48 protein-coding genes and 4 tRNA genes (1 of these 52 only partly in view) are annotated in these 56691 nt (G+C 68.2%); 21 read left to right on the top strand and 31 right to left on the bottom strand.

Annotated elements, in window-relative coordinates:
• Positions 1-209: the 5' portion of a glycine betaine ABC transporter substrate-binding protein OsmF gene (osmF, locus tag ACOMD9_RS00260; RefSeq protein ID WP_421411373.1), read on the bottom strand. The gene continues 703 nt to the left of window position 1, outside the view; the window shows 209 of its 912 coding nt (coding positions 1-209); it begins with the start codon at positions 207-209; its stop codon lies beyond the left edge, outside the window.
• Between the two features lie 92 nt (positions 210-301).
• On the opposite strand from osmF, the gene ACOMD9_RS00255 reads away from it, so the two are divergent.
• Positions 302-1303 (top strand): DUF1853 family protein, encoded by a 1002-nt coding sequence (locus ACOMD9_RS00255; RefSeq protein WP_421411371.1) that lies wholly within the window; start codon positions 302-304, stop codon positions 1301-1303.
• A 153-nt stretch (positions 1304-1456) separates the two neighbouring features.
• Here the strand turns inward: ACOMD9_RS00255 and cysS are convergent, their stop codons facing one another.
• Both cysS and ACOMD9_RS00245 read right to left on the bottom strand, forming a co-directional pair.
• The gene (gene cysS / locus ACOMD9_RS00250; RefSeq protein ID WP_421411370.1) at positions 1457-2848 is read right to left on the bottom strand and encodes a cysteine--tRNA ligase; all 1392 of its coding nucleotides are present in this window, start codon (positions 2846-2848) and stop codon (positions 1457-1459) included.
• 1 nt (position 2849) lies between these two features.
• A complete protein-coding gene (locus ACOMD9_RS00245) occupies positions 2850-4547 on the bottom strand; it encodes a glutamine--tRNA ligase/YqeY domain fusion protein (RefSeq protein WP_421411368.1) in 1698 nt (565 codons plus the stop codon).
• Between the two features lie 309 nt (positions 4548-4856).
• On the opposite strand from ACOMD9_RS00245, the gene ACOMD9_RS00240 reads away from it, so the two are divergent.
• Both ACOMD9_RS00240 and ACOMD9_RS00235 read left to right on the top strand, forming a co-directional pair.
• Entirely contained in the window at positions 4857-5363 is a 507-nt protein-coding gene (locus ACOMD9_RS00240) for a peptidylprolyl isomerase (protein ID WP_421411366.1), read from the top strand.
• Positions 5364-5448: 85 nt separating this feature from the next.
• Positions 5449-6207, top strand: a complete 759-nt coding sequence (locus ACOMD9_RS00235; protein WP_421411365.1) for a UDP-2,3-diacylglucosamine diphosphatase — start codon at positions 5449-5451, stop codon at positions 6205-6207.
• A gap of 229 nt (positions 6208-6436) precedes the next feature.
• On the opposite strand, the gene ACOMD9_RS00230 is transcribed toward ACOMD9_RS00235, so the two are convergent.
• The 11 genes from ACOMD9_RS00230 to ACOMD9_RS00180 all read right to left on the bottom strand — a co-directional run bounded on the left by ACOMD9_RS00230 (position 6437) and on the right by ACOMD9_RS00180 (position 16951).
• Positions 6437-7474 (bottom strand): CobW family GTP-binding protein, encoded by a 1038-nt coding sequence (locus ACOMD9_RS00230; RefSeq protein WP_421411364.1) that lies wholly within the window; start codon positions 7472-7474, stop codon positions 6437-6439.
• Between the two features lie 196 nt (positions 7475-7670).
• Entirely contained in the window at positions 7671-9491 is a 1821-nt protein-coding gene (locus ACOMD9_RS00225; RefSeq protein WP_421411363.1) for a SurA N-terminal domain-containing protein, read from the bottom strand.
• 176 nt (positions 9492-9667) lie between these two features.
• A complete protein-coding gene (locus tag ACOMD9_RS00220) occupies positions 9668-9940 on the bottom strand; it encodes an HU family DNA-binding protein (protein ID WP_421411361.1) in 273 nt (90 codons plus the stop codon).
• Between the two features lie 176 nt (positions 9941-10116).
• Positions 10117-12525 (bottom strand): endopeptidase La, encoded by a 2409-nt coding sequence (lon, locus tag ACOMD9_RS00215; protein WP_421411359.1) that lies wholly within the window; start codon positions 12523-12525, stop codon positions 10117-10119.
• A gap of 211 nt (positions 12526-12736) precedes the next feature.
• Complete coding sequence (gene clpX / locus ACOMD9_RS00210; RefSeq protein ID WP_421411357.1) at positions 12737-14017, bottom strand: ATP-dependent Clp protease ATP-binding subunit ClpX; 1281 nt, start codon at positions 14015-14017, stop codon at positions 12737-12739.
• A gap of 108 nt (positions 14018-14125) precedes the next feature.
• On the bottom strand, positions 14126-14746 hold the full coding sequence (gene clpP, locus ACOMD9_RS00205; protein WP_421411355.1) for an ATP-dependent Clp endopeptidase proteolytic subunit ClpP: 621 nt from the start codon (positions 14744-14746) through the stop codon (positions 14126-14128).
• An 85-nt stretch (positions 14747-14831) separates the two neighbouring features.
• Positions 14832-16202 (bottom strand): trigger factor, encoded by a 1371-nt coding sequence (gene tig / locus ACOMD9_RS00200; protein ID WP_421411353.1) that lies wholly within the window; start codon positions 16200-16202, stop codon positions 14832-14834.
• 291 nt (positions 16203-16493) lie between these two features.
• Positions 16494-16568, bottom strand: a tRNA-His gene (locus tag ACOMD9_RS00195).
• Between the two features lie 44 nt (positions 16569-16612).
• Positions 16613-16687, bottom strand: a tRNA-His gene (locus tag ACOMD9_RS00190).
• A 42-nt stretch (positions 16688-16729) separates the two neighbouring features.
• Positions 16730-16806: transfer RNA gene (locus ACOMD9_RS00185), tRNA-Arg, on the bottom strand.
• 68 nt (positions 16807-16874) lie between these two features.
• Positions 16875-16951: transfer RNA gene (locus ACOMD9_RS00180), tRNA-Pro, on the bottom strand.
• 212 nt (positions 16952-17163) lie between these two features.
• On the opposite strand from ACOMD9_RS00180, the gene folD reads away from it, so the two are divergent.
• From folD to mtnN, 3 genes are all read left to right on the top strand, one after another.
• A complete protein-coding gene (folD, locus tag ACOMD9_RS00175) occupies positions 17164-18042 on the top strand; it encodes a bifunctional methylenetetrahydrofolate dehydrogenase/methenyltetrahydrofolate cyclohydrolase FolD (protein ID WP_421411351.1) in 879 nt (292 codons plus the stop codon).
• 90 nt (positions 18043-18132) lie between these two features.
• Positions 18133-18597 carry an S-ribosylhomocysteine lyase gene (locus ACOMD9_RS00170; RefSeq protein ID WP_421411349.1) on the top strand — a complete coding sequence of 155 codons (465 nt, stop codon included), beginning with the start codon at positions 18133-18135 and terminating at the stop codon, positions 18595-18597.
• Complete coding sequence (mtnN, locus tag ACOMD9_RS00165) at positions 18594-19340, top strand: 5'-methylthioadenosine/S-adenosylhomocysteine nucleosidase (protein ID WP_421411348.1); 747 nt, start codon at positions 18594-18596, stop codon at positions 19338-19340. The genes ACOMD9_RS00170 and mtnN overlap by 4 nt, the downstream gene beginning before the upstream one ends.
• A gap of 94 nt (positions 19341-19434) precedes the next feature.
• On the opposite strand, the gene pyrC is transcribed toward mtnN, so the two are convergent.
• Entirely contained in the window at positions 19435-20472 is a 1038-nt protein-coding gene (gene pyrC, locus ACOMD9_RS00160) for a dihydroorotase (protein WP_421411347.1), read from the bottom strand.
• A gap of 169 nt (positions 20473-20641) precedes the next feature.
• Between pyrC and ACOMD9_RS00155 the strand changes: the two genes are divergently transcribed.
• Entirely contained in the window at positions 20642-21067 is a 426-nt protein-coding gene (locus ACOMD9_RS00155) for a hypothetical protein (RefSeq protein ID WP_421411346.1), read from the top strand.
• Here the strand turns inward: ACOMD9_RS00155 and ACOMD9_RS00150 are convergent, their stop codons facing one another.
• The 5 genes from ACOMD9_RS00150 to ACOMD9_RS00130 all read right to left on the bottom strand — a co-directional run bounded on the left by ACOMD9_RS00150 (position 21068) and on the right by ACOMD9_RS00130 (position 25919).
• A complete protein-coding gene (locus ACOMD9_RS00150; protein ID WP_421411344.1) occupies positions 21068-22309 on the bottom strand; it encodes an NAD(P)/FAD-dependent oxidoreductase in 1242 nt (413 codons plus the stop codon). It abuts the gene before it with no gap.
• Between the two features lie 141 nt (positions 22310-22450).
• Positions 22451-22900, bottom strand: coding sequence for a tellurite resistance TerB family protein (locus ACOMD9_RS00145; protein WP_421411342.1), 450 nt, complete (start codon positions 22898-22900; stop codon positions 22451-22453).
• A 131-nt stretch (positions 22901-23031) separates the two neighbouring features.
• Complete coding sequence (locus tag ACOMD9_RS00140; protein ID WP_421411340.1) at positions 23032-24321, bottom strand: TRAP transporter large permease; 1290 nt, start codon at positions 24319-24321, stop codon at positions 23032-23034.
• Positions 24321-24863, bottom strand: coding sequence for a TRAP transporter small permease (locus ACOMD9_RS00135; RefSeq protein WP_421411338.1), 543 nt, complete (start codon positions 24861-24863; stop codon positions 24321-24323). The genes ACOMD9_RS00140 and ACOMD9_RS00135 overlap by 1 nt, the downstream gene beginning before the upstream one ends.
• An 81-nt stretch (positions 24864-24944) precedes the next feature.
• Positions 24945-25919 carry a TRAP transporter substrate-binding protein gene (locus ACOMD9_RS00130; RefSeq protein WP_421411336.1) on the bottom strand — a complete coding sequence of 325 codons (975 nt, stop codon included), beginning with the start codon at positions 25917-25919 and terminating at the stop codon, positions 24945-24947.
• A 301-nt stretch (positions 25920-26220) separates the two neighbouring features.
• On the opposite strand from ACOMD9_RS00130, the gene ACOMD9_RS00125 reads away from it, so the two are divergent.
• Complete coding sequence (locus tag ACOMD9_RS00125) at positions 26221-26994, top strand: SDR family NAD(P)-dependent oxidoreductase (RefSeq protein WP_421411334.1); 774 nt, start codon at positions 26221-26223, stop codon at positions 26992-26994.
• Between the two features lie 11 nt (positions 26995-27005).
• On the opposite strand, the gene ACOMD9_RS00120 is transcribed toward ACOMD9_RS00125, so the two are convergent.
• Positions 27006-27893 carry a LysR family transcriptional regulator gene (locus ACOMD9_RS00120; protein WP_421411332.1) on the bottom strand — a complete coding sequence of 296 codons (888 nt, stop codon included), beginning with the start codon at positions 27891-27893 and terminating at the stop codon, positions 27006-27008.
• A gap of 151 nt (positions 27894-28044) precedes the next feature.
• On the opposite strand from ACOMD9_RS00120, the gene ACOMD9_RS00115 reads away from it, so the two are divergent.
• On the top strand, positions 28045-29250 hold the full coding sequence (locus tag ACOMD9_RS00115) for a CaiB/BaiF CoA transferase family protein (protein WP_421411329.1): 1206 nt from the start codon (positions 28045-28047) through the stop codon (positions 29248-29250).
• A gap of 21 nt (positions 29251-29271) precedes the next feature.
• Complete coding sequence (locus tag ACOMD9_RS00110) at positions 29272-30198, top strand: hydroxymethylglutaryl-CoA lyase (protein WP_421411327.1); 927 nt, start codon at positions 29272-29274, stop codon at positions 30196-30198.
• A gap of 16 nt (positions 30199-30214) precedes the next feature.
• Here the strand turns inward: ACOMD9_RS00110 and ACOMD9_RS00105 are convergent, their stop codons facing one another.
• A complete protein-coding gene (locus ACOMD9_RS00105) occupies positions 30215-33028 on the bottom strand; it encodes a bifunctional diguanylate cyclase/phosphodiesterase (protein ID WP_421411324.1) in 2814 nt (937 codons plus the stop codon).
• Positions 33029-33246: 218 nt separating this feature from the next.
• On the bottom strand, positions 33247-33915 hold the full coding sequence (locus ACOMD9_RS00100; protein ID WP_421411321.1) for a GntR family transcriptional regulator: 669 nt from the start codon (positions 33913-33915) through the stop codon (positions 33247-33249).
• A 235-nt stretch (positions 33916-34150) separates the two neighbouring features.
• On the opposite strand from ACOMD9_RS00100, the gene ACOMD9_RS00095 reads away from it, so the two are divergent.
• From ACOMD9_RS00095 to ACOMD9_RS00055, 9 genes are all read left to right on the top strand, one after another.
• Entirely contained in the window at positions 34151-35704 is a 1554-nt protein-coding gene (locus ACOMD9_RS00095; protein ID WP_421411318.1) for an ABC transporter substrate-binding protein, read from the top strand.
• An 89-nt stretch (positions 35705-35793) separates the two neighbouring features.
• Positions 35794-36771 carry an ABC transporter permease gene (locus ACOMD9_RS00090; RefSeq protein WP_421411315.1) on the top strand — a complete coding sequence of 326 codons (978 nt, stop codon included), beginning with the start codon at positions 35794-35796 and terminating at the stop codon, positions 36769-36771.
• Positions 36768-37604, top strand: coding sequence for an ABC transporter permease (locus ACOMD9_RS00085; RefSeq protein ID WP_421411313.1), 837 nt, complete (start codon positions 36768-36770; stop codon positions 37602-37604). The genes ACOMD9_RS00090 and ACOMD9_RS00085 overlap by 4 nt, the downstream gene beginning before the upstream one ends.
• A 14-nt stretch (positions 37605-37618) precedes the next feature.
• A complete protein-coding gene (locus tag ACOMD9_RS00080; RefSeq protein ID WP_421411312.1) occupies positions 37619-39235 on the top strand; it encodes an ABC transporter ATP-binding protein in 1617 nt (538 codons plus the stop codon).
• Between the two features lie 72 nt (positions 39236-39307).
• A complete protein-coding gene (locus tag ACOMD9_RS00075; RefSeq protein ID WP_421411309.1) occupies positions 39308-40693 on the top strand; it encodes an FAD-binding oxidoreductase in 1386 nt (461 codons plus the stop codon).
• Positions 40694-40771: 78 nt separating this feature from the next.
• Positions 40772-41878 (top strand): pyridoxal phosphate-dependent aminotransferase, encoded by a 1107-nt coding sequence (locus tag ACOMD9_RS00070; RefSeq protein WP_421411307.1) that lies wholly within the window; start codon positions 40772-40774, stop codon positions 41876-41878.
• Positions 41879-42096: 218 nt separating this feature from the next.
• On the top strand, positions 42097-42846 hold the full coding sequence (locus ACOMD9_RS00065) for an SDR family oxidoreductase (RefSeq protein WP_421411304.1): 750 nt from the start codon (positions 42097-42099) through the stop codon (positions 42844-42846).
• A 47-nt stretch (positions 42847-42893) separates the two neighbouring features.
• A complete protein-coding gene (locus tag ACOMD9_RS00060) occupies positions 42894-43745 on the top strand; it encodes a fumarylacetoacetate hydrolase family protein (RefSeq protein WP_421411301.1) in 852 nt (283 codons plus the stop codon).
• Positions 43746-43785: 40 nt separating this feature from the next.
• The gene (locus ACOMD9_RS00055) at positions 43786-45426 is read left to right on the top strand and encodes a UxaA family hydrolase (RefSeq protein WP_421411299.1); all 1641 of its coding nucleotides are present in this window, start codon (positions 43786-43788) and stop codon (positions 45424-45426) included.
• Positions 45427-45630: 204 nt separating this feature from the next.
• Here ACOMD9_RS00055 and nanR read toward each other — a convergent pair whose 3' ends face one another.
• From nanR to ACOMD9_RS00015, 8 genes are all read right to left on the bottom strand, one after another.
• Positions 45631-46353 carry a transcriptional regulator NanR gene (nanR, locus tag ACOMD9_RS00050; RefSeq protein ID WP_421411296.1) on the bottom strand — a complete coding sequence of 241 codons (723 nt, stop codon included), beginning with the start codon at positions 46351-46353 and terminating at the stop codon, positions 45631-45633.
• Between the two features lie 89 nt (positions 46354-46442).
• Complete coding sequence (locus ACOMD9_RS00045) at positions 46443-47519, bottom strand: Ldh family oxidoreductase (protein ID WP_421411293.1); 1077 nt, start codon at positions 47517-47519, stop codon at positions 46443-46445.
• A gap of 25 nt (positions 47520-47544) precedes the next feature.
• Positions 47545-48924: a TRAP transporter large permease gene (locus ACOMD9_RS00040; protein WP_421411290.1), complete on the bottom strand. Its 1380-nt coding sequence runs from the start codon at positions 48922-48924 to the stop codon at positions 47545-47547.
• A 31-nt stretch (positions 48925-48955) separates the two neighbouring features.
• The gene (locus ACOMD9_RS00035) at positions 48956-49507 is read right to left on the bottom strand and encodes a TRAP transporter small permease (protein WP_421411288.1); all 552 of its coding nucleotides are present in this window, start codon (positions 49505-49507) and stop codon (positions 48956-48958) included.
• Between the two features lie 67 nt (positions 49508-49574).
• Positions 49575-50570, bottom strand: coding sequence for a sialic acid TRAP transporter substrate-binding protein SiaP (locus ACOMD9_RS00030; RefSeq protein WP_421411285.1), 996 nt, complete (start codon positions 50568-50570; stop codon positions 49575-49577).
• A gap of 100 nt (positions 50571-50670) precedes the next feature.
• A complete protein-coding gene (locus ACOMD9_RS00025) occupies positions 50671-51873 on the bottom strand; it encodes a four-carbon acid sugar kinase family protein (protein ID WP_421411282.1) in 1203 nt (400 codons plus the stop codon).
• Complete coding sequence (pdxA, locus tag ACOMD9_RS00020) at positions 51870-52868, bottom strand: 4-hydroxythreonine-4-phosphate dehydrogenase PdxA (protein ID WP_421411279.1); 999 nt, start codon at positions 52866-52868, stop codon at positions 51870-51872. Before pdxA ends, ACOMD9_RS00025 begins: the two co-directional genes overlap by 4 nt.
• Complete coding sequence (locus ACOMD9_RS00015) at positions 52865-53629, bottom strand: SDR family NAD(P)-dependent oxidoreductase (protein ID WP_421411276.1); 765 nt, start codon at positions 53627-53629, stop codon at positions 52865-52867. Before ACOMD9_RS00015 ends, pdxA begins: the two co-directional genes overlap by 4 nt.
• Before the next feature lie 223 nt (positions 53630-53852).
• On the opposite strand from ACOMD9_RS00015, the gene ACOMD9_RS00010 reads away from it, so the two are divergent.
• Positions 53853-55160, top strand: a complete 1308-nt coding sequence (locus tag ACOMD9_RS00010) for an L-fuconate dehydratase (RefSeq protein ID WP_421411273.1) — start codon at positions 53853-53855, stop codon at positions 55158-55160.
• Complete coding sequence (locus ACOMD9_RS00005) at positions 55157-56584, top strand: FAD-binding oxidoreductase (RefSeq protein WP_421411270.1); 1428 nt, start codon at positions 55157-55159, stop codon at positions 56582-56584. Before ACOMD9_RS00010 ends, ACOMD9_RS00005 begins: the two co-directional genes overlap by 4 nt.
• Positions 56585-56691 lie beyond the last annotated feature (107 nt).

Here is a 56691-nt window from a genome sequence, read left to right as displayed (position 1 = left end):
TCGCGCACGATGCTGGTGCCGCCCAGCTGCAGGCGATCCTCCACCTCGATGCCTCCGGCCTCGAGCCGCTGCAGAATCAGCTGGCCGAGCACCGAGCCCTCGGTGTCGATCTTCGAGGCGACCACCACGGGATCATCGGCCTGGGCCGAGGACAACGTCAGGAGGGCGCCGGCGGCCAGTGTCACGAGTCCGTTCAGGGTGCGGTTCATGCAAACCCCCCGTATGCTGGTGAATGTACCCAGAGTATAAGGCCTGTATAGCTTGGCTGTCAGACAGCCGACTCAACGTGGGACCCTCGACCATGACCGCGCCGCACCACGACCTGCTCGATCGCTGCCACGACCCGCTGGTTCGAGACCTGGCCTGGCTCCTGCTGGCGCCCGACCTGCTCGACATGCCCTGGCTCGGGCGGCCGACCCGCGACGAGCTGGGGCTCGCCGACGACACGGCCCTGGCCGGCTGGCTCGACGAACGGGAAGCGACTGCCGAGGCACTGGCGAACCATGTCGGCACATCGCGCCACGGGCGCATGGGGCTCTACCACGAGAGCCTCTGGCAGTTCCTGCTGGCGACGGCGCCGGATACCCGCCTGCTGGCCCACAACCTGCGCATCCACCGGGACAAGGTGACCCTGGGCGAGCTCGACCTGCTCTATCGCCACCACCGGGACCCGACACCCGTGCACCTGGAGGTGGCCATCAAGTTCTACCTGGGCCTGCCCGAGGGGCCCGGCGCGCCCTCCGACCAGACCCGCTGGATCGGCCCCGGCGGTGCCGACAGCCTGGCCGCCAAGCGGGAGCACCTCCACCGCCACCAGCTTCGCCTGACCGAGACCAGGGAGGCACGCGAGGCCATCCGCGCCCTGATGCTGCCCGACATGTCCGGCACCAGCCGGGCACCGGCCCTCCACCGGCGGCTGGCCATCCCCGGAGTGCTCTTCTACCCCTGGCACGCCCCCCTGCCTCCTCCGCGAGAGGCCACCGACGACCACCTGCGGGGCACCTGGCTATCCTGGTGCGACTGGCGGGGCTACCGCGACGGCCTGGCCCGCGACACCCGCGGTGCCTGGCTGCGCAAGCCCCACTGGCTCGCCCTGCCCCGCCCCGACGCCCTGCTCCCGCTGCGTGACCTCGAGTCGCGACTGGCCCAGCACTTCAGCCGGCCCGCACCGCCGGTGCAGATCGCGCTGCACCACCCGGACACCGGCTGGCGGCGCCTCTTCCTGGTCGACGACGACTGGCCACGGCAGATCCCGCTGCCGCCACGCCCCGTCGGCGGCGCACTGCACGGCAGTGACGGCTGACGGGGCGAGGCGCCTTGGTGCGAACGATATCGCGGGGCCATCGGCAACGGCATCGTCGGCGAGCAGGATACGGCAGGAAAGCGCCATGCAGGACGCCCGGCCACCGGGAGGCGAGCCGGGCGTCCTGCTGCGGGCGGACGGAAGGCGGCGACGTCAGGCGTCGGGCTTCTCGAACACCCAGGTCGTGCCTTCGCGGGAATCCTTGAGCACGATGCCCAGCGCGGCGAGCTCGTCGCGAATCCCGTCGGCCGTGGCGAAGTCCTTCGCCTTCTTGGCGGCGGCGCGCTGGTCGATCTTCGCCTGGATCTCGGCTTCCGAGAGCGGCAGGTCATCGGCACCGCCCTTGAGGAAGGCGGCCGGGTCCTGCTGCAGCAGGCCCAGGATGCCGCCCAGGCGCCGGAGCTCCGCCGCCAGCGCCGGCGCCTGCCCGGGCGCCTCCTTCCTGGCCCGGTTGAGCTCGCGGGCCAGGTCGAAGAGCACCGAGAGCGCCTCGGGGGTGTTGAAGTCGTCGTCCATGGCGGCGACAAAGCGCTCGTCGAAGCGGCCATCCACCTCCCCTTCCACGGGCTCCAGGCCTTCCAGGGCGTTGTAGAAGCGTTCGAGCGACTTGCGCGCCTCGGCCAGCGACTCCGGGGCGTAGTTGATGGGGCTGCGATAGTGGCTGGCGACCAGCAGGTAGCGCACCACCTCGGGGTCGTGGTGCTCCAGCACCTCGCGGATGGTGAAGAAGTTGCCCAGCGACTTGGACATCTTCTCCTGGTTCACCCGCACCGCACCGGCATGCATCCAGGTGTTGACGTAGGGCTTGCCGGTGGCCGCCTCGCTCTGGGCGATCTCGTTCTCGTGGTGGGGAAAGGTCAGGTCCGGGCCGCCGCCGTGGATGTCGAAGGTCTCTCCCAGGCAGCAGGTGGACATGGCCGAGCACTCGATGTGCCAGCCGGGACGCCCCTCGCCCCACGGCGAGGACCAGCTCTCCTCGCCGGGCTTGGCCGCCTTCCACAACACGAAATCGAGCGGGTCCTCCTTGTGCTCGTCGACCTCGACCCGGGCGCCGGAACGCATCTCGTCGAGGTCGCGGTTGTTGAGCTTGCCGTAGCCCTCGAACCGGCGCACCCGGTAGTAGACGTCGCCATTGTCGGCGGCGTAGGCATAGCCCTTGGCGATCAGGGTCTCGATCATGGCGATGATCTCGCCGATATGGCCGGTGGCGCGGGGCTCGTGGTCCGGGCGCAGCACGAACAGCCGCGACTCGTCCTCGTGCATGGCGGCGATCATTCGCTCGGTGAGCGAAGCAATCGACTCGCCGTTCTCCTCGGCGCGCCTGAGGATCTTGTCGTCGATGTCGGTGATGTTGCGCACGTAGTTGACGTCATAGCCGCGATGGCGCAGGTAGCGGGTGATCACGTCGAAGGCCACCATCACCCTGGCGTGGCCCAGATGGCAGTAGTCGTAGACGGTCATGCCGCAGACGTACATGCGGATCCGACCCGGCTCGATGGGCGTGAAGGCTTCCTTGCGGCGCGTCAGCGTGTTGTAGATCTGCATGTCATCCCTTCTTCTGGCCTTGCTCTTTCTTCTGGACCTTGGCCCAGCTGTCCTTGAGACCCACGGTGCGGTTGAACACCCGCCTGCCGTCCCGACAGGCGTGGCGATCGGCGCAGAAGTAGCCGACCCGTTCGAACTGGAAGCGGCTCTCGGGCGCCACCTCGGCCAGGCTCGGCTCGCCGATGGCCTGGCAGACCACCAGGGACGCGGGATTCAGGTGGTCGAGGAAGTCGGCATCCTTGTCGCGATCGGGCTGCTCCTCGAGGAACAGGTTGTCGTAGAGCCGCACCTCCATGGGCACGCCATGGACGGCGCTGACCCAGTGGATCACGCCCTTGACCTTGCGGCCCTCCGGGTTCCTGCCCAGGGTGTCGAAGTCCACCGAGCAGTGCAGCTCGCTGACCTCGCCGGCGGCATCCTTGATCACCTCGTCGCAACGGATCACGTAGCTGTTGCGCAGCCGCACCTCCTTGCCCGGCGCCAGGCGGAAGAACTTCTTCGGCGGCTCCTCCATGAAGTCGTCCCGGTCAATGTACAGCTCCCGTGTTAACGGAATCCGGCGCACGCCCATGTCGTCCCGGGCCGGGTGGCCGGGCACCTCGTAGACCTCCTCGAAGTCCTCGGCCACGTTGGTCAGCACGACCTTCAGCGGCTTGAGCACGGCCATGGCGCGCGGCGCGTTGTCCTCGAGGTCGGCGCGGATGGCGTGATAGAGCATGGCGATATCGACCAGGCCGCCATCGGCACGGGTCACGCCGATCATCTCGCAGAACTTGCGGATCGACGCCGGGGTATAGCCGCGCCGACGCATGCCGGAGATCGTCGGCAGGCGCGGATCGTCCCAGCCATCGACGATCCCCTCGTCCACCAGCAGCTTGAGCTTGCGCTTGGAGGTCAGGGTGTAGTTGAGGTTGAGCCGGGCGAACTCGATCTGGCGAGGCGTCACCGGCACCGGCAGGTTGTCGAGAAACCACTCGTAGAGCGGGCGATGGTCCTCGAACTCCAGGGTGCATATCGAGTGGGTCACGCCCTCGATGGCATCCGACTGGCCATGGGTGAAGTCATAGGAGGGGTAGATCTTCCACTTGTCGCCGGTCTGGTGGTGGTGAGCGTGGCGGATGCGGTAGAGGATCGGGTCGCGCAGGTTGATGTTGGGCGACGCCATGTCGATCTTCGCCCGCAGCACCTTCTCGCCCTCGGCGAACTCGCCGACGCGCATGCGCTCGAGCAGGTCGAGATTCTCGTCGGCACTGCGCTCGCGGTAGGGGCTGGGCCGCCCCGGCTCGGTCAGGGTGCCGCGGTACTCGCGGATCTCCTCGGGCGAGAGGTCATCCACGTAGGCCTTCCCCTCGCGCACCAGGTGCTGGGCCCAGGCGTAGAGCTGGTCGAAGTAGTCCGAGGCGAAGCGTACCGGGCCGGCCCACTCGAAGCCCAGCCAGCTGACGTCCTCCTTGATGGCATCGATGTAGGCCTGCTCCTCCTTGGCCGGGTTGGTGTCATCAAAGCGCAGGTGACAGTCGCCACCGAACTGCTCGGCCAGCCCGAAGTTCAGGCAGATCGACTTGGCGTGGCCGATATGCAGGAAGCCGTTGGGCTCCGGGGGGAAGCGGGTCACGATCTTCCCGCTACGGCCGGACTCGATCTCCTCGCGGATCTGGTTGCGGATGAAATTCGGCGCGCTGGTGGTGTCGGTGGACATGTCGAAAAAGACGACCTCTGGTTTGGGAGGGGGCGGAGCGGTGCTGCAGGAGACGCCTGCTCTGCTCGGAGCTGATCCGGCGATAAGCCTGCGAGGAGGCGCTGTGAACCCATCCCTGGGCGCTACCGACGCCATCCCTGGCGTAGGACCTCCTCTTCGGCTTATCCCCGGCGCCCCTCACCGCAGGCCTCCGCGAACACCCCCGGTTCGAGCGGACTCGCTTCGCGCATGGAAGCAAAACCGGTATTATAGCGCCACGTCCATGGGCAACGCCAAGGCAGCGCCCCTTTACCGCACAGGAACTTATCGATGATCGTTCTGCAGACCAACTTCGGCGACATCACCGTCGAGCTCGACCACGAGAAGGCCCCGAAGACCGCCGCCAACTTCGAGCAGTACGTGCGCGACGGCTTCTACGACGGCACCCTCTTCCACCGTGTGATCGACGGCTTCATGGTCCAGGGCGGCGGCTTCGATATCGACTTCAACCAGAAGCCGACCCGGGATCCCATCGAGAATGAGGCCGACAACGGGCTCGCCAATGCCACCGGCACCCTGGCCATGGCGCGCACCCAGGATCCCCACTCGGCCACCGCCCAGTTCTTCATCAACGTGGGCGACAACGACTTCCTCAACCACAGCGGCAAGTCCATCCAGGGCTGGGGCTACTGCGTGTTCGGCAAGGTGGTCGACGGCATGGACGTGGTCGAGAAGATCAAGGCCGTGCCCACCACCCGCCGCGGCATGCACGCCGACGTGCCCGCCGATGACGTCATCATCCAGCGCGCCTACGTCAAGGACGAGGCCGACGCCTGATTCCTTCGCCGACCGGTCACACGCCCGCCCGACGCGGGCGTGCTGCATCCTGCCCGGGTCACCGAGCACCAAGCGAGAATCCCCCATGACCACGCTGCTGATAGCCGACCTGCACCTGCACCCCGGCGCCCCCGACATCACCGACGGCTTCCTGCGCTGGCTCGATGAGCACGCCCGGGGAGCCGACGCCCTGTATATCCTGGGCGACTTCTTCGAGGCCTGGATCGGCGACGACCTGCTCGACCTGGCGGGCCACGAGCCCACCGGCAACGCCGACCTGGCCGCGCGCATCGCCCGGGCGCTCAAGCGTCTCGCGGACGATGGCACCGCCCTCTACCTGATGCACGGCAATCGCGACTTCCTGCTGGGTCGCCGATTCGCCGACGAGGCCGGCGCCTCCCTGCTCCCCGACCCCGCAGTGGTCGAGCTCGGCGGGAAGCGCGTGCTGCTGATGCACGGCGACAGCCTCTGTACCCGCGACGAGGCCTACCAGACCTTCCGCGCCCAGGCACGCCACCCCCTCTGGCAGGAGCAGGTGCTGTCGATGCCGATCGACCAGCGCCTCGCCCTGGCCAGGCAGCTGCGCGAGCAGTCCGGCGAGGCCACCTCCAACAAGGCCGAGGACATCATGGACGTGACCCCGGACGAGGTGGCCAGGGTGATGGCCGAGCACGGCGTGACGACGCTGATCCACGGCCACACCCACCGCCCCGCCGTGCACGAGCTCGAGGTGGACGACCAGCCCGCCCGGCGCTTCGTGCTCGGCGACTGGCAGCCGGGCCGGGGCTGGGAGATCGTGATCGAAGACGACGGCGAGCCCGAGCTGCGGGCGTTCAGTCTCTAGGGTCTAGGCGGATCCTGCGGCCCCACGAACATCACTACGGGGGCAGCATCGTTCACCGAAGAGGGCGCCGAGACTGCCATCTACCCATGCCCAACATATTGATAATGCCACAATATTTCTGGAGATGGGTCGGTCTGCCCCCCCTAGGGCCTCCTAGCGCTGGCAACCCGCCAGCGTAGCGACCTCACCAAGCTGATTGTTCAGCAAGATTTCTGGAGATTCCCCAGGGTTAGCGCCCAGCGAGAGACAGGCATTCCCGAAGCGCGGCTTCCCACTCTTCCACTCCGGGGAGGCTGCCCGCCTCGCCGATCACCTCCAGCCGTGAATCCCGCCGCCAGGCGCTGGCGGTCAGGCTGACCGTGCCCTCGGCGCGGTTGTAGAGCTTCCAGCCCGCCTCGGTGTGCAGCACCCCCTTGACCCGCAGCCCGCGAGGCAGGCGCCCGAGCAGCGCCGTGATCCGGTCGAGGTCGAAGACGTCGTCGGGGTGCCAGCGCCAGCCCAGGGTCGCATAACCGAGCGACTCGCCGACACTGCGCTGTGGCCGCCCCGCTTCGGGGCGCAGCTCGGCAGAGTCGTCGAGCATCACCACGTCGCGCGCCGTATCGCGCAATGCGCGATGCGAGCGGCTCTCCTTCGCCGCGGCCTCGCCTGGGCGGACACCGCTCTCGAGCAGCAGCGCCACCGGCAAGGCCCCATGCTGCACTTCGGCGACCCAGCGCCGTGGCGGCCAGTGCCCCTCGACCAGCTGCCGGGCGGCCTCGATCTGCGCCGCCGTCGCCAGGTCGGTCATGGTCAGGGCCACGGCATCGGCCATCTCGAGCTGGTCGCGGAAGGTCTCGTGCTCCCGGGCCCGAGGGTCGTCCAGGCGCCGCGGGTCGAGCGACACGATGAGGTCGCGCACGTCGAGCACGCCGCGGAAGGCCTCGCCGCGCAGCACCTCGAGCAACCCCGCGGGATGGCCGAGCCCCGACGGCTCGATGATCAACCGATCGGGACGATGGCGATGCAGCAGGTTGACCAGGGTCGCCTGCATCACGAAGGCGAGCTGGCAGCAGAGACACCCCCCGGGCAGCCCCTTGACCACCAGGTCGTCACGCTCCGCGAACATCGCCTGGTCGATGCCCACCTGGCCGAACTCGTTGATCAGCACCGCCCAGCGCTCTTCCGCTGGCTTCTGCTCGATCAGCCGATGGATCAGGGTGCTCTTGCCGCTGCCGAGAAAGCCGGTGATCAGGTGAACCGCGACGTTGGAGACGGGGGTCGACATAGGACATGAACCCTGGGGAGACCTTGATTGTTACAAGATAACATTATCATTCCCGCGACGTCACCGTCGGCGAGCCCCGTCTCGTCGAGCACGACCGGGCGACAGGCATGCGGCGGGCCTTGGACAAGATAACGGTATAAAAGCGAAGGGAAAAAGAGGGGCGCCGCAGCGCCCCTCTGATCGGCGTCGCCGGGGGTCAGCGTCGCTCGATCTCGGCCCGGTCGCGCAGGTCGTCGAGCAGCCCCTGGATGGCCGCCTGGGCCCGCAGCCGCTCCGCCATGCGCGCCACGAACAGCTCGACCTCGCTGTCGACCTCACCCGGCTCGACCCGATCCAGGGCGATCAGCACCACGCGGTCGCCGGCGACGGCATGGCCGAAGACCGGCTCCTCGCCCTCCGGGGCCGGCAGGCGGAACGCTGCCTGCAGCACCGGCTCGGGCAAGCCGCCGGCATCCTGACGGCTCACCCCCTCCGCCTGCTGCCAGTCGATCTCGGGCGCCACTCCGGCACGCAGCTGCTCGACACGCTCGGCGGCGAGCTCGATCAACGCCTCGCGGCGCAGGGTCGCCTCGACGCTGGCACGCACCCGATCGCGAACCTCGTCGAGTTCGAGCACGGTGGGCTCGCGGTGATCCACCACCCGGAGCACCATCCGGCGATCCTCGTCGAGCTCGATCACCTCGCTGTTGTAGCCTTCCTCGAGCACGTCGGCACTGAATGCCTCGGTCATGACACCCGGCTCGGAGAGCACGCCATCGACGTCATCGCGGGAGACCCAGTCGCTGGTCCGGAGCTCCAGGCCGATGTCGTCGGCCACGCTCTGCAGGTCGTCGGCGGCGAAACTCTCGTCGATCAGGCGCTGGACCCGCTCGTTGAACTCCCCGGAGACGCGGGACAGCGCCTCCTCGCGACGCAGGTCATCGCGCACCGTCTCGAAGGGCTCGCGCTCCAGCGCCGTGACCTGGAGCAGGTGCAGGCCGTTGTCGGTCTCGACGATGTCGGAGACCTGGCCCTCGCCCAGGGCGAAGGCGGCCTCCTCGAAGGCCTCGCCGAAGAAGCCGCGACTGATCACGCCCAGGTCACCGCCCTGCTCCGCCGAGACGGCATCGTCAGAGACCTCGGCCGCCAGGTCGGCGAATGCCTCGCCATCGGCCAGCCGCTCGCGCACCGCCTCGAGCTCGGCCACGGCCTCCTCGCGGGAGCGCTCGCCGTTGAAGGTCAGCATGATGTGGGAGACCCGGCGATCGGCATCCCGCGTGCGCGCCTGCCAGCGGTCGCGCAGGGCCTGCTCGTCGACCTCGACCTCGTCGGCCATCTCCTGGCGGTCGATGACCACGTACGCCAGGCGTACCTGCTCGGGCCGCTGGTAGCTCTCGGCATTGGCCTGGTAGTACTCCTGCATCGCCTCCTCGCTGACGTCGACTGCGTCATCGAGGTCGTCCGCGGTGAGGGCATGGTGACGGAAGCTGCGGGTCTGCCGCTGCAGGGCAGCCAGGGTCTCCTGCTCGGAAGGCAGCGTGAAGTCGCTGAAGGCGAGCCCCTGCTGCAGCTGCTGGCGCTTCATGTCGACGCGCAGCTCCTCCCGGAAGGAGAGCGGAGTGTAGCCGGCACTGGCCAGCCGGTTGCGGAACAGCTCGCTGGAGAATCGGCCTTCCTGGTCCTGGAACTCCGGCAAGGAGACGATCAGCTGGTCGAGCTGGTCCTCGGAGAGGTACAGCCCGCCCTCCTCGGCGTACTGGGTCAGCAGCCGGTCGGTGATCAGCTGGTCCAGCATCTGGTTGCGCAGGGCCCGCTCCTGCTCCGGCGGCACCTGGCCGCTGCGGATGGCACGCTGCACCTCCATCTCGAGCTGCTGGCGGGTGATCGGCTCACCGTTGACCTCGACGATGTCATCACCACCACCGCCGAACAGCCCCACCAGGGACTCCACGCCGAAAAGTGCCATGGTCACGACCACGGCACCGATGATGATCTTGGCGCCCCAGCTCCTGGAGCGATCTCGAATACTTTGCAGCATGCAGGCCTCGGCTGATGATATTGGCAAGGACGCGCCACATTATACGCATCGCGGGGATGCTCGCGACCATCCGGGCACCGGCACTCGCGGTACCGCTGGAACGAAGACAGGCGCACCGCCGGGGCGATGCGCCTGTAGGAAGATCAACCGTCAGTGGTGCAGGCGACACCCTGCACTCAGTTGACGGAATCCTTGAGCGCCTTGCCGGCCTTGAAGCTCGGCACCTTGGCAGCGCTGATCTCGATCGGCTGGCCGGTCTGCGGGTTGCGGCCGGTACGAGCAGCGCGCTCCTTGACGGCGAAGGTACCGAAGCCCACCAGAGAGACGCTCTCGCCCTTCTTGAGGCTCTCGGCCACGGCGTCGACCATGGCGTCCAGAGCACGGGAAGCGGCCGCCTTGGGAATATCGGCAGACGCAGCGATGGCTTCGATCAGCTCGGATTTGTTCACACTTCACCCCTTGACTGTTTCGGAAAATGACTCTAATCGGCGCGACTTTCGGCTGACTAACGCGATCAAAGCATGGCGCAATTTATAGCAATGCGATGAAACATCTGTCAAGTAACCTCACGCGCCAACCCCCATCATATCGGGGTTTTCACTCCGATATGATGGATTTTTTATCGTTAATGCGTGCTGATCATCGAGTGCGAAGAGGCTGAGTCGTCCGACCGGGATTCCTCGCTTGATGCATCCGGCTTCTCGGCCAGCGCCACCTCCATGACCTCATCGATCCAGCGAACGGGTCTGATGTCGAGTGCTTCCTTGATATTGTCCGGAACCTCCTTGAGGTCCCGGCGATTCTCTTCGGGCACCAGCACGATCTTTATACCACCACGCCGGGCGGCCAGCAATTTCTCCTTCAGGCCGCCGATCGGCATCACCTCGCCGCGCAGGTTGACCTCGCCGGTCATGGCCACGTCGCAGCGCACCGGGCGCCCCGTGTAGGCCGACACCATGGCCGTCACCATGGCGATGCCGGCACTGGGGCCGTCCTTGGGCGTGGCCCCCTCGGGCACGTGGATGTGCAGGTCCTCCTTCTCGAAGCGTTCCGGATCGATGCCCAGGCCCAGGGCGCGGGCACGCACCACCGTGTGGGCGGCGCTCACCGACTCCTTCATCACGTCGCCCAGCGAGCCGGTCTTGTTGATGCGCCCCTTGCCGGGGGTGACCACCGACTCGATGTTGAGCAGCTCGCCACCCACCGAGGTCCAGGCCAGGCCGGTCACGCGGCCCACCTGGTCCTCCTGGTCGGCCAGACCATAACTGTAGCGGCGCACCCCCGCGTAGGATTCGACATCCGCGGCGGCCAGCACCACCGGGGCCTGGGCACCCTCCTTGCTCTCCTTCTCCAGGCGCTCGCGCAATACCTTGCGGCACACCTTGGCGATCTGGCGCTCCAGCTCGCGAACCCCGGCCTCGCGGCTGTAGTAGCGGATCAGCTCGAGCAGCGCCTCGTCGGAGAAGGCCAGCTCGTCGTCCTTGAACCCGTTGGCCTTGAGCTGCTTGGGCACCAGGTAGCGCTTGGCGATGGCCAGCTTCTCGTCCTCGGTGTAGCCCGGCAGGCGGATCACCTCCATGCGGTCGAGCAGCGGCCCGGGGATGTTCATCGAGTTGGCGGTACAGATGAACAGCGTCTCGGAGAGGTCGTAGTCCAGCTCCAGGTAATGATCGCTGAAGGTGTCGTTCTGCTCCGGGTCGAGCACCTCGAGCAGTGCCGACGCCGGATCGCCCCGGTGATCCATGCCGATCTTGTCGACCTCGTCGAGCAGGAACAGCGGGTTCTTGACGCCGGCCCTGGCCATGCGCTGGATCATCTTGCCGGGCAGCGAACCGATGTAGGTGCGGCGGTGGCCGCGAATCTCGGACTCGTCACGCACCCCGCCCAATGCCAGGCGAACGTACTTGCGATTGGTGGCCCGGGCGATGGACTGTCCCAGGGAGGTCTTGCCGACGCCGGGCGGGCCCACCAGGCAGAGCACCGGTCCCTTGAGCTTCTTCACCCGCTTGTGCACCGCCAGGTACTCGAGGATGCGCGCCTTGACCTCGTCGAGTCCGTAGTGATCCTCGTCGAGCACCTTCTGGGCATGCGCCAGGTCATGCTTGACCCGGGTACGCTTCTTCCAGGGCACCGAGACCAGCCAGTCGAGGTAGGAGCGCACCACCGTGGCCTCGGCGGAGGACGGCGACATCATCTTCAGCTTGCCGAGCTCCTGGTTCGCCTTGTCGGCCGCCTCCTTGGGCATGCCGGAGTCCTTGATCGCCTGCTCGTACTTGTCCGCCTCGTTGGGCACGTTCTCGAGCTCGCCCATCTCCTTCTGGATGGCCTTCATCTGCTCGTTGAGGTAGTACTCGCGCTGGGACTTCTCCATCTGGTCCTTGACCCGCGAGCGGATGCGCTTCTCGACCTGCAGCAGGTCGATCTCGGACTCGATCAGCGCCATCAGGTGCTCGATGCGGTCGCGCACCCGGTCCATCTCCAGCAGCTGCTGCTTGTCGTCGATCTTCAGCGAGAGGTGGGCACAGATGGTGTCCACCAGGCGGCTGGGATCCTCGATGCCCGAGAGGGAGTTGAGCACCTCGTTGGGCACCTTCTTGGACATCTTGACGTACTGCTCGAACTGGTTGAGCAGCACCCGCACCAGGGCTTCCTGCTCGCGCTCGCTGAGCGGCTCGCTCTCGCGCAGGGTCACCTCGGCCCGGCTGTAGCCCTCGTCGACCACCAGGATCTCGCCGACGTCGGCGCGGGAGGTCCCCTCGATCAGCACCTTGACGGTGCCGTCCGGCAGCTTGAGCAGCTGCATGATCTCGGCCACGGTACCGATGGAGAACAGATCCTCCCCGTCCGGATCATCCTTGCTGGCCTCGCGCTGGGCCACCAGCAGGACACGCTTGTCGGCGGCCATGGCCGCCTCGAGGGCCTGGATCGACTTCTCGCGGCCCACGAACAGTGGAATGACCATCTGCGGGTAGACGACCACGTCCCGCAGCGGCAAAAGGGGCAGACTCAGGGTCTGTTCGGCGTTCTGCTGCATCGCAGACGTTCCTCAAACGAAATCGGGTGGATACGAACTCTTGGGATACACGGGGAATGGGGGCGGCGACGCGGCTTTGCAAGGCAGGGCCCACCAGGAGGGCACAAAAAGAAACGGGAGCCAATCCATCACGCGAGGCACCGGGGGCGCCGCGAGGGCGCCCGAGTCGGCACGTCACGAATGAATTCGCTCCCGCATCGGGCCGTGAGGCCTAGCCGCCGGTGCCGTCGCTCCGTGGCTCTTCCTGTTGCGAGTAGATCAGCAGCGGCTCGCTCTCGCCGGCGATCACCGAGGCATCGATGACCACCTTGCTGACCCCCTCCAGCGAGGGAATCTCGTACATGGTATCGAGCAGCACCGACTCGAGGATCGAGCGCAGGCCACGGGCCCCGGTCTTGCGCGCCATGGCCTTGCCGGCAACGGCACGCAGGGCATCGTCACGGAACTCCAGCTCGACCCCCTCCATGTCGAAGAGCCGGGCATACTGCTTGATCAGCGAGTTCTTGGGCTCGGTGAGGATCTGGATCAGCGCATCCTCGGTGAGCTCGGTGAGGGTGGCGATGACCGGCAGGCGGCCGACGAACTCGGGGATCAGGCCGAACTTGACCAGGTCCTCGGGCTCCACGTCGGCCAGCAGCTCGCCCACGCCACGCGACTCGTCCTTGCTCTTCACCTCGGCACTGAAGCCGATGCCGCCCTTTTCGGCGCGGTCGCGGATCACCCGGTCCAGGCCGGCGAAGGCGCCGCCGACGATGAACAGGATGTTGCCGGTATCGACCTGCAGGAACTCCTGCTGCGGATGCTTGCGACCGCCCTGGGGCGGTACCGAAGCGGTGGTGCCCTCGATCAGCTTGAGCAGCGCCTGCTGCACGCCCTCGCCCGAGACATCACGGGTGATGGAGGGGTTGTCCGACTTGCGCGAGATCTTGTCGATCTCGTCGATGTAGACGATGCCGCGCTGGGCCTTCTCCACATCGTAGTCGCACTTCTGCAGCAGCTTCTGGATGATGTTCTCGACATCCTCGCCGACATAGCCCGCCTCGGTGAGGGTGGTGGCGTCGGCGATGGTGAAGGGCACGTTGAGCAGCCGCGCCAGGGTCTCGGCCAGCAGCGTCTTGCCGCTGCCGGTGGGACCGATCAGCAGGATGTTCGACTTGCCCAGCTCGACGTCGTCGCCCTTCACGTCGGAGCGCAGACGCTTGTAGTGGTTGTAGACCGCCACCGACAGCACCATCTTGGCGCGGTCCTGGCCGATCACGTAGTCGTCGAGGGTGTGACGAATCTCGCGGGGAACCGGCAGACGCTCCTCATCGCTCTCGGCATCGGCATCGAGAACCTCCTCGCGAATGATGTCGTTGCACAGGTCGACACACTCATCGCAGATATAGACGGACGGGCCGGCAATCAGCTTGCGCACCTCGTTCTGGTTCTTGCCGCAGAACGAGCAGTAGAGCAGCTTGCCACCTTCGTCCTTGCCTTTGCCGTCGGCCATTCGCGTACCTCTCTCGCTTCGGCGGCCAGCTGCCGCCGTGTTCTCGACGGCGACCAGGGGCCGCCGGGAATCATGTGAATCGCGCGTGCGTGGACAGGTTTCACGCTATCAGGATGTCGGGCGCTTATCCAGCACGGCATCGATCAGGCCGTATTCGGCGGCCTGGGCACCGTTCATGAAGTTGTCGCGGTCGGTATCCCGGGCGATGGTCTCGAATTCCTGGCCGGTATGGTGCGCCAGGATCTGGTTGAGCCTGTCGCGGATACCCAGGATCTCGCGGGTATGGATCTCGATGTCCGAGGCCTGGCCCTGATAACCACCCAACGGCTGATGGATCATCATCCGCGAATTGGGCAGACAGAACCGCTTGCCCGCCGCGCCCCCGGCCAGCAGCAGCGCGCCCATGCTCGCCGCCTGGCCGATGCAGACGGTGGAGACATCGGGCTTGATGAACTGCATGGTGTCGTAGATCGACATGCCGGCGGTGACGCCACCTCCCGGGGAGTTGATGTAGAGGTGGATGTCCTTGTCCGGATTCTCGGATTCCAGGAACAGCAGCTGCGCCACGATCAGGTTGGCCATGTAGTCTTCCACCGGACCCACCAGGAAGATCACACGCTCCTTGAGCAGGCGGGAATAGATGTCATAGGCACGCTCGCCGCGCGCGCTCTGCTCGACCACCATCGGCACCAGGCCGCCGGCGTTCTGGATATCGAACTCGTTGCTCATCAGTGTGATGTCCTTGCATCCGATGAATGGAAGCGTAACGCCCCGCCGGCATCGCCGGCGGGGAAGGCACAAGGGGAGAGGACGATCAGGCCCTGCTCTCCTCGCCGTTCTCCTCGCCACTTTCCTCGGTCTCTTCGGCCTCGTCGCTCTCGGCCTGCTGGGCAGCCGCCAGCACCTGCTGGTAGCTCATCTCCGTATCCTTGACGGTGGCCTGCTCGAGCAGCTTCTCGACGGCCTTCTCCTCGAGGATAGCGGACTTGACCTGGGTCTTGAGCTGATCGTTGCCGAGGTAGTGCTCGACCACCTGCTCCGGCTCCTGGTACTGCTCGGCCAGTTCCTCGACCTTGGCCCGAATCTCGTCGTCGGTCGCGTCGAGCTCGTTCGACTTGATCACCTCGGCCAGCAGCAGGCCGACCTGAACGCGGCTCTTCGCCTGCTCGGCGAACAGCTCGTCGGGCAGCTGGGAGACATCGAAGTCCTCACCCAGGCCGAACTGCTGGGCCGCCTGCCGCTTGAGGCCATCGGTCTCCTGCTGCACCAGCGACTGGGGGACCGGGATGTCGTTGGCCTTCTGGAGCGCCTCGAGCACCTGCTGCTTGACGCGGTTCTCCACCGCCTGGCTCGCCTCGCGGGTCATGTTCCTGGTGACCTCGGCACGGAACTTCTCCAGGTCGCCGTCCTCGACGCCGAACTTGCCGACGAACTCGGCATCCACCTCCGGCAGGGCCTGGGCACTGACCTGGTGCACCTTGACCTTGAAGGTCGCTTCCTGGCCCGCCAGGTGTTCGGCCTGGTAGTCCTCGGGGAAGGTGACCTTGAGCTCCTTCTCCTCACCGGCCCTGGCGCCGACCAGCTGCTCCTCGAAACCGGGAATGAAGCTGCCGGAACCCAGCACCAGGCTGTGCCCCTCGGCACTGCCGCCCTCGAAGGGCTCGTCGCCCAGGAAGCCCTGGAAGTCGATGGTCACCTGGTCGCCGTCCTCGGCGGCACGCTCCACCGCCTCCCAGGCGGCGTTCTGCTTGCGCAGGGTCTCGACCATCTCGTCGACATCCGCTTCGGTGACCTCGACCACCGGGCGCTCCACCTCGGTACCCTCGATGGATGCCAGCTCCACTTCAGGGTAGACCTCGAGGGTCGCGGTGAATTCCAGGTCCCGGCCCGCCTCGTTGACGGTGGCCTCGATCTGCGGGAAGCCGGCCGGGTTGAGGCTCTCCTCGGTGATGGCCTGCACGTAGCGCTCGCGCATCACTTCGCCCACCACCTCGTTGCGCACGTCGCGGCCGTAACGCTGGCGGATCACCGACATCGGCACCTTGCCCTTGCGGAACCCGTCCATGCGGACGTTCTTGGCGGCGTCCTTGAGACGGGCGGCGACGGCCTCGTCGACCTCGGCGGCCGGCACCTGCACGGTGATGCGGCGTTCGATCTGGGAGGTCGTATCGACGGAAACTTGCATGAATTGTCCTCTACCGACTGGGGGCGTTCTGATGAAAGCGTGAATAGGGTCAAGGGGGAGATTCTAAGAATCCCGCCCGGTACTGGCAAGCACCATACCCGGCAAATGGGGGCGCCGGGGCGCATTGCAAGGGATTCCGGCGAAAAAGTGCGGATCGAGTGACGTCACCGGTGCAGGCGGCATCGACGCGGGAGGAACACGGGACAGGGAACGGGTCGCGCGCAACGCCCGAAGGGCGACCGCGATGCAGGATGATCCGGAGAAGACGGGGAACAGGCGAGGGTCAAGGAGTGGGGTGGATGATGGGGATCGAACCCACGACCACCGGAGCCACAATCCGGGGCTCTACCACTGAGCTACATCCACCACTGCCTTGATTGCCTGATGCCGCTACCGCTGAGGTGCCGGGATGGGGTGGATGATGGGGATCGAACCCACGACCACCGGAGCCACAATCCGGGGCTCTACCACTGAGCTACATCCACCATCTCGACACTCGCTCGACCGGGGCTCACCGCCACCGCAGGTGGCACGCCCAGCAGGACTCGAACCTGCAACCTACGGCTTAGAAGGCCGTTGCTCTATCCGGTTGAGCTATGGGCGCATTCTACGTTCCAGGACACATGACCGCAACCCTTGAGTGAAAAATAAAGCAATTCAATCAACGAGTTGTGGTCGGGGTGGAGGGATTCGAACCCCCGACATCCTGCTCCCAAAGCAGGCGCGCTACCAGACTGCGCTACACCCCGACGGTGATCAAGCGACCCTGGCGCCGCCGCAGGGGCCTCGCCAAGCGCTGCGTATTCTACGGAACTTTCCCCCGGGGTCAAGTACGAGCAGCGTCGTGCCGGGCACCACCGCTTTGCCTCAGCGGCGTGGCATGCGAAAATCGGCAGCCTTCTGCCCGCGCGGATGCCTCCGGCGCCCGCACCGCCCACCGCTCACCACCAGGGGAAGTTCGATGACAGCCCAACTGATCGATGGCAAGGCCATTGCCGCCCGAGTCCGCCAGCAGGTCGCCCGCCAGGTACAGGTGCGCCATGAGGCCGGCGCTCGCACCCCGGGCCTCGCCGTGGTGCTGGTGGGAGAGGATCCGGCCTCTGCCGTCTACGTGCGCAACAAGCACAATGCCTGCGTCGAGGCCGGCATCGAATCCTTCCGCCACCAGCTGCCGGCCGAGACCTCCCAGGCGGAACTCGAGTCGCTGGTCGACCGCCTCAACGCCGATCCGCGCGTCGACGGCATCCTGGTGCAGCTGCCGCTCCCCGAGCATCTCGACGCCCGCCCGATCCTCGAGCGCATCCTTCCCCACAAGGATATCGACGGCTTCCACCCCTACAACCTGGGGCGCCTGGCGCAACGCCTGCCGATGCTGCGCCCCTGCACCCCCAAGGGCGTGATGACCCTGCTGCAGGAAACCGGCCTGAAGGTCCGTGGCCTGGACGCCACCGTGGTGGGCGCCTCCAACATCGTCGGCCGCCCCATGGCACTCGAACTGATGCTCGCCGGCTGCACCACCACCGTCTGCCACCGGTTCACCCGCGACCTGGAGTCGCACGTGCGCCGCGCGGAGCTGCTGGTGGTCGCGGTGGGCAAGCCCGGCATCGTCAAGGGCGAGTGGGTGCGTGACGGCGCCATCGTCATCGACGTGGGCATCAACCGCCAGGAGGACGGTCGCCTGGTGGGTGACGTGGAATTCGGCCCCGCGGCCGAGCGTGCCAGCTGGATCACCCCGGTGCCCGGTGGCGTCGGCCCCATGACCGTGGCCTCGCTGCTGGAGAACACCCTGGTCGCGGCGGAACTCCACGACGCCATGGCGACCGCCCACCAGCCGGCCTGACGGCCGACACATGCACGACGGCGCACAGTCGGCTAGAATGCGCGCCCGACTCTGCCGAGACGCCCACCCACCGCAGCGAGAGATCCGTCGATGAGCGACAAGATGAACGTGGAAAGCTTCAACCTGGATCACACCAGGGTGAAGGCCCCCTATGTCCGCCTGGCCGACATCAAGACCGGCGAGAACGGCGATCGCATCCACAAGTACGACATGCGCATCTGCCAGCCCAACCGGGAGCACATGGAGATGCCGGCGCTGCACTCCCTGGAACACCTGATGGCCGAGCTGTCGCGCAACCACTCCGATCGCATCGTCGACATCAGCCCCATGGGCTGCCAGACCGGCTTCTACGTGGCACTGATCAACCACGACGACTACGACGACGTGCTGACGCTGCTGCAGAAGACCCTGGAGGACGTCCTCGAAGCCGACGAGGTGCCCGCCTGCAACGAGATGCAGTGCGGCTGGGCCGCCAGCCACAGCCTGGAGGGTGCCAAGCAGATCGCCCGCGGCTTCCTCGCCGGGCGCCACGAGTGGACGGACGTCTTCGCATGAAGCGCATCGGCATCATCGGTGCCATGGCCCAGGAGGTCGAGCACCTGGCCTCGCTGCTGGAAGGACGGCGTACACGCTCCCATGTCGGCTGCACCTTCCATCATGGGCGCCTCCACGGGGTCGATGTGGTGATCCTGCAATCGGGGATCGGCAAGGTCAACGCCGCCATCGGCACCACCCTGCTGCTGGATGTCTACCAGCCCGAGGCGATCATCAACACCGGCTCGGCCGGCGGCTTCGGCGAGGGGCTGGAGATCGGTGACATCGTGGTCTCCAGCGAGGTGCGCCACCACGACGTGGACGCCGTGGTCTTCGGCTACGAGCACGGCCAGGTGCCCCGGATGCCCGCTGCCTACCTGCCGGACGACCGGCTGGTCAGGGTGGCCCGCGAGAGCGTCGAGGCCCTCGGCGAGGTGCGCGTGGTCGAGGGGCTGATCGCCACCGGCGACGTCTTCATGGCCTGCCCCGAGCTGGTGTCGAAGACCCGCTCACGGTTTCCCACCATGCTCGCCGCCGAGATGGAGGCCGCGGCCATCGCCCAGACCTGCCACCTCTATGGCTGCCCGTTCGTGGTGATCCGCGCGCTCTCCGACATCGCCGGCGGCGGCGACAACCACCTCTCCTTCGCGCAGTTCCTGGAGAAGGCCGCCGACCACTCCGCCCGCATGGTCGAATCGATGGTTCACCGGCTGGCCGAGCCTCTCGACCAGGCCAGACCGCAGCCGGTCGCCGACCAGGAATAGCCCCGCGGGGGCATCCCCGCGTTTCTCCCTGCGTCGCCAGCCTGTTCGCCGAACGAGGCACCGGGGCTGCCCCCACAGGGGCAGCCTCGGCGCTTCATCCCTTCAGCTTCCACTGCAGCGTCTCGCCCGCCAGCAGCGGCACGATGCGCTGGCCACCGGCATAGGGCAGCGACTCGGGCAACTGCCAGGGCTCGCGCGCCAGGGTGATGGTGTCGGTGTTGCGCGGCAGGCCGTAGAAGTCCGGACCGAAGTGGCTGGCGAAACCCTCGAGGCGCTCCAGGGCCCCGGCCTGCTCGAAGGCCGTGGCGTAGAGCTCGATCGCCGCCGGCGCGGTATAGGCACCGGCACAGCCGCAGGCGCTCTCCTTGTCGCCCTGGGCATGGGGCGCACTGTCGGTGCCGAGGAAGAACTTGCCGCTCCCCGACGTCGCCGCCGCCAGCAGCGCCTGGCGATGGCGCTCGCGCTTGAGGATCGGCAGGCAGTAGTAGTGGGGGCGAATGCCCCCCACCAGCATGTGGTTGCGGTTGAACAGCAGGTGGTGGACGGTGATGGTGGCCGCCACGTTGGCCGGCGCCGCGGCCACGAACGCCGCCGCGTCCTCGGTGGTGATGTGCTCGAACACCACCCTGAGGTCCGGGTGACGGTCGAGCAGCGGCTTCATGACCCGCTCGATGAACACCGCCTCGCGATCGAAGATGTCGATCTCGGCGCTGGTCACCTCGCCATGCACCAGCAGCGGGATACCCAGGCGCGCCATCGCGCCGACGGCCGCGTCGCAGTTCGCCAGGTCGGTGACGCCGGAGTCCGAGTTGGTGGTGGCCCCGGCGGGATAGAGCTTGACTGCCTGCACCAGGCCGCTGGCCGCGGCCCGTTCGATCTCCTCGGCCGGGGTGTTGTCGGTGAGGTAGAGCGTCATCAACGGCTCGAAGCGGCTGCCCTCGGGCAGGACCGCCCGGATCCGCTCGCGATAGGCCCGGGCCTGCTCGACGGTCGTCACGGGCGGCTTGAGGTTGGGCATGATGATGGCGCGACCCATCTGGTGGGCACTCGCGGCCACCACGGCGGCGAGCGCCTCGCCGTCGCGCAGGTGGAGGTGCCAGTCGTCGGGGCGGGTCAGGGTGATCGAGTTCACGGCGCGTCCTGTATCGAAGTGGTCTGTCGGGCAATGCGCCCAGTATACCGGAAGCGGAGACGTCCGACTGCCGCCGGCCCGCCCTTCCCCACCCTGCCGAAGGCGTGCCGACACTTCCCCCGGCGCCGATTTGCCGTATCATGCCGGCAGATCCAACGAGGGAGACATCATGCCGAAGGTGCGCCACTACGCCGATCTGGTAGCCATCCTGGCCGGGCTCATGTGGCTGGCGGTATTCTGGTCGGTGAGCATCTCTGCCCGCATCGGCAGCCTCGAGCCCACCCTCGCCGCGATACTGGCACTGGGCAGCATGATCCTGGTGAGCTTCGCCCATCGCCCCATCCGGGTCCTGCTGCGCCGCTACCACGTGCGCAAGCGGCGCACCGAGATGTGGATGCACATCCTCGCCCTGCCGCTCACCCTGGCCTTCCTGCTGGGCATCGTCATCGAGAACCTCATCACCCCCCTCAGCGGCCCCCAGAAGATGCTGCTGTTCAACGTGCTGGCCACCGCGGGCTGGGGCGTCTTCGTGCTCACCCTGCTGGTCAAGTGGCTCATCCATCGCGTCAACGGCCGCCGCCAGGGCGGCAGCTGATCAGAAACGGTCGGCGCGGAAGGGCGCCATGTCGATCGACGTCGGCTCGCCGTCGATCATCTCGGCCAGCAACTTCCCGGTGGCCGGCCCCAGGGTGAACCCCTGGTGGCCGTGCCCGAACGCGAGCCAGAGCCCCTGGCGACCGGGTGCCGGGCCGATCACCGGCTTCATGTCCGGGGTGCAGGGCCGCGCGCCCTTCCAGGGCTCGGGATCGAGCCGCTCGCCCAGGGGGAAGAAGCGCCGCGCCGCCCGCTCGGCCGCGTCCAGCTGGCCATGGCGTGCCGGCGCCTCGCGGCGTGCCAGCTCGGCCCCGGTCGTCAGGCGGATGCCCGCGCGCATGGGCGCCAGCACATAGCCCACCTCGGCATCCATGGTCCAGTGGCCGAGGCGCGCCTCCCCCTGGGTGGCATAGTGCATGTGATAACCGCGCTTGACGAACAGCGGGATCGACAGCCCCTGGCGCGCCAGCCAGTCGCCCGACCAGGGCCCCATGGCCAGCACCAGCTCCCCCGCCTCCAGCGCCCCCTGGTCGGTCGCCACGCGCCACCCCGATCCCGACCGGCCGATATCCTCGACAGCGGCCCGCATCACCCGGCCACCCTCGGCCTCGAAGGCCGCGGCGTAGGCCTGGACCAGGGCCCCGGGATCGGCCACCGACCAGGCGTCCAGCCAGTGGATGGCCCCCGCCAGCCCGCCGGCCAGGTGCGGCTCCAGGGCATGCAGGGCGGCCGCGTCCAGCGGCCGGTGATTGACCTGGAAACGCGAGGCGACCTCCTCGGCCTCGCGACGCTCGGCCTCCAGTCCCTCGGCGGTGCGATAGACCTCGAGCCACCCCTCCTTGCGCACCAGCCCCTCGGCACCGGCGGCCTCGATCATCGGAGCATGGGTGTCGAGGGAGAGGGCGATGAGCGAGGCATACTCGGGCACGATGCTCTCGTAGCGACGCGGCGCGGACTGGTGCCAGTAGGCGAGCAGCGGGCTGGCCGCCCGCACCACCCCATCGATGCGATAGCGGATGTCGACGGCCCGGTTCGGCAGCACCCGCGCCAGGGTGGCCAGATCGCGCGGGAAGGCATAGGGCTTGACCGCCTCGCGCTGGATGAGGCCGGCGTTGCCGAAGGAGGTCTCGAGCCCCGGCTCGCGGCGGTCCACCAGCACCACCGAGTGGCCGCGGCGGGCCAGATGCCAGGCAATCGACACGCCGACCATGCCGGCCCCCAGTACGATGATCTCGCGAGACATCCCTCTCTCCCCGTGGTTGGCCACGCTGTCGCGGGCAATACAGAGGCTCCCCCGGCCGGGGGAGCCTGACCTGACGACCATTCTAGCAAGGGGATGACGCCGATGGAGCCGGCCCGGATCAAGTGATCGAGTGCCCGGCCGCTACCCCTCCTGCGCCCTGAGCTTGGCGCGTATGAAGTCCGAGTGGCTGACGTGGAGCAGATCGGCCAGCTGGCGGATGCGGTGCTCCTCCAGGGCATTGTGGCCGGCGTCGGCGTTGGCCAGCGCCCACATCATGTAGACCAGCTCACAGCGCTTCCCGTAGGCATAGTGTTGCTTGATCAGGCTCACGAACTGGTAATGGTCCACCGAGGTCTCGACCTCTTCGCGGGCCATCTCCATCAGCTCCTCCACCGCGGCGTCGTGCAGGTGGAGGTGGGCCTTGAGCAACTCGCGCAGGGCAGCCAGCTGCGTCGCATCGGTGTGGTAGTCGGCCCGCATCACCTCGCAGAGCAGCGCCGCGGTGGCCAGCTCCAGGGTGGGGGCGGGATCGTCGGCCGTATCGGGTTCGGCCAGGACCTGCTGGAAGAATCGCTGAATACTCGCGAGCATATCGGACTCCCTGCTGTGTCCCGACGTATGACCCGCCGCGGCCCCCGGCGTTCAGCGGCGACGGAGCCTGGCCTTCCGTGCCGCTGTCGCCACCCCGTCGAGGGGCCCTGGCAGCCCCTTGCCGCGGGTCGTCAGTAGCCCAGCACCTCCGGCAGCCAGGTCGCCACCGGGGGCGTCGCGATCAGGATCAGGATGGTGGCGAGTATCGGCACCAGGAAGGGCAGTACCGACATCACCACCTGGCTGTAGCGCAGCCGGGTGATGCCCACCATCAGGAACAGCACGTTGCCGAAGGGCGGCGTGATGACCCCCACCGACAGGGTGATGACCATGACGATGCCGAAGTGGATCGGATCCAGGCCGGCGGCCAGGGCCGCCGGGACCACGATGGGCGTGAAGATCAGGATGCTCTCGACCACCGACATGAAGCAGCCGATCAGCAGGAAGAAGAGCGCGAAGGCCAGCAGCAGCATCACCGTGGGCATGTCGATCCCCGCGACCTGGGCGGCCAGCGCCTGGGGAATGCCGATGCGCACCAGGATCCAGCCGTAGAAGCTCGACACGGCAATGATCACCAGGATCGCCACGCTGAACATCAGGGTACGGCGAAAGGCGTGGTAGAGATCCTTCAGCGACAGGTCGCGATAGACCAGCCCTCCCAGCACGATGGCGTAGAGCGATGCCACGGCGCCGGCCTCGGTGGGCGTGAAGAAGCCCGTCCAGATGCCGCCGACGATGATCGCCGGCATCATCAGCGGCAGGATGGCACGGCGACCGCTGCGCAGGACCTCGCCGGCGTCGAAGGGTGTCGGCGCCGGCATCACCACCCGCCGCGACATCACCAGCGTCATGCTCATCAGCAACAGGGCCATGAGGATGCCCGGCAGCAGTCCCGCCATGAACAGCGCCCCGATGCTCACGTTGGCCAGCCAGCCGTAGACCACCAGGGCGATGCTCGGCGGCAGGATCGGCCCGATCACGCTCGAGGCCGCGGTGACCCCGGTGGCGTAGCCCAGGTCATAGCCGCGCTCCTTCATCGCCTTGATCTCGATGCTGCCGAGGCCGGCGGCATCGGCCACCGCGGTACCCGACATGGTGGCGAAGATGGAACTCGCCACCACGTTGGCATGCCCCAGGCCGCCCCTGGTGAAGCCCACCAGGGCCGTGGCGAAGTCGAAGATCCGTGTCGTCGTCGAGCCGGTATTCATGATGTTGGCGGCGAGGATGAACAGGGGAATCGCCAGCAGGGTGAAGTTGTTGAGCGTCTGCACCATGCGCAGTGACATCAGTTCCACCGGCAGGCCGCTGGCACTGGTCACCGCCAGGGCGACGAAGGAGGTGATGCCGATGGCCACCACCACCGGCAACCCGATGATCATCAGCACCAGCAGGCCACCCACGAAGATCAGCAGCTCCAGCATCAGGGGCTCTCCTGGTGGGTGTCGGCCACCGGCTGCCAGTCGACCATGCCGCGCAGCGTCTGCCAGGCGGACAGCACGGCCATGCCGGCGAAGCCGAGGAAGATGCCGTAGTAGAGGTAACTGAAGCTGATGCCCAGGGACACCGTGCGGTTGTTGGCGCTCATGTCCGACATGATCCAGGCCCCCCAGGCGGCCAGCACGAAGAAGCCGCAGGAGAGCAGTGCAGTGAGGCGGTACTGCACGGCCCGGGCGCGACGGGACAGGCGGTGGCTGAAGAGGTCCACCAGCAGGTGCTCACCGCGCACCCAGGCCGACAGCGAACCGAAGCCCACCGCATAGATGGCCAGCAGGGACGCGATCTCCTCGGTCCAGGGCAGGCCGGCCCCGATGATGTCGCGCACCACCACGGCGGCCACGATCATGAGCAGGACGCTGGCCAGCAGCAGCACGCCGATGGCGTCGCAGACCAGGGTCACGCCCCTGAGCAGGTAGAAGGCCGTTCGGTCGACGCGGCCCCTCGGTATCCCGGAAACTTGCAACACTTGGGGTATCCCCTTTCACGAAGCAGCGGCGCCCCGAGGCGCCGCTGCGATTCCGCACGGACCGGACAGGGTCGCCGACGCTCAGTCGTCGCTGCCCAGGGCGTCTTCCATCACCCCGTCGGCCATCTCGGAGAGGATCCGCTCGATGGCCGGGAGGGCGGCCTGGCGGAAGGGCTCGACATCGGGCTCGATGACGGTCATGCCCTCCTTCTGCAGTTCCTCGAGGTAGAACTCGTCGAGCTCGCGCTCACGCTCGGTACCATGCTGGCGCGCCACATGGATCGCCTCGGTGATCAGCGCCTGATCCTCCTCGTCCAGGCCTTCCCACCAGCGCTTGCTGGCCACCCAGTTCCACGGGAACATCACGTGGCTGGTCATGATGATGTGGTCCTGGACCTCCCACAGCCGGCGGGTGTAGGGCGAGGAGAGCGAGTTCTCGTGGCCGTCGACCTGCCCGGTCTGCATCGCCAGGTAGATCTCCGGCGCCGGCACGTTGACCACCTGGGCACCGATCTCCCCCCACACCTCGAGCCACACCGGCAGCGACGGCAGGCGCAGACGGAAGCCGTCGAGATCCTCGGGTGAATGGATCGCCTTGTTGGCGGTCATGTGCCGCGGCCCGCGATGCTGGGTCCCGAAGTACTTGAGGCCGCCCTTCTCCTCGGCGATCTCGATCAAGCGCTGGCCCGAGGGACTCTCCATGTAGGCGTCGACCTCGTCCCAGGTGGAGAAGACGAAGGGCACGGTGATGGCATCGTATTCCGGCGCATACTGCTGGCGCCAGTTGCCGCCGGTGATGGAGATCTGGGTCTGGCCCAGGTTGAGCAGCTCGAGCACGGCGTTCTCGCCGCCCAGCGAACCGGCCAGGAAGGGGCGCACGTCGAAGCGACCCGGCGCCTGCTCCTCGAGGTACTCGGCGAAGCGCTCGACGGCGGCACTCTCGGAGCCCCCCTCGCTCATGGTGTTGTTGACCTGGATCTCGATGGCGCTGGCGGCCGCCAGGGGCGCCGTGAAGATGCCGAGGGTAGCCAGCGTGGCGATCAGTGATTTCCGCATCGGTTCTCTCCCTACGGGGTTCTCGTTATGGGTGCGGTGATTGTTGTGTGTCAGCCAGCAAGCGTGGCTGTGACCTGCGATGGTCCTTCGATCTTGAAACAAGCTCGAGCGAGGCTCAAATCGGCGTTGATGAAGGCTGCCTTCGCCTATCGCGATACCAGACGATACGCCCCAGGGGCCTCCGATCCCGAGAAGATTCGCGCCGCATGCGACCAAAGACCAATACCGCGGAGCGCTGGCGAGGCACTTCACTGGCATGACGACGCATCCGCCACCGGCCCTGGCCGCAGGAGAATTCACCATGCACGAAGCCCGCCCCGTCGTCTTCATCACCGGCGCCACCTCGGGGATCGGCGCCGCCTGTGCCCGGCGCTTCGCCGCCGCCGGCTGGGCGCTGGTCCTCACCGGTCGCCGCGCCGAGCGGCTCGCGGCCCTGCAGCGTGAACTCGGCAACGCGGTGCCGGTCCATGTCGCCGCGCTCGACGTCACCGACCATGCCGCCGTGGCCCGGGTCGTCGACGCGCTGCCGACCGCCTTCGCCGGCGTGCGGGTGCTGCTCAACAATGCCGGGCTGGCCCTGGGCAAGGGGCCGGCCCAGCAGGCCGATCTCGACGACTGGCACCGCATGATCGACACCAACATCAAGGGGCTGGTCAACGTCACCCGCCTGCTGCTGCCGCGCCTGATCGAGACCGGCCCCGGCGCCACGGTGATCAACATCGGCTCCATCGCCGGTCACACGCCCTACCCCGGCGGCCACGTCTACGGCGCCAGCAAGGCCTTCGTCGAGCAGTTCAGCTACAACCTGCGCTGCGATGTCAGCGGCAGCGGCGTACGCGTCACCGACCTGGCCCCGGGCATGACCGAGAGCGAGTTCACCCTGGTGCGCATGAAGGGCGACCACGACGTCGTCGACGACTACTACCGCGGTACCCGGGCCCTGCAGCCCGAGGACGTGGCCGCGCAGGCGCTGCATGTGGCCGAGCTGCCTCCCCATGTGAACATCACCCGCCTGGAGGTCACGCCGCTGTGCCAGCAGTGGTCACCCTTCACGATCCTGCGCGACGCGCCCTGAGCCCCTCGGCATCAGGGCTTCACCAGATCGTCGACCAGGTGCCGGGCGATCACCGGCAGGGTCTCGTAGCGGCGCACGCCGATCACCAGCTCGCGCCTGGCCCAGGGATCGGCGAGGGGGATGCTGTTCAGCTCCAGGTCGCGCAGGTCACGGTAGATCGTCCGCTCGGGCAGGACCCCCACGCCCATGCCGTGGTGGATCATGCGGCAGATGGCATCGAAGCTGCGCACCTGGATGCGCATGCGCAGGGTCCTGCCGGCCCGGCTGGCCTGCTCGAAGAGCAGCGACTGCAGCGAGGTGTCCTGCTGCAGGCCGATGAAGTCGAAGTCGGTGGCCTCGTGCAGGCACACCTCCTCCCGGTCGGCGAGGGGATGCCCCCGGGGCGTCATCAGCACCAGGCGGTCACTGCGGTAGGGCAGCACCTGCAGGTCGCCGGCGTCCACATGGGCGGCGAAGATGCCCACGTCGGCCATGCCATCGCGCACGGCAGCGATGACCTCCCCGCTGATCCGCTCCTGCAGGTCGATCTTGATCTGCGGGTAGCGCCGCGAGAAGGCGCTCAGGTCCTGGGGCAGGAAGGCGATGATCGCCGAGGTGTTGGAGTGGATGCGCACATGGCCGCGAATCCCCTCGCCGTACTCGCTGAGCTCCGCCTCGAGCCGCTCGATGTTCTCGAGGATACGGCGGGCATGGTGCAGGAACGCCTGGCCGGCCGGGGTCAGGTCCACCCCGCGGGAACGTCGATAGAGCAGCGAGGTCCCCACCAGGGCCTCGAGATCGCTGATGCGCTTGCTCACCGCCGCAAGCGCCAGGTGCTCCCGCTCCGCGGCGGCCGTCAGCCGCCCCTCGTCGGCGACGGAGACGAACAGCTTGAGGGTGACGAAATCGAAGCGGCGCATGGGCGCTCTCCGGCCGGGAGCTGAGGGGCGGCGATGAACGACTATCCTGACACAGGACTTCGTTGATCACGAAACCCGGATTCCCCATTGCCTAATTGCGGGTGCCCCACCGCTGACGCATCCTGACGGGACAACGTACGAGGAGTACCCCATGACGACCCCGGAGACACGCCAGCTCCCCCTGGCCGACCTGAAGGTGCTGGAGCTCGGCCAGCTCATCGCCGGCCCCTTCGCCACCAAGCTGCTCGGCGAGTTCGGCGCCGACGTGATCAAGGTCGAGCCCCCCGGCACCGGCGACCCGCTTCGCAAATGGCGAATGATCGAGGACGGCACCTCGCTCTGGTGGCACGTCCAGACCCGCAACAAGCGCTCGGTCTCGCTGGACCTGCGTTCGACCGAGGGCCAGGACCTGGTGCGCCGGCTCGCCGCCGAGGCCGACGTCCTGGTGGAGAACTTCCGTCCCGGCACCCTGGAGGGCTGGGGACTGGGCTGGGAGGAGCTGTCGGCGGCGAATCCCGGGCTGATCATGGTGCGCGTCTCCGGCTACGGCCAGACCGGCCCCTACCGCGACAAGCCCGGCTTCGGCGTCATCGGCGAGGCCATGGGCGGGTTGCGCTACCTCACCGGCCAGCCCGGCGAGCCCTCGGTCCGGGTCGGGGTCAGCATCGGCGATTCGCTGTCGGCACTCTATGCGGTGATCGGCACCCTGCTGGCCCTGCAGGAGCGCCAGCGCAGTGGCCTGGGCCAGGAGATCGACGTGGCGCTCTACGAGTCGGTCTTCGCCATGATGGAGAGCCTGCTGCCGGAGTACGACGCCAGCGGCGAGATCCGCCAGCCCAGCGGCAGCGCCCTGCCCGGCATCACCCCCTCCAACGCCTACCGCTGCCTCGAGGGCGACTACGTGCTGATCGCCGGCAACGGTGACAGCATCTTCAGGCGCCTGATGCAAGTGATCGAGCGCCCCGACCTGGGCGAGGCCCCCGAACTGGCCCACAACGACGGCCGCACCCGCCGCGCGGCGGAGATCGATGCCGCCATCGAGGCCTGGACACGCCAGCGCCCCCGCGAGGAGATCCTCGCCACGCTCGACGCCGCCCGGGTACCGGTCGGCTACCCCTATACCGCTGCCGACATCGCCACCGACCCCCACTACCTGGCGCGGGAGATGATCCAGACCTTCACCCGCCCCGACGGCCGGCCGCTCAAGGTGCCCGGGGTGCTGCCCAGGCTCAGCGCCACACCCGGACGGCTCGGCAACGGCGGCCCGGCCCTCGGCCAGCATACCGACGAGGTGCTCGACGAGCTGGGCATCGACGAGGCGACCCGCGCCAGGCTGCGCAGCGCCGGCATCATCTGACCACGACACCGGGAGAACGGCATGACACGTCTTCAGATCAACGAGGTGGCCCCCCGCGACGGCCTGCAGATCGAGGCCGCCTTCGTGCCCACCGAGGAGAAGGTCCGCTGGATCGACGCCCTCTCGGCCACCGGCCTGGCCCGCATCGAGGCCACCGCCTTCGTGTCGCCGAAGGCGGTCCCGGCGCTGGCCGACGCCGCCGAGGTGGTGGCCGGTATCACCCGCCGTCCGGGGGTCGGCATCACCGCGCTGGTGCCCAACGTGCGCGGCGCCGAGCGGGCCCTGGCCTGCGAGGTCGACGAGATCAACCTGGTGATGTCGGCAAGTGTCTCCCATGGCCGGGCCAACCTGCGCATGACGCCGGACCAGTCGCTCGAGCAGTTCGCCGCCATCGTCGAGACCGTGCGCGCCCACCCGCAGGGGCGGGATGTCTTCATCAATGCCTCGCTCTCCACCAGCTTCGGCTGCCCCTTCGAGGGCGAGGTGGCAGAGGCCCGGGTACTCGACCTGGTGGGGCGCCAGCTGGCACTCGGCGTGCAGGGCGTGACCCTGTGCGACACCACCGGCATGGCCAACCCGGCCCAGGTGGGGCGCCTCTGCGAGGCAGTGCTCGAACGCTGGCCCGACACCCCCTTCACCCTGCACTTCCACAACACCCGCGGCATGGGCCTGGCCAATGCCCTGGCCGCCTGGCAGGCCGGCATCATCCGTTTCGACGCCTCGCTGGGCGGGCTCGGCGGTTGTCCCTTCGCCCCCGGCGCCACCGGCAATGTCTGCACCGAGGACCTGGTGCACATGTTCGAGCAGATGGGAATCGCCACCGGCGTGGACCTGGACGCGCTGCTGGCGGTCTCGGCGACCCTGCCGGACCTGGTGGGACACGACACCCCGGGGCAGGTGGTCAAGGCCGGCAAGGCGGATCGCCGCTATCCGATGCCTTCCCGATGATGACGGCGCCGGTTGCTCAGCGCCCTTCTCCCGCCTCTGACAGGATATCGGCGAAATACGCCTCGAAATCGACCGGCGTCATCGGCCGGCCGAAGTGGTAGCCCTGTACCTCGTCACACTGCAGCGCGTGAAGCGGGGCCAGGAGATGCTCGCCCTCGACCCCCTCGGCGATGACCCGCAACCCCAGGCCATGGGCCATCTGGACGATCGCCTTGACGATGCTGTGGCTGTCGGGATTGCGATCCAGGTCGCGGACGAAGGATTGATCGATCTTGAGCTTGTTGACGGCGAAGTGTCTGAGGTAGCCGAGGTTGGAGTAGCCGGTACCGAAATCGTCGATGGCCAGGTTCACGCCGAGGGCTTTCAGCCGCTGCAGCGTCGCCAGCAGCCCCTCCTGACGGTGCAGCAGCATCGACTCGGTCAGCTCCAGTTCCAGGTACTCGGGCGGAAGCCCGGTGGTCGAGAGAATCTCGTCGACCAGCTCGTCCAGGTCGCCGTGGCGGAACTGCACCGCCGACAGGTTGACCGCCACGCTGAGTGGCGGCAGGCCACGCGAGCGCCATGCCATCGCCTGACGACAGGCCTCCTGCAGCACCCACTCACCGATGGGGATGATAAGGCCGCTGTCCTCGGCCAGCGGAATGAAGCGGTCCGGCGTCACCACCCCGAGTTCCGGATGGTGCCAGCGGATCAGGGCCTCGACCCCCACGACCCGCCGGCTGGCCAGGTCCAGCTGCGGCTGATAGCTCAGGCGCAGTTCATTGCGCTCAACGGCGCCGCGCAGCTTGCTCAGGATGTCCAGCCGCTCCTGGGCGCTGGCGAGCATGGCCGCCTCGAAGAAGCGGTAGGTATTCCGGCCCATGTACTTCGCAGCATACATCGCCATGTCGGCGCAGCGGAACAGCGCCCCGAAGGAACGCGCATCGCGAGCGAAGAGCGCAACCCCCATCGAGGCCGTGACGGTGAGCTCGTTACCGTCTACCGTGATCGGCCAGCCGATCACCTGGCGAAGCCGGTTCAGGCATTCCCGACAGGCCTCCTCTTCCTCCACCTCGGTGAGAAGCAGAAGGAATTCGTCCGCCCCGTAGCGACACAGCAAGTCGTGGCCCTCGATCCCGTCGCGTAGCCGCGTGCCGATCGTACGCAGCAGGGCATCGCCGGCCGCGTGGCCCAGCGAATCGTTGATGTCCTTGAAGTTGTCGAGATCCAGATAGACCAGGGCGGCGGCCACCTCATGCGGCGCTCCCTTCGCCAGACGGGCCGTCACCAGTTCCTCGAAGAGCACCTTGTTGGGCAGCCCGGTCAGCGTATCGTAATGGGCCAGACGCTCGATCTTCTGGCTGGTCAACTTGCGTTCGGTGATGTCGCGCACGAAGCAGAAGAAGGCATGGTTGGGGGGCGTGCCCAGCAGGTTGATGCTGATCTCGACATCGACAAGGCCCCCACCCCGGCGTTGCCAGCGGCTCTCGTAACGCGCCTGCCCGTGGCGGACGATCCTGGAGAGCCCCTCGACAATGGCATTGGCGTCCTGGGCCGCCTCGATGTCCGTCAACTCGAGGGCAACCAGCTCGCTACGGGGGTATCCGGTCAGGCTCACGGCAGCGTCATTCACTTCCAGGATACGGCCGCGGGCATCCAGCACCATGACGCCATCCATCGAGGTGCGGATCATCATCCCGTAACGCGCCTCGATCCGCCGATGCTCGGTCACGTCCGTGGCAATGCCGCCGCTGCCCAGCAGGTCGCCGTGCTCGTCCAGCAACGGGAAATGAATAGTTTCGAAGCAGCGCACTTCGCCGGCTACGGAAATCTCCTCGCTGACGAGGATCGGCTGTTTCTCCAACCGTGCCCGTCTATCGTGTCGCTCCAACACGCTCGCCACCGCTTCCGGCATCCGCTCATGGAAGCGGTACCCCGGGAGGCACCGGGGTTCGCTCCCCACCAGTGCCTCGCAGGCGTCATTGGCCAGGGTGAAACGACCCTCACGGTCGGTGAGAAAGATCGCCGCCGGTGAGTGCTCCACGAAGGCGGAGTTCAGGGTCTGCGTCCGTTTCAGTTCGGCCGTGCGGTCCACCACCAGGGATTCCAGGTTGCGTTCATGCCGTTTCAGGTCGCGAAACAGCAGCTGGAACGGCGAGACCAGGGCGGTGAACAGGATGGCGCGATAGAGCAGGTAGGTCGAGACGAACAGGAAGTAGTGGCCCACCTCGTTGGCCATGCCGAACACATCCGCATAGCGGGTAAAGGCGACACTGCTCAAGGCACTGAAGAGAATCGCCGCCAGCAGTAGATGCAGCACATCGGGGTCGAAGCGCTCCCGGTGATGGAGCAACAGCACCATGCTGGCCACGAGCACGGCGATGGTCACGTATTCGCTGATGATCTTGAACGGCGTCAGCCCCTGACCGTCGAGGAAGCTATCGGGAAAGTGCCCGGTGAAGATGCTGACACCAATCGCCAGACCGGCCAGGGCGAAGCCGTAGGCCATGGCCGTCGCCCGGGGCGTCCGATTCGCAGAGTAGGCGGCGATCACAAAGGCCCCCGCTTCCAGGTAGCGAAAGCCGATCCACAGCTGCGTCGGCAGATTGGCGTCATCGCCAGGAAACACGCCCATGCCGCGGTAGGCCAGCACGTGCAGCAGCTCGAGCACCGCGATGGCGGCGCTGGCCACGCCGATCGTGGTGAAGAAGCCATGGGCAGCCCAGTGTCGCGTGTGCCAGGCCAGGGTAAAGATACCGGCCAGCACGACGACGCGACTCAGATCGACCAGGGTGTGGAAGAGCAGATAGTTGTGGCCAGCCACCCAGTGCAGCACGAGCAGAAAGAGCATCAGGGAGGCCACCTGAGGCCAACCGATCACACGAGCGATGTTCATCCGTGACAGTGATCCCTGTGGGCAGTCGACCGGGGTGTCATGGGGCAGACGAAGCTTCTCGATACCCTACCGATGGTAACAATCACCATCCCATCGATTTTGACTGATATCAAGAGAAGCTTGCCATGCCTGCCCCTGAACGCAAGGGGATGGGTACCGCCGATGGACGCTCGTCACGGCGATTTGGCAATCGCTTCCACGACAAAATCACGCGCGACGCCGATATGGTAGTCGATGGCGGCGCGACAGCGGAGGGGGTCCCGGCTCGCCAGCGCCTCGAGCAGCAGGTGGTGGCTGGTGGAGATGCTGTCGGGGTCCTCGTGGGTCTTGGCGATCAACGCGATGCAGAGCCTCAGCTCATGGGCCAGGCCGTCGAAGCTCTGGAGCAGGCGTCGGTTGCCGGCCAGCGCGATCATCAGCCGGTGGAAGGCCAGGTCCTCCTCGATGCGGCGACTCTCGCTCTCCCCGGCCGCCGCCTCGCACAGCCGCTCGACCTGGCGGGTCAGGGCCGCCTCGGCCTCGGCGTCGTAGCGCAGCGCCAGGCGCTCGATGGCGTGTCGCTCCAGGCACAGCCGGAGGTCGAAGACATCCCCCAGCTCGTCGGCATCCAGCGCCCTGACGAAGAAACCCTTGCGCGGCAGCGACACCAGCAGCCCGCGGCTCTCCAGCAGGCGCGCGGCCTCACGCACCGGGGCACGGCTCACCCCCAGGTCACGGGCCAGCTGCACCTCGGAGAGGCGCTCGCCGGGGGCATACTCCTGGTCGATGATCGCCTGGGTCAGGTAATCCGCCACCTGCTCCACCAGGTTCCGCGGCTGGATCAGGCGGGATGGGCCACTCATCGGCGGGGACCCCATGGCAGCATCCCCGACGGGGTGTCGTTGTGGTGCTCGTTCACGTCTCGCTCCATTCCACCGGCCCCCAGGCGGGGCCGTCATGGGCCAAGTATGGCGCAAGGGAGCGCAATGTCGACCGTCGATTGCCGACTGTCGACAGTTCTCGGGACCACTGCTAAGGTCAAACAGGCTGCTTCGCTACCTTTCCCACAACAATCGCAACAAGCAAGGGACGGACACGATGAAGAAACCACTGGCCATCGCCATCGCTGCGGCGGCAGTCGCCGCTGCCGCCGCCCACGCCGACGAGCCCAGGGCCGGCGGCGTGATCGACACCATCATCCAGCCCGAGCCGCCGGGCCTGGTGCTGGGGATGATCCAGAACGCCCCCACCCGTACCGTGGCCGGCAACATCTACGAGGGCCTGCTGCGCTATACCACCGACCTGGAGCCCCGGCCCCAGCTCGCCGAATCCTGGGAGGTCAGCGACGACGGGCGCACCTGGACCTTCCACCTGCGCGACGACGTCAGCTGGCACGATGGCGAACCCTTCACCGCCGAGGACGTGGTCTTCTCCGCCGATGTCTTCCACCGCGAACTCAACCCCAGCGCCCGGGCCGTGCTGCAGCACGTGGACTCCATCGAGGCCACCGACGACCACACCGTCGTCTTCACCCTCGAGAAGCCCTTCGGCCCCTTCCTGATCTCCTTCGAGGCCGGCACCTTCACCATGGTGCCCAAGCACATCTACGAGGGCACCGAGTTCCGCGACAACGAGGCGAACAACCATCCCATCGGCACCGGGCCCTTCAAGTTCGACAACTGGGACCGCGGCACCGTCATCCAGCTGGTGAAGAACGAGGAGTACTACGAGGAGGGCCAGCCCTACCTCGACGGCATCAACTGGCACATCATCCCGGATGGCGCCTCCCGCGCGGTGGCCTACGAGAACGGCACCGTCGACGTGCTGCCCTACGGCACCGTCGAGAACTTCGACATCCCGCGCCTCACGGAGATGGACAACACCTGCGTGACCGAGGAGGGGCACGAATACTTCAGCCCCTTCGCCATGCTGTGGATGAACAACCGCGAGGGCCCCACCGCCGACAAGCGCTTCCGCCAGGCGGTGATGCATGCCATGGACCGCGAGTTCGCCCGCAACGTGCTGTGGAACGGGCTGGGCAAGGTCCCCCTGGGTGCCTTCGGCTCCAACGCCAGGTTCCAGAACCCGGACCTCGACCCCTACGACCACGATCCGGATCGCGCCCGCGAACTGCTCGACGAGATGGGCTATGACGGCGAGGAGGTGCGCCTGCTGCCCCTGCCCTACGGCGAGACCTGGACGCGCTGGGCCGAGGCCGTGCAGCAGAACCTGAAGGAAGTGGGCATCAACGTGCGCACCGAGGCCACCGACGTGGGCGGCTGGAACCAGCGCCTCGGCGACTGGGACTACGACCTCGCCTTCACCTACCTCTACCAGTATGGCGACCCGGCGCTGGGGATCTCGCGCACCTACCTCTCCAGCAACATCGAGAAGGGCTCGCCCTGGAACAACGTCGAGGGCTACGAGAACGAGCGCGTCGACGCGCTGTTCAACGAGGCCGCCACCGCCTTCCCCGACGAGGAGCGCGAGGCCCTCTACCACGAGGTGCAGGAGCTCCTGCAGGAAGACGTGCCGGTCGGCTGGCTGCTGGAGCTCGGCTTCCCGACGATCTACCGTTGCGACGTCAAGGACCTGGTGACCTCGGGCGTGGGCGTCAACGACGGCTTCAAGGATGCCTGGCTCGATCGCTGAACGGTGGTGCAGGCCGGCATGACGGGGGGCGGCAGGGGCCGCCCCTCCCCGCTCCCCATCACGACCCTCCCCTTGCCCGAGGCCCTCGCATGCTCTATGCCCGACTGATCACGATGCGGCTGCTGAAGGCCGTGATCGTGCTGTTCATGATCATCATCTTCAACTTCATCCTGATCCAGCTGGCCCCCGGCGACCCCGCCGCCATCCTCGCCGGCGAGGCGGGCGCCACCGACGAGGAGTTCCTGCGCCAGCTGCGCGAGCGCTTCGGCCTCGACCAGCCCGTCCACGTTCAACTGTGGCGCTATGTCTCCGGCGTCGCCATGCTCGACTTCGGCTTCTCCTATCGCCAGCAGATGCCGGTGCTCGACCTCATCCTGGCCCGCCTGCCGGCCACCCTGCTGCTCACCGGCACCGCCTTCGTGCTGTCGCTGGTGCTGGGTATCGTTGCCGGCTCGCTGGCCGCCGCCCGGGTCAAGAAGCCCTCGGGCTCGATCATCATGGCCCTGGCCCTGGTGTTCTATGCCACCCCGCTGTTCTGGGTCGCGCTGATGTCGGTGGTGCTGTTCTCGGTCTACCTCGACCTGCTGCCGGCCTACGGCATGTTCACCGTGGGCGCCGGGCACACCGGCCTGGCACTGGTGCTCGACGTCGGCAGACACCTGGTGCTGCCGGCCACCACCCTGGCGCTGTTCTTCATGGCCATCTACACGCGGATGACCCGCGCCTCGATGCTCGAGGCCAGCCAGCAGGACTACGTCAAGACCGCCCGGGCCAAGGGGCTGAAGAACGGCGTGATCCAGCGCCGCCACATCCTGCGCAACGCCCTGCTGCCGATCATCACCCTGGCCGGCCTGCAGGCGGGCCAGATGGTGGGCGGGGCCATCCTCACCGAGACGGTGTTCGCCTGGCCCGGCATCGGCCGGCTGATGTTCGAGGCCCTGCAGCAGCGCGACTACAACCTGCTGCTGGGTATCTTCTTCTTCTCGGCGGCCCTGGTGATCGTGTTCAACATCATCACCGACCTCGTCTACCGCCTGGCCGACCCGCGCATCAAGGAGGCGTCATGAGTTTCTTCGCCCGCTTCGCCCAGAACCGCGGTGCCCTGGTGGGGCTGATCATCCTGGTGGCGATCATCCTGATGGCGATACTCGCCCCCTTCCTGTTTCCCGAGTCTCCCTGGCGCATGGTCCAGCGCCCCTTCCTCGCCCCCCTGGAGGTCGAGGGCTTCTGGCTCGGCACCGACACCATGGGGCGCAACGTCGCCGCCGGGCTGATGCACGGGGCCTGGGTGTCGCTGCTGATCGGGCTGGTGTCGACCACGGTGGCCCTGGCCATCGGCGTGCCGCTGGGCGCCATCGCCGGCTACTATGGCGGCCTGGTCGACGACGCCCTGATGCGCTTCACCGAGTTCTTCCAGACCATCCCCAACTTCGCCCTGGCCATCGTGCTGGTGGCGATCATGCAGCCCAGCATCGTCTCCATCGTGCTGGCCATCGCCATCGTCAGCTGGCCACCGGTGGCGCGCCTGGTGCGGGCCGAGTTCATGTCGCTGCGCCATCGCGAATATGTCGAGGCGGCACGGCTGGTCGGCCAGACCAACCGGACCATCATCCTGCGCCAGATCCTGCCCAACACCCTGTCGCCGATCATCGTGCTGGCCTCGCTGATGGTGGCCACCGCCATCCTGCTGGAGTCCGCCCTCTCGTTCCTGGGACTCGGCGATCCCAACGTGATGTCCTGGGGCTACATGATCGGCGCGGCACGCACGGTGATCCGCCAGGCCTGGTGGCTCAGCTTCTTCCCCGGGGTGGCGATCCTGCTCACCGTTCTCGCCCTCAACCTGGTGGGTGAAGGCCTGGACGATGCCCTGAACCCCAAGCTTGCCCGCGAACGCTCCTGAAGAGAGGAAACCCCATGCCCGATACCCTGCTGAGCATTCGCGACCTCACCATCGCCCTCCCCAGGGGCGCCGACCGCGACTTCGCCGTCGAGGACGTCAGCTACGACGTCGAGCGCGGCGAGATCATGTGCGTGGTCGGCGAGTCTGGCTCCGGCAAGTCGATGGCCGCCAATGCCCTCATGGGCCTGCTGCCCAAGGGCGTGCGGGCGACCCGCGGCGAGGTGATCTTCGACGGCCAGGACCTGCTGTCGCTCACCGAGAAACAGCATCGACAGCTGCGCGGCCTGCGCATCGGCATGATCTTCCAGGAGCCGATGACCGCCCTCAACCCCTTGATGCGGGTCGGCGCACAGATCAGCGAGGTGTTCGAGGCCCACCGCCGGCTGACCCCCAGACAGCGCGCGGATCGTGCCCTGGAGCTGCTGATCGAGGTGGGCATCCCCCAGCCCGAGAAGGCCATCCGCGCCTACCCCTTCGAGCTCTCCGGCGGCCAGCGCCAGCGGGTGATGATCGCCATGGCCCTGGCCCTGGAGCCGGAGCTGCTGATCGCCGACGAACCCACCACCGCACTTGATGTCACCACCCAGGCGCAGATCCTCGACCTGATCGGCGACCTGCAGCGCCGCCGCGGCATGGCGGTGATGTTCATCACCCATGACTTCGGCGTCGTGGCCGAGATCGCCACCCGGGTCTGCGTCATGCGCGAGGGACACATCGTCGAGCTCGGCGTGGCCCGGGAGGTGCTCGACAACCCCCGGCATGCCTACACCCGGGCACTGATCGACGCCATACCCAGCAACGCCATGCCGGCCGCCCGCGAGGCCGACCAGGGCGCCCCGCTGCTCGAGGTCAGGCAGCTGCACAAGGTGTTCCGCTCCCGCGGGGGACTGTTCAAGCCCGCCCGCGAGGTGCGCGCCCTGGACGATGTCAGCTTCTCCATGGCGCGCGGCGAGACGGTGGGGATCGTCGGCGAGTCGGGCTCCGGCAAGTCGACCCTGGGGCGCTGCGTGGTGCGCCTGGAGCGACCGGACAGCGGCGAGCTGCTGCTCGACGGCGTCGACTTCACCAGCCTCAGGGGCGAGACCCTGCGCCGCGAGCGCCGGCGGGTACAGATGATCTTCCAGGACCCCTATGCCTCCCTCAACCCGCGCATCCGGGTCGGCATGGCCATCGCCCAGGGCCCCATCGCCAACGGCGTGCCCAGGCGACAGGCGCTGGAGGAGGCCGGTGACCTCCTCGACCTGGTCGGCCTCGGCGCCGCCTCGGCCGAGCGCTTCCCCCACGAGTTCTCCGGCGGCCAGCGCCAGCGCATCGGCATCGCCCGGGCGCTGGCGCTGAACCCCGAGCTGATCGTCGCCGACGAGGCGGTCTCGGCGCTGGACGTCTCGATCCAGGCCCAGATCCTCGAGCTCCTCGAGGACCTCAAGCAGAAACTCTCGCTGTCGCTGCTGTTCATCACCCACGACCTGCGGGTGGCCGCCCAGATCTGTGACCACATCATCGTCATGCAGAACGGCCGCATCGTGGAGCACGGCACCGCCGAAGCGGTCTTCCTCTCGCCCCGCGAGGCCTACACCCGCGAGCTGCTCGACGCCATTCCCGGCCGCGCCCAGGAGCTGGCCAGCGCCTAAGCCCGCTTTGGGGTCTGACCCTGCAGTATACTTCGGGGTCTGACCCCGCACGATCAGGAGCCCGAATCAGGTATGGATGCACTACTCGAAGAGATCACCGCCATCGTCGGCGCCGGCAATGTCCTCACCGGCGACGACGTCAACGCGCGTCGCGTCGATTGGCTGAGCGGCGCCCCCTGCCGTGCCGGGGCCATCGTGCGCCCCGCCGACACCGCCGAGCTCGCCGCGGTGATGCGCGCCTGTCACGCCGCACGGCAGCCGGTGGTCACCCATGGCGGCCTGACGGGACTGGTGCATGGTGCCGAGGCCGCCCCCGACGAGCTCGCGATCTCGCTGGAACGCCTGGCCACCATCGAAGCCGTCGACCCGGTGGGCGGCACCCTGACGGTCCAGGCCGGCGCCCCGCTGCAGGCGGTCCAGGAGGCGGCCGAAGCGGTCGGCCTGCAGTTCGCCCTCGACCTCGGCGCCCGCGGGAGCTGCACCATCGGCGGCAACATCGCCACCAACGCCGGCGGCATCCGGGTGATCCGCTACGGCATGATGCGCCAGCAGGTGCTCGGGCTGGAGGCGGTGCTGGCCGACGGCCGCGTGGTCAGATCCATGAACCGCATGCTCAAGAACAATGCCGGCTTCGACCTCAAGCAGCTGTTCATCGGCAGCGAGGGCACCCTGGGGATCGTCACCCGGGCGGTGCTGCGCCTCCAGCCACCGACCCCGGATGTCCAGACCGCCCTGGTCGCCTGCCCCTCCTTCGCGGCGCTGACCGGCCTGCTCGGGCACCTGGGTCGGGCACTGGGCGGCAGCCTGGCCGCCTTCGAGGTGATGTGGCAGAGCCATTACCGGCTGCTGACCGAGGAGAGCGGACGCCACACCCCGCCACTCGCCACCGACGCCCCCTTCTACGTGATCCTCGAATCCCTGGGCACCGACCCGGAAAGCCACGGCGCCCTCTTCTCCCGCGCCCTGGCATCCGCCCTGGACGCGGCGCTGATCGGCGACGCCGTGATCGCCCACTCCGAGGCCCAGCGCCAGGGCATCTGGGCGATCCGCGAGGACATCGAGGGATTGATCCAGGCCCTCGCTCCGCTGTTCACCTTCGATGTCAGCCTGCCGATTCCCGAGATGGCCGGCTACGTCGACGCCCTGGAGCAGGCCCTGGCCCGCGAGCGCCCCGGTGCCCGCATGGTCACCTTCGGCCACCTGGGCGACGGCAACCTGCATATCTCCATCGGCGCCGGGGACGCCGGCGCCGGGACGCGTCGCGCCGTGGAACGGCTGGTCTACGCACCGCTGGCCGACCTCGGCGGCTCGATCTCCGCCGAGCACGGCATCGGCCTGGAGAAGCGCGACTACCTGAAGCTGTCGCGCACCCCCGAGGAGATCGCCCTGATGCGCACCCTCAAGCAGGCCCTGGATCCCCTGGAGCTGCTCAACCGCCACAAGGTGCTGCCCCCCTGATGCGCGGCCACACCATTCAGCTTCGCCCCTCACTATGCGACAGTGACCCTTCAACACCGGTGATTCCACGGAGACCCCATGCCCCGTTTCCCCGACCACCTGCTGGGCGACGGCCCGACCAACCCCTTCCCCGGCATCCGCGTGCTGGAGCGTCGGCTGGGCCGCGAGATTCCCCATCGCCTGGGTTCCAACGAGGGCCTCGACATGCCCCATGACGCCCTGCGCCGGCATTTCGGCGACGCCATGGTCGAACATGTCTACTGCTATGGCGACGCCGAGGCCCTGGGCATCCGCCAGCGCCTGGCCGACCAGCAGGGCCTCCCGCTCGAGGCCATGCTGGTGGATGCCGGTGCCGACAGCCTGATCGCCCTGGCGCTTCGCACCGTGGCCACCGCCGGCTGCAGCGTCGTGGGCACCAGCGGCACCTACCCCACCTTCGGCTACTTTGCCCGCGGCCAGGGCTGCCGCCTGGTCGAGGTGGCCTATGACGAGGGTCCCGGCCGCCTGGCCCCGGACCTCGAGGCGCTGCTGGGCGCCGCCCGCCGGCATGATGCCCGCCTGGTCTACCTGGCCAACCCCGACAACCCCAGCGGGCACCTTCACGACGACGACGCCATCCGCCAGCTGCGCGCCGAACTGCCCGACGACTGCTGGCTGCTGCTCGACGAGGCCTACCACGACTTCCGCGAGGATGCCGACGGCCCCTTTTCCCGCGAGGTGCTGCCCGGGGTGATCCGACTGAGGACCCTGTCCAAGGCCCACGGCCTGGCCGGCCTGCGCGTCGGTTACGCCATCGCCGAACCCGAGACCCTGGCGATGATGATGAAGGTGCGCATCCACTACGCCGTGTCGACGCTCTCCCAGGCCGCCGCCGAAGTGGTGCTCGACCACCCCCGGGAAAGCCGGGCGCATGTCGCCGCCGTCCTCGAACGCCGGCAGCGCCTGGCGGACCACCTGCGCGGCCTCGGCGCCGAGGTGCTGCCCAGCGCCACCAACTTCATCGCCATCCGCCTGCCCGACGCCGACCTGGCCGAGCGCATCAACCGCGAGCTGCTGGAGGCAGGGCGACTGATCGCCCGTCCCGCCAATCCCGGTCTCGGCCATGTCCTGCGCATCACCGCCGTGGAGGACGCCCTGGTGCCCGGTCGGCTGGCGATCCTGGAAGAGGCGCTGGCGTCACGCTGACCGGCGCCAGCCCCCTTCGCCTCGCCACGCGGGCGGCCCTCGGGGCCGCCCGTTTCGCGTTCATGGCAGGCCGGTTGGCAAGCCCCGGAAACTGATCCATACTCGGAATACTCGTCAGGCAGGTATCCTGTCATACCATACGACGGTGGCCGGCCATGGCCAGCCGATGCCGGACGTGCACGACACCAACAACCGATACCAACCACCAGGGACCGGACATGCGACTGCACAACAAGACCGCCCTGATCACCGCCGCCGCCCAGGGCATCGGCCGCGCCACCGCCCTGCGCTTCGCCGCGGAGGGGGCCCGCGTGATCGCCACCGACATCGACGCGGAGAAGCTGCAGGAACTCGACGCCACGCCGGGCATCGAGACCCGCCGCCTCGACGTGCTCGACCCCGCCGCGATCACCGCCCTGGCCGAGGCACTGCCGGCGCCGGACATCCTGTTCAACTGCGCCGGTTTCGTTGCCGACGGTGCCCTGCTCGAGTGCGAGGAGGCCGACTGGGAACGCTCCCTGTCGCTGAACGTCACCGCCATGTATCGCCTGATCCGTGCCCTGTTGCCCGGCATGCTCGCGCGTGGCGGCGGCAGCATCATCAACATGGCGTCGGTGGCCTCGAGCCTCAAGGGCGTACCCAACCGCTTCGCCTACGGCACCTCCAAGGCCGCGGTGATCGGCCTCACCAAGTCGGTGGCCGCCGATTACGTGGCCCGCGGCATCCGCTGCAACGCGATCTGCCCGGGCACCGTCGACTCGCCGTCGCTGCGCCAGCGCATCCGCGACCAGGCGACTCGCCAGGGCCTGTCGGAGGAGGAGGTCTACCGGGCCTTCACCGACCGGCAGCCACTGGGTCGGCTCGGCACCCCCGAGGAGATCGCCGCCCTGGCCACCTACCTGGCGTCGGACGAGTCGGGCTACACCACCGGCACGGCCCAGATCATCGATGGTGGCTGGCTCAGCTGAAGCCACTTCCCCGGCAGACACCCCCGAACGACAAGGAACCCCACGACATGAAACTGCTGCGCTTCGGCCCCAGGGGCCACGAGAAACCCGGCATGCTGGACGCCACCGGCGTGATCCGCGACCTCTCGGCCCATGTCCCCGACATCGACGGCCCCCACCTGGGGCGCGACCGCCTGGCGATGCTGGCCGGCCTCGACCCGAGCCGACTGCCCGAGGTGCCCGCCGACACCCGTCTCGGCCCCTGTGTCGGCCGTGTCGGCAAGTTCATCTGCATCGGGCTCAACTACTCGGATCACGCCGCCGAGACCGGCGCCGAGGTTCCCCCGGAACCGGTGGTCTTCAACAAGTGGACCAGTGCCATCTGCGGCCCGGATGACGATGTCATCATCCCCCGCGGCTCGCGGAAGACCGACTGGGAGGTCGAGCTCGGCGTGGTGATCGGCAAGGCCGCGCGCTACGTCGACGAGGCCGATGCCCTGGACCATGTCGCCGGCTACTGCGTGATCAACGACATCTCGGAGCGGGAGTACCAGCTCGAGCGCAGCGGCACCTGGGACAAGGGCAAGGGCTGCGACACCTTCGGCCCCATGGGCCCCTGGCTGGTCACGCCGGACGAGATCGCCGACCCGCACGACCTGGCCATGTGGCTCGAGGTCGACGGCCACCGCTACCAGGACGGCAGCAGCCGCACCATGGTCTACCGCATCCCCTTCCTGATCAGCTATCTCAGCCGCTTCATGAGCCTGCAGCCCGGGGACGTCATCTCCACCGGCACCCCGCCCGGGGTGGGCATGGGCCAGACCCCGCCGGTCTACCTGCGTCCCGGCCAGCGCATGCGGCTGGGCATCGAGGGGCTGGGCGAGCAGTGCCAGTCGCTGGTCACCGAGGAGCCGGGCTGAAGCGCCCGGCCGCCATCGATCCCCTGCCAGGAGCCAGACGATGACCCAACCCATTGCCAGCGATGCCGGGCGGCTCGCCACCTTGCGAGTGCACCCCGCCGACAATGTCCGCGTGGCACTCAAGGACCTGCCCGAGGGCTGCGAGGTGGAGGGCGACGGTCGCCGAATCCGCCTGGCCGAGGCCGTTCGCCACAAGCACAAGTTCGCCCTGCAGCCGCTGGCGGCGGGTGACAGCGTGATCATGTACGGCGTCACCGTCGGCCGTGCGACCCGTCCCATCGCCGAGGGGACCGCCATCACCACCGAGAACACCGAACACGGCACGGCCACCACCACGCCCCAGGCGCGACGCGGCCACTGGCAGGCACCGGATACCGGCGCCTTCGCCGGCGCCACCTTCGAAGGCTACCACCGCCCCGATGGCCGGGTCGGCACCGCCAATGTCTGGCTGGTGGTCCCCCTGGTGTTCTGCGAGAACCGCAATATCGAGGTGCTGCGCCAGAGCGTCGCCGATGCCCTGGGCGAGGACCCCTACCGCGACTACAAGCGCATGGCCCGGGAGCTGCTCCACGGCACGACGCAGGCCGAGGAGGCCGCCCTGCCCCGCGAGCGGCTCTTTCCCAACGTCGACGGCGTGCGCTTCCTGACCCACACCCTGGGTTGCGGTGGCACCGACGAGGATGCCCAGGCGCTCTGCCGGCTGCTGGCGGGCTACATCTGCCATCCCAACGTGGCCGGCGCCACCGTGCTCAGCCTGGGTTGCCAGAAGGCCCAGATCGAGATGCTCAGGAGCGCCGTCGCGGCGCGCGACCCGCAGGGGCTGCGCCCGGTGCACTACCTGGAACAGCAGGCGAGCGCCAGCGAGGAGGCGCTGATCCGCGAGGCGCTGACCACCATCTTCGACGGGCTCGCCGAGGCCAACCGGGTCGAACGGAGCGCCGCGCCCCTCGGCGAACTCTGCATCGGGGTGGAGTGCGGCGGCTCCGACGGCTTCTCGGGACTGTCGGCCAACCCCCTGGTGGGGGCGGTGATCGATCGCCTGGTGGCGCTGGGCGGCAGCGGCATGCTCAGCGAGTTCCCCGAGCTGTGCGGCGTCGAGCACGAACTGATCGCCCGTTGTCGCGATGACCGGGTCGCCGAGCGCTTCACGGCACTGATGGACGCCTACCAGCGCCATGCCGCCCGGGTCGGCGCCGACTTCTCCATGAATCCCTCGCCGGGCAACATCCGCGACGGCCTGATCACCGACGCCATGAAGTCCGCCGGTGCCGCCAAGAAGGGGGGCGACAGCCCCATCGTCGACGTGCTCGACTACACCGAGCCACAGACGCGCAAGGGGCTCAACCTGCTCTGCAGCCCGGGCAACGACGTCGAATCCACCACCGCCCTGGCCGGCTCCGGCGCCAACCTGATCCTGTTCACCACCGGCCTCGGCACCCCCACGGGCAACCCGGTCACCCCGGTGCTGAAGATCTCGAGCAACAGCGAGCTGGCCAGGCGCATGGCCGATGTCATCGACTTCGATGCCGGGCCGATCATCCGCGGCGAGGCGACGATCGACGAGCTCGCCGACCGGCTGCTGCAGCAGTGCATCGACACCGCCTCGGGGCGCTATCGCCCCCGGGCCGTGTCGCTGGCCCAGTACGACTTCATCCCCTGGAAGCGCGGCGTCTCGCTCTGAGCCCCGGAGGACTCCACCGGGGCGCCTGACGGCGCCGATCGCTCGGCGGAGCCAAGCTCCCGCAAGGCAGGGAATCGACCACCCCATGGAGCCAGCTCCCCCAGGGGCGGGGATCTGCCTCCCTGTGGGAGCCGCGCTATGCGGGGCGATTCGCCGCGAAGCGGCGCTGGCGGTCCTGCCCCCCGTCGGTAACACCTGACCGGCTTACCCCGCGTCGGAAAGGCGCTTCTTGAGCTGCATGTAGGTGCCGTAGTGACGATCGAGGTGGCGGCGCATGGCGGCCTCGGCGGCATCCGGGTCGCGGGATTCGATGGCCTCGACGATCTCGGTGTGGGCCGCCAGCGCCGCCTTGTCCTCGCCCTTCTGCTGCAGCACCTGGGCCCGGCGATCGTCGAGCCACTCGGAGAGTGCGACGTGGATGGCATCGAAGATGGGGTTCTGGCCGATGCTGGCCAGCACGCCATGGAAGTCGTTGTCGGAGCGCTTGAAACGCGCCTCGTCGCCCAGGGCGTCGCGGTTGTCCTGCAGGGCATCGCGCAGGTGCGCGAGGTCCTCGTCGCTGGCGTGGCGAGCGGCATAGCGCGCCAGGGAGATCTCGAACAGCGCGCGGGCCTCCTGGAAGTACTGCTGCCCGTCGGGCTTGGAGAGCAGTTGCCGGGTCACGCCGGACAGGCGCGCCATCACCGCCTCGGCAGTCGGCCGGATCACCCTTGCCCGGGTGCCGCTGTTGATGGCGACCAGCCCCAGCTGCTGGAGATGGAAGAGCGCTTCGCGTACCGCCGGGCGGCCGACGCCGAACTGCTCCATCAGCTCCCTTTCCGACGGCAGCTGGTCGTTCTCGCTGAGCCGCCCCTCGAGGATCTCCGCCTCGAGCTGTTCGGAAACCTGTTCGGAAAGCGTCTTGCGCTCCACCCGGTATCTGGTCATGCACCCTCACTCCTGACTGTGCGAAACGGGATCGTGGACGTCACCCCACTCGTTGCGGCCATTTTACCGCATTCTGCAGGCATATCCTGTCACTCCAGCCGCGTCGGCGGCACGACGTCGAATGCGTCGGCCAGCGCGGCGTAGGCGGCCTGGTTGGCGCTGTCGAGGGGAATCCCCTCGGCATCGCGTCGTGCCAGGCAGCGCCACTCGCGGTCCCCCGGCGCCAGCACCTCGGCACCGGGAGCGGCCGGCTGGGCCCGCAGGTCGGCCAGGTAGTCGGCCAGGCAGGCGGCAAAGGTCGCCTCGTCGACGAAGGCCGCCGGGTTCAGCGCCAGGAAGAAGTGCCCGACGCCGCGGGGCGTGGCCATGTCCGGCCCCCCCATGGGCAGCAGGCGGAAGCCGTTGAGCATGCCGGAAAGCGTCGAGCTCAGCACCTCGACCATGCCGCCGAGACCCGCCCCCTTGAAGCCGAAGTCGCTGCCGCCCAGGGGCAGCAGGGCCGCGACCTCGGCCGGTATCCGGGTCACGTGCCCCTCGGCGTCGGCGGCGACCTGGTCCGGCAGTTCGCGTCCGATGGCCCCGTACTGCTGGACGCGGTTCCAGGGCACCGAGCTGGTGGCCATGTCCAGCAGGTAGGGCGACTGCCCCGCCACCGGCGCCGCGAAGGCGATGGGGTTGGTGCCATGGAAGGGCGCCAGGCCCTCGTGGAGCAGGACGAAGGGGTCCGAATTGCACACCGCCAGGCCGATCATGCCGCGCTCGGCGGCGGCCAGCGCATAGCAGCCGGCGGCGCCGAAGTGGGAGGAGTGCCCCACCGCCACCGCCCCCATGCCGACCTCCCCGGCCATCGTCACCGCATGCTCCATGGCGGTGTAGCCGGCCAGGTGGCCGAAGCCGTCGCCGGCATCCAGGAAGCCGGTGGCCGGCAGGCGCCGGGTGAAGCGCATCTCGGGCGCCCCCTGGATGCGCCCCCCCTGCAGCGCCTTGATGTAGTGCGGCAGCAGCCGCAGGCCGTGGCTGTCGGTGCCCATGCGCGAGGCGGTGACCAGGGCGCGGGTCACGGCGGACGAGGATGCCGCGTCGGCGCCGGCCCGGCGCAGCACCTCCAGCATGAAGCGCTCGAGGTCGGCAACGGCGAGGCGAAAGTCCGTCTGGTGGTCCGTCATGGGCGGTACGCGTCCTTCAGTGGGATCAACGGTAGATGAGGGTCGGCAGCCACATGGAGATCGCCGGGACGAAAGTCACCAGCAGCAGCGCGATCACCAGCGGCACGAGGAACGGCAGGGTGCCGTGCATGCACTTCTCGAAGGAGATGTGCGAGACGCGGGACAGCACATAGAGCACCATGCCGACCGGGGGCGTGAGCAGGCCGATCATCAGGTTGAGCACCATGATCACCCCGAAGTGCACCGGATCGACACCGGCCGCCACCACCACCGGCAGCAGCACCGGCACCAGGATGGTGATGGCGGCGATGGTCTCCATGAAGCACCCGACCACGATCAGCACCAGGTTGGCGAACAGCAGCACGGCAAACTGGTTGTCCGAGAAGGGCCCCATCAGCGCCACCACGTGCTGGGTCACCTGGTTGCTGGTGAGGATCCAGGCGAAGATCGACGCCCCGGCCACGATGAACAGGATGATCGCCGTGGTCTCGATGGTCTCCATGCTCACCCGCATCAGGCGCCGCCAGGTCAGGGTGCGATACACCACGGTGCCCAGGAAGAGTGCGTAGATGACCGCGGCGATGGCCGCCTCGGTGGGCGTGAAGGCGCCGGTGATGATACCGCCGACGATGATCACCGGCGTCAGCAGGGAGAGGAACGCCCGTTTGGCGGCGTGGCCGAGGAAACGCACGGAGAAGCTGGCATCACGCGGGTAGCCGCGCCGCCGGGCGAGCACCGTGATCATCACCATCAGTACCGCCCCCATCAGCAGCCCGGGAATCAGGCCGGCGGCGAACAGCTGCCCCACCGAGGCGGAAGCCATGACCCCGTAGATCACCATCGGCAGGCTGGGGGGAATGATCGGGCCGATAGTGGATGACGCCGCGGTGATGCCGACGGCGAACCCCTGGTCGTAGCCGGCATCGCGCATCGCCTTGATCTCGATGGTCCCCAGCCCGCCGGCGTCGGCCACCGCGGCGCCGGACATGCCCGAGAAGACGATGCTGGCGCCGACATTGACGTGACCCAGCCCCCCGCGCATCCAGCCCATCAGGGCCTTGGCAAAGTCGAAGATACGGGTGGTGATACCGCCGTTGTTCATCAGGTTGCCGGCAAGGATGAAGAACGGAATCGCCAGCAGCGGGAAGCTGTCGACGCCGTTGATCATGCGATGGGCCACCACCACGTCGGGGACCTGGCCGCTCAGGTAGATGTACATCAGGCACGAGCCGGCCAGGGCCATGGCGATGGGAATCCCCACCAGCAGCATGGTGAACAGGCTGACGAAGAGGAAGGTGAGGTAATGTCCCTGGATGGCCAGGAACAGGCACAGCGCAACGGCCAGGGCGGCGATGACGGGGGGCACCAGAAGCCCTCGCCGCGTGGTAAGCAGGGTGGTCGTCATGCACGGTCTCCGGGGCTGGCGATAGGCAGGGTCATGGTTCGTCGTCCGTGAAGAGGATCTCGCTGGTGCCCTCCCGGCAATGACGGATGGCCACCTGGATCGACCGCAGCAGCATCAGCACGAAGCCGGCGAAGACGACGTAGTAGAGATAGCTCTTGGGAATGTCCACCGAGACCATCATGGCACTGGTGCGGTCGGCCAGCTGGTAGCTGATCCAGCAGCCGCCGACGAGAAACACGATGCGTGCCAGGTCGACGAGCAGCGCCATGACCAGGCCGATGCGACCGGGCATGTAACGGTAGAAGAATTCCACGGCGATGTGCGAATTCCTCCTGACCGCCATGGCACTGCCCAGAAACCCGACCATGATCAGGAAATAGCGCGCCATCTCCTCGGTCCAGGCGATGGAATCGCCCAGCACGTAGCGCGTGAAGAACTGCAGAAAGACGATGCCCAGCAGCACCCAGAACAGCACCAGGGTGACATAGTCCTCGACGGCGTACTCCCTGAAGTCGAAATGATCCAGCTCCTCGGCCTGGATCTCACCCAGTTGCTGCTCGGGAGGCAAGCGATCCTCAGACATGGCGATCTCCTTCGTACCGCCGCCCGACGGAAACCGTCAGGCGGCGATGTCCTGGGTCAAGTGCGGATCACTGGCCGAGGGCCTGAACCCGGTCATAGGTCTCCTGGTCCCAGGTGGCTGCCTCGCCATTGTGGTGCGGCACGACAGCCTCGCGGAACGGATCGGTCTCCACCTCGTTGACCGTGGTGCCCTGCTCCTCGAACCAGGCCACCAGGTCGGCTTCCTGCTGCTGGATGTCGGCAGTGATGCGCTCACCGGCCTCCATGTACACCTCGCGGAAGATCTCGCGATCCTCCTCGGAGAGGCGATTCCACAGCGGCCCGCCGGCGATGGTGATCAGCGAGTCGGTGATGTGGCCGGTGAGGTTGATGTAGTCCTGCACCTCGTGGAAGGCCTTGGCACGGATGGTGGGCAGCGGGTTCTCCTGGGCATCCACCACGCCCTGCTGCAGGGCCAGGTAGACTTCGGCGAAGGCGATGGGGGTCGGGTTGGCGCCCACGGCCTCGGGGAACATCATGTACATCGGCGCGTTGGGCACGCGAATCTTCAGCCCCTGCATGTCCGCCGGTTTGTTGATCGCCTTGTTGGAGGTGGTGTGACGACGGCCGTAGTAGTTCATGGCCAGCGGCACGTTGCCGGTAGCGTCCTGATAGCCCTGGGCGATCTCCTGGAAGAGGTCGCTGTCGGCGTACGCGCGCCAATGGTCGAAGTCGCGGAACATGTAGGGCGCGCCGGCAATGCCGATGGGCCCGTAGAAGCGGCCGGCGAACTGGTTGCCGGTGTAGATGAGGTCGACGGTGCCCAGCTGCAGGCCCTCGTTGATGTCAGCCTCCTTGCCCAGCGACGAGGCGGGATGCACCTCGATGGTGTAGCGACCATCGGTGCGCTCCTCGATCTCCCCCGCGGCCCACAGCGCCCACTCGTGGTAAGGCTCGGAGGTCTCGTAGACGTGGGCGAAGTTGAGCTTCTCCTGGGCCTGGGCCATCCCGGCGATGCCGATGCCCGAGGCCAGCAGCGTCATGGATACCAAGCGGGCCAGCTTGAGTTGGCGTGGTTGAGTCATCTTGTTGTTCTCCTTCAGGCTGAGTGTCTTGCTGTATACGTATCATACCACCACTGACAAACCTAGCCGCTCTCGAGTGGTGCTGCAACTTCCGCGATCGTCAACTTTGGTCACAGCGCCCCTCCCCGCGGCCGACGCCCCCCAGCACGCGCTCCAGCGCCACCAGCAGGTCCGGCTCACCGAAGCCGCCCGCCTTGGTGATCACCGGCCGCCGCGGGTCGCCATCGAGGCGGCCCAGGGCCACGCCGGGCGCCCACTCGGCCTCGACCTCGATGGTCTCCACGCCGAGTCGCTGGAGCACTGCCATGGCGATGTCACCGCCGGTCAGCAGCAGCACCCCGGCTCCCGCCGGCCACTGTGCCACCTGCATCGCGACCCGTTCGCCCATGGCCGCGGCGACGGCCTCGGCCGACGCCTTCCCGGTCCCCGTGCCGGGTACCACCACCATGCCGCCCTCCCCCCCTGCCGGCGCTTCCGCCTGGGGGCGTAGCGCCTCGATCACCGGCAGGCGGGGCGAGGCCTGGCGCAATCGCGCCAGCTGCTCGGCGGCACGGGGGCTGCGCGACCCCACCGCATAGAGGCGTCGCTCGAACGTCCCCAGCGACTCCCGGCGGGCCCGCAGGCAGCCGAACTGGTGCTGCGCCATGGTGGTGGCCAGCCCCGCCGCCCCCACCACCAGCCACTGCGAGGTCTCGGCGGCCAGGGCCCCGTAGACATGGGCCAGGTCGGCCTGGTCGGCCGTATCGCAGACGCAGTCCCCGGCCGGCAGGGATGCCCCCGGCGCCGGCCGATGGCGCACCAGGGGCAACCCCTGCCCGGCGAACAGCCGGTCCAGTGCCCCCGGCGGCGGCGCCGAGCGGGCATCGCGGCCATAGGCCGTCGAGGCCAGTGGCTCGCCGTCCACATGGACCTCGGCATTGCGCACGGTGCGCCCCTGGGCCGGCACCGCCGGGGCCAGCAGCAGGCGGCGACCGGTCACCCGGCGCAGGGCGAGGGACTCGGCCACCACCTGGCCGCGCAGGGTGGAGTCGATCTTCTTGAACCACAGCCCGGGCTCGGCCCGCGCCAGGCAGCGGGCCGCCCACTCCACCCGTGCCGCCGCGGCCTCGGGGGCCAGGTGGCGCGACTCGGTATTGACGGCGATCACCTGGGGCAGCTCGCCCTCCCAGGCCTCGAGCGCCCCCTCGAGCCGCTCCAGCGCGATCACCACCCGCGTCGAGGCGCCGCGGGCGGCGAAGGGGGCGGCGGTATCCAGCGCACCGGTCAGGTCGTCGGCGATGATCGCCACCCGGCAGCGGCTCATGGGCGACTCCCCGCCGCCAGACGGCGAGCGTAGTCGATGGCCGACCCCAGGTTGGTGGCATCCGCCCGGCCCTGCCAGGCGATATCGAAGGCCGTGCCGTGATCCACCGAGGTGCGCTGGATCGGCAGGCCGAGGCTGACGTTGACCGTGGTGTCGAAGGCGATCAGCTTCACCGGGATATGGCCCTGGTCGTGGTACTGGGCCACCACCAGGTCGAACTCGCCGCGGCTCGCCCGGTAGAAAACGGTGTCCGCCGAGATCGGCCCCTGCACCTCGAAGCCCTCGTCGCGCAACGCCCGTACCGCCGGGGCGATGATGCGGTCATCCTCGTCGCCGAAGATGCCGCCCTCGCCGCAGTGCGGATTGAGCCCCGCCACGGCGATGCGTGGCGACGCCATGCCCAGCTTGACCAGGTGCGCGTGGCCCGCCTTGACCGTGTCGGTGATGCGCTCGGGGGTGGCCCGTTCGATCGCTTCGCGCAGCGACACATGGGTGGAGACATGCAGGGTCGAGAGCGTCTCGGAGGCCAGCAGCATGAAGGAGGACGGCGCCCCGGTCAGCGCCGCCAGCATGCCGGTATGGCCGTCGTAGTGATGGCCGGCGGCATGCAGCGCCGCCTTGTTGAGCGGTGCGGTGACGATCACCCCGGCACGCCCCGCCTGCACCAGCCCCACCGCCGCCTTCACGCAGCGGAAGGCCATGTCGCCGGCGGCGGCGCTGATGCGGCCGTCGGGGAGCTCCTCGTCCGCGGGCCGCTCGACCACCGCGACCGCGACGCTGCCTTCGGGCGCGGCCCGGTCATCGAGCGCCGCGAACGTCACCTCGGCCCCGAGCAGGCGTGCGGCCCGGCGAAAGATCGCCGGATCCCCGACCACCAGGGTGGTGGCGCGCTCGGCGGGCGCCATGGCCGCCAGCGCCCGGCATATGATCTCGGGGCCGATCCCGGCCGGGTCGCCCATGGTGATGGCGATGTCGTAGCGGGTCGCGGTACTCATGGCATCAACTGCCCGCCGTTGACCTCGATGACCTGCCCGGTGACATAGCCGCTCAGGGCATCGGTGGCCAGGAACAGGTAGGCCCCCACGCACTCCTCCGAGGTACCCAGCCGGCCCATGGGGATCGAGGCGCGGGCGGCCGCCATGTGGTCCTCGTTGGAGTGGCGGCCGTGGAAGTCGGTGGCGATGGTGCCGGGAGCCACGCCGTTGACGCGGATGTTGTCGCCGGCCAGTTCCTTGGCCATGTTGCGGGTCAGGGTGCTGACGAAGCCCTTGGCCGAGGCATAGAGGCCGGCGCCGAGCCCGCCGCCGTTGCGCGCCGCGATGGAGGTGGTATGGATGATGTTGCCGCCGCCCTGACGGCGGAAATGCGGCAGCGCCGCCCGGCTCGCCATCACCACGGAGCGGGCGTTGAGGTCCATCACCCGGTCGTACTGGGCATCGTCCATCTCGTCCAGCGAGACGCGACCCAGCATGTCGCCGGCGTTGTTGATCAGCACGTCCAGCCCGCCGAGCTCGCCGGCCGCCTCGTCGACGATCCGCGCCGCCTCGCCGGCGCGGCTGACGTCACCCTTGACCGTGAAGGCCTCGCCGCCGGCCTCGCGGATCGCCGCCACCACCGCCTCGGCCGGCGCCTCGCTGGCGTGATAGTGCACCGCCACCCTGGCCCCGAGCGCGCCGAGCTGCCTGGCCACCGCGGCCCCGATGCCACGGCTGGCGCCGGTCACCAGTACCCGCTTGCCTTTCCATTCGTCGAACATGCCGCCCTCCCGATGCGTGTCATTGCGTGTTGTCAGTGAGTCGCCGGCCAGCCCGGCTATCGACGGGTCGCGACCCGTTGCTATAGTGTCTATGGCATACCTGTCATACAAGACTACATCAATAGCATGCCAGGCCGGGCCTGGCCAGTTGCCGGCCCATCGTCCCGCCAGCCGGCGGGCCCGGGCCGGATGGCACCGTCCGCCACCACCACAGGAGACCCCCATGCCCACCATCACCCGCGTCGAGGTTCAGGACATCCGCTTCCCGACCTCGCGATCGCTGGACGGCTCCGACGCCATGAACGCCGCGCCGGACTACTCCGCCACCTACGTGATCCTGCATACCGACGAGGCCGACGGCCCCCGGGGCCACGGCCTGACGTTCACCATCGGCCGCGGCAACGAGATCGTGGTCACCGCGGTGAAGTCACTGGCACCACTGGTCGAGGGGCGCGATCTCGCGGCGATCACCGACGACATGGGGGCCTTCTGGCGGGCCATCACCGGTGACAGCCAGCTGCGCTGGATCGGCCCCGACAAGGGGGCGATCCACCTGGCCACGGCAGCCATCGTCAATGCGGTGTGGGACCTCTGGGCCAAGCGCGAGGGCAAGCCGGTGTGGAAGCTGCTGGTGGACATGACCCCCGAGCAGCTGGTGCGCTGCCTGGACTTCCGCTTCGTCACCGATGCCCTGACCCCGGAGGAGGCCATCGCCCTGCTGCGCAGGCGGGAGGCCGGCAAGGCCGAGCGCGAGGCCGAGATGAGGCGCGACGGCTTCCCCGGCTACACCACCTCCGCGGGCTGGCTCGGCTACCCCGACGACAAGGTGCGCCGGCTGGCCCGCGAGGCGCTGGCCGAGGGCTGGACCCACTTCAAGCAGAAGATCGGTGGCGACCTCGACGAGGACGCCCGTCGCGCCGCCCTGCTGCGCGAGGAGATCGGCTGGGAGAGGGTCCTGATGATGGACGCCAACCAGGTCTGGGAGGTCGACGAGACGGTGGCGAAGATGCGCCGCCTGGCCGAGTTCGACCCGCTGTGGATCGAGGAGCCCACCAGCCCCGACGACATCCTCGGCCATGCCGAGATCCGCCACCGCGTCGCCCCGATCGGCGTGGCCAGCGGCGAGCACTGCCACAACAAGGTGATGTTCAAGCAGTTCTTCCAGGCCGAGGCGCTGGACTACTGCCAGCTCGACGCGGCCCGCCTAGGTGGACTCAACGAGGTGATCCTGGTGGCACTGATGGCCGCCAAGTTCGGTGTCCCGGTCTGCCCCCATGCCGGCGGCGTGGGGCTGTGCGAGTATGTCCAGCACGTGTCGCTGTTCGACTATATCGCCGTGTCGGGCAGCCTGGAGGGACGCGTGCTGGAGTACGTGGACCACCTGCACGAGCACTTCGTCGATCCGGTGGTGATACGCCAGGGCCGCTACCAGGTGCCCACCGCGCCCGGCTACAGCATCACCATGCACCCCGAGTCGCTGGCGCGGCACCGCTACCCCGAGGGAGCCGCCTGGCAGGAGAAGGAACGATGAGCACGCGCCCCGAGATCCTGGAACAGCTCGTGGAACGGCTCGGCCGGCACGCGCTGCTCGACGACCCCGCGGAGATGGCGCGCTATACCAGCGACTGGGCCGGTGACCGGCTGGGCATGCCGCTGGCCGTGGTGCGTCCGGCGTCCACCGCCGAGGTCGCCGAGGTGGTCACCCTGTGCCGGCGACACGCCGTGCGCATGGTGCCCCAGGGCGGCCACACCGGCCTGGTGGCCGGCGCCCTGCCCGAGGCCGACGGCGGCGAACTGGTGATCAGTCTCGAACGCCTGAACCGCATCCGCGAGATCGACCCGGTCAACTTCACCATGACCGTGGATGCCGGCTGCGTGCTCGAGACCGTCAAGCAGGCCGCCGCCGAGCACGACTGCGACTTCCCCCTCTCGCTGGGCGCCCAGGGCAGCTGCCAGATCGGCGGCAACATCGCCACCAACGCCGGCGGGCTCAACGTGCTGCGCCACGGCATGATGCGCCAGCTGGTGCTGGGCCTCGAGGTGGTGCTGCCCGACGGCCGCATCTGGGACGGCCTCGATGCCCTGCACAAGGACAACCGCGGCTACGCCCTGGACCAGCTGCTGCTCGGCAGCGAGGGCACCCTGGGCATCGTCACCGCCGCGGTGCTCAGGCTCTGTCCCCTCCCCGACCAGTCCCGCACCGCCCTGCTCGGGCTTCCCTCGGTGGAGGCGGTGGTCGACCTCTACGGCCTGGCCCGGCGAGGCTGCAGCGACCTGCTCACCGCCTTCGAGCTGATCCCGCGGCGCTGCATCGAGCTCGCCATGGAGGCCACGCCATCGCTGCGCGATCCCATGGACGCCCCCCACCCCTGGTACGTCCTGATGGAGGTCGCCGCCACCGGCCCGGTGGATCTCGGCGCCATGATCGAGCAACTGGTGGAGAAGGGCATGGAGCGCGACCTGATCCTCGACGGCGTGCTGGCCGGCAGCGAGGCCCAGGCGCAGCAGCTGTGGCAGTTCCGCGAGAGCATGCTGGAGGGGCAGCGCCGACGCGGCGAACACCTGCGCACCGACATCTCGGTACCCATCTCGACGATTCCCGCCTTCGTCGACGCGGCGAGCCGGGCGGTGATGGCCGAATCCCCCGATTGCGAGATCATCGCCTACGGCCATGCGGGTGACGGCAACCTGCACTTCAACATCCTGCCCCCCCGCGACATGGCCGAGGCCGACAAGCGCGACCACCTGCACGCCCTGGAAACGACGCTGTTCGAGGTGCTCGACGGCTTCGGCGGCAGCCTCAGCGCCGAGCACGGCATCGGCCGCACCAAGCAGGCCGCCTACCTGGCCCGCCTGTCGCCGGTGGAACGCGAGCTCGCCGAGGGCATCAAGGCGCTGTTCGACCCCGACGGCCTGATGAACCCCGGGCGTATCCTCCCGGCCCCGAAAGCCTGACCCGCTGGCGATCACCACCCGGGGGTCTGGCCCCGTGGGGAAAGGACACCGACCCGGCCAGCCGCCACCCAGGGGTCTGACCCCCGCGGGGGAAGGACACCAAGCCG

Source organism: Halomonas terrestris, from assembly GCF_049166755.1.
GTDB lineage: Bacteria > Pseudomonadota > Gammaproteobacteria > Pseudomonadales > Halomonadaceae > Halomonas.
The sequence above is the reverse complement of the archived record's forward strand: the minus strand, read 5'-3'. Positions and strand labels throughout refer to the sequence as shown.

What these genes read in the sequence shown, in the direction of transcription:
- ACOMD9_RS00045 (WP_421411293.1), bottom strand. Translation starts at nt 47,519, where the DNA reads ATGACGGACCACCAGACGGACTTTCGCCTCGCCGTTGCCGACCTCGAG.
- ACOMD9_RS00080 (WP_421411312.1), top strand. Translation starts at nt 37,619, where the DNA reads ATGCCCGATACCCTGCTGAGCATTCGCGACCTCACCATCGCCCTCCCC.
- ACOMD9_RS00170 (WP_421411349.1), top strand. Translation starts at nt 18,133, where the DNA reads ATGAGCGACAAGATGAACGTGGAAAGCTTCAACCTGGATCACACCAGG.
- ACOMD9_RS00035 (WP_421411288.1), bottom strand. Translation starts at nt 49,507, where the DNA reads ATGTCTGAGGATCGCTTGCCTCCCGAGCAGCAACTGGGTGAGATCCAG.
- ACOMD9_RS00060 (WP_421411301.1), top strand. Translation starts at nt 42,894, where the DNA reads ATGAAACTGCTGCGCTTCGGCCCCAGGGGCCACGAGAAACCCGGCATG.
- tig (WP_421411353.1), bottom strand. Translation starts at nt 16,202, where the DNA reads ATGCAAGTTTCCGTCGATACGACCTCCCAGATCGAACGCCGCATCACC.
- mtnN (WP_421411348.1), top strand. Translation starts at nt 18,594, where the DNA reads ATGAAGCGCATCGGCATCATCGGTGCCATGGCCCAGGAGGTCGAGCAC.
- ACOMD9_RS00145 (WP_421411342.1), bottom strand. Translation starts at nt 22,900, where the DNA reads ATGCTCGCGAGTATTCAGCGATTCTTCCAGCAGGTCCTGGCCGAACCC.
- ACOMD9_RS00095 (WP_421411318.1), top strand. Translation starts at nt 34,151, where the DNA reads ATGAAGAAACCACTGGCCATCGCCATCGCTGCGGCGGCAGTCGCCGCT.
- ACOMD9_RS00150 (WP_421411344.1), bottom strand. Translation starts at nt 22,309, where the DNA reads ATGTCTCGCGAGATCATCGTACTGGGGGCCGGCATGGTCGGCGTGTCG.
- cysS (WP_421411370.1), bottom strand. Translation starts at nt 2,848, where the DNA reads ATGCAGATCTACAACACGCTGACGCGCCGCAAGGAAGCCTTCACGCCC.
- ACOMD9_RS00245 (WP_421411368.1), bottom strand. Translation starts at nt 4,547, where the DNA reads ATGTCCACCGACACCACCAGCGCGCCGAATTTCATCCGCAACCAGATC.
- ACOMD9_RS00070 (WP_421411307.1), top strand. Translation starts at nt 40,772, where the DNA reads ATGCCCCGTTTCCCCGACCACCTGCTGGGCGACGGCCCGACCAACCCC.
- ACOMD9_RS00100 (WP_421411321.1), bottom strand. Translation starts at nt 33,915, where the DNA reads ATGAGTGGCCCATCCCGCCTGATCCAGCCGCGGAACCTGGTGGAGCAG.
- ACOMD9_RS00015 (WP_421411276.1), bottom strand. Translation starts at nt 53,629, where the DNA reads ATGTTCGACGAATGGAAAGGCAAGCGGGTACTGGTGACCGGCGCCAGC.
- ACOMD9_RS00005 (WP_421411270.1), top strand. Translation starts at nt 55,157, where the DNA reads ATGAGCACGCGCCCCGAGATCCTGGAACAGCTCGTGGAACGGCTCGGC.
- ACOMD9_RS00105 (WP_421411324.1), bottom strand. Translation starts at nt 33,028, where the DNA reads ATGCTCTTTCTGCTCGTGCTGCACTGGGTGGCTGGCCACAACTATCTG.
- ACOMD9_RS00030 (WP_421411285.1), bottom strand. Translation starts at nt 50,570, where the DNA reads ATGACTCAACCACGCCAACTCAAGCTGGCCCGCTTGGTATCCATGACG.
- clpX (WP_421411357.1), bottom strand. Translation starts at nt 14,017, where the DNA reads ATGGCCGACGGCAAAGGCAAGGACGAAGGTGGCAAGCTGCTCTACTGC.
- pdxA (WP_421411279.1), bottom strand. Translation starts at nt 52,868, where the DNA reads ATGAGTACCGCGACCCGCTACGACATCGCCATCACCATGGGCGACCCG.
- ACOMD9_RS00140 (WP_421411340.1), bottom strand. Translation starts at nt 24,321, where the DNA reads ATGCTGGAGCTGCTGATCTTCGTGGGTGGCCTGCTGGTGCTGATGATC.
- lon (WP_421411359.1), bottom strand. Translation starts at nt 12,525, where the DNA reads ATGCAGCAGAACGCCGAACAGACCCTGAGTCTGCCCCTTTTGCCGCTG.
- ACOMD9_RS00090 (WP_421411315.1), top strand. Translation starts at nt 35,794, where the DNA reads ATGCTCTATGCCCGACTGATCACGATGCGGCTGCTGAAGGCCGTGATC.
- ACOMD9_RS00075 (WP_421411309.1), top strand. Translation starts at nt 39,308, where the DNA reads ATGGATGCACTACTCGAAGAGATCACCGCCATCGTCGGCGCCGGCAAT.
- ACOMD9_RS00110 (WP_421411327.1), top strand. Translation starts at nt 29,272, where the DNA reads ATGACACGTCTTCAGATCAACGAGGTGGCCCCCCGCGACGGCCTGCAG.
- ACOMD9_RS00040 (WP_421411290.1), bottom strand. Translation starts at nt 48,924, where the DNA reads ATGACGACCACCCTGCTTACCACGCGGCGAGGGCTTCTGGTGCCCCCC.
- folD (WP_421411351.1), top strand. Translation starts at nt 17,164, where the DNA reads ATGACAGCCCAACTGATCGATGGCAAGGCCATTGCCGCCCGAGTCCGC.
- nanR (WP_421411296.1), bottom strand. Translation starts at nt 46,353, where the DNA reads ATGACCAGATACCGGGTGGAGCGCAAGACGCTTTCCGAACAGGTTTCC.
- ACOMD9_RS00065 (WP_421411304.1), top strand. Translation starts at nt 42,097, where the DNA reads ATGCGACTGCACAACAAGACCGCCCTGATCACCGCCGCCGCCCAGGGC.
- ACOMD9_RS00225 (WP_421411363.1), bottom strand. Translation starts at nt 9,491, where the DNA reads ATGCTGCAAAGTATTCGAGATCGCTCCAGGAGCTGGGGCGCCAAGATC.
- ACOMD9_RS00235 (WP_421411365.1), top strand. Translation starts at nt 5,449, where the DNA reads ATGACCACGCTGCTGATAGCCGACCTGCACCTGCACCCCGGCGCCCCC.
- ACOMD9_RS00085 (WP_421411313.1), top strand. Translation starts at nt 36,768, where the DNA reads ATGAGTTTCTTCGCCCGCTTCGCCCAGAACCGCGGTGCCCTGGTGGGG.
- ACOMD9_RS00115 (WP_421411329.1), top strand. Translation starts at nt 28,045, where the DNA reads ATGACGACCCCGGAGACACGCCAGCTCCCCCTGGCCGACCTGAAGGTG.
- ACOMD9_RS00155 (WP_421411346.1), top strand. Translation starts at nt 20,642, where the DNA reads ATGCCGAAGGTGCGCCACTACGCCGATCTGGTAGCCATCCTGGCCGGG.
- ACOMD9_RS00055 (WP_421411299.1), top strand. Translation starts at nt 43,786, where the DNA reads ATGACCCAACCCATTGCCAGCGATGCCGGGCGGCTCGCCACCTTGCGA.
- ACOMD9_RS00010 (WP_421411273.1), top strand. Translation starts at nt 53,853, where the DNA reads ATGCCCACCATCACCCGCGTCGAGGTTCAGGACATCCGCTTCCCGACC.
- ACOMD9_RS00125 (WP_421411334.1), top strand. Translation starts at nt 26,221, where the DNA reads ATGCACGAAGCCCGCCCCGTCGTCTTCATCACCGGCGCCACCTCGGGG.
- ACOMD9_RS00120 (WP_421411332.1), bottom strand. Translation starts at nt 27,893, where the DNA reads ATGCGCCGCTTCGATTTCGTCACCCTCAAGCTGTTCGTCTCCGTCGCC.
- clpP (WP_421411355.1), bottom strand. Translation starts at nt 14,746, where the DNA reads ATGAGCAACGAGTTCGATATCCAGAACGCCGGCGGCCTGGTGCCGATG.
- ACOMD9_RS00230 (WP_421411364.1), bottom strand. Translation starts at nt 7,474, where the DNA reads ATGTCGACCCCCGTCTCCAACGTCGCGGTTCACCTGATCACCGGCTTT.
- ACOMD9_RS00240 (WP_421411366.1), top strand. Translation starts at nt 4,857, where the DNA reads ATGATCGTTCTGCAGACCAACTTCGGCGACATCACCGTCGAGCTCGAC.
- ACOMD9_RS00025 (WP_421411282.1), bottom strand. Translation starts at nt 51,873, where the DNA reads ATGAGCCGCTGCCGGGTGGCGATCATCGCCGACGACCTGACCGGTGCG.
- ACOMD9_RS00130 (WP_421411336.1), bottom strand. Translation starts at nt 25,919, where the DNA reads ATGCGGAAATCACTGATCGCCACGCTGGCTACCCTCGGCATCTTCACG.
- ACOMD9_RS00255 (WP_421411371.1), top strand. Translation starts at nt 302, where the DNA reads ATGACCGCGCCGCACCACGACCTGCTCGATCGCTGCCACGACCCGCTG.